This is a genomic window from Oceanobacillus halotolerans (genome assembly GCF_010993955.1).
GTDB classification, from domain to species: domain Bacteria; phylum Bacillota; class Bacilli; order Bacillales; family Amphibacillaceae; genus Oceanibacillus_A; species Oceanibacillus_A halotolerans.
In genome coordinates, this window is sequence record NZ_WIXL01000006.1 from 1 (window position 1) to 57,671 (window position 57,671).

Sequence of the window (57,671 nt, forward strand, 5' to 3'; positions counted from 1 at the left end):
CTTCGAGTGAGTAAGATCCCTCAGAGACGATGAGGTTGATAGGTCCGAGGTGGAAGCGTGGTGACACGTGAAGCTGACGGATACTAATCGATCGAGGACTTAACTATCTATTTAGTTGTTTCGTTGATACAAGACTCTTATTTAGTTTTTAGGGTATAAATTTAAAAAAGCCCTTGCATTTCTATCAAAAAATAAATATAATATATCTTGTCTTTGAAAAAAGTAAAGATGTATAAATGCCTGGTAGCAATGGCGGAGAGGTCACACCTGTTCCCATTCCGAACACAGAAGTTAAGCTCTCAAGCGCCGATGGTAGTTGGGACTTTGTCCCTGCGAGAGTAGGACGCCGCCAGGCAATATTTAATTGAAATATTAACTCTTATCGCGGGATGGAGCAAGCCGTTATCAAAGATGCTACAATCTGAAGGTTTGCGAGGAGTGCAACATCATTGTATAAGCTTACAACACGATGAGCATTGTTTTCGAGCAAAACATCCACCGAGATACATTGAGTTGTGAGGAGTGATACTTCACAGATATACTTGTAACACGATGAACAGTATTTATTGTTACTTGGTGCATGAATATTCTTATATAATTTTTTATATCGCGGGGTGGAGCAGTCTGGTAGCTCGTCGGGCTCATAACCCGAAGGTCGCAAGTTCAAATCTTGCCCCCGCAACCAAAATACTTCAACTAACTACGTCGTGTAAGCATCATAGCTAGTTGAAAATAAGTAGTACTTGAAAGAGTGCAACCAAAATATTTTCATTAAAGACATTACTACACTTTATTATAAATTGAAGTTTAGTAATAAATGAAAGAGTTTGATCAATTTCTCTTCAATAAAAATAATTCAATGGTCCGGTAGTTCAGTTGGTTAGAATGCCTGCCTGTCACGCAGGAGGTCGCGGGTTCGAGTCCCGTCCGGACCGCCACCTTATATAAATAACGATTATATACATAGATGCACATAATTTCATTATATGAAATTATGTGCTTTTTACTTTTTAGTGAGAACTTTAATACTAGAAGATACTTTTTGCATGCTTTGTTGTTTTCTACGACGCATAATTTATATTATACGCAGTAACTTGAGGTGATGGTTGGAGCATTTACCCGCTCCGGAAATACAATTCGCTTTCACCATGGGCATAAGTGCCACATCTGTTCAAACTTTACGTTTTCACAGTGTCTACTTTACCGCGGGTGGCTGTTGATCCTCCTCAACTCGTCACACGTTTCTAGGGGTCTTACCTAGGCCGTTCCTCCCGCAGGAGTCTACGTGTATTTCCTCAACTGATAGGAGCAACACTTCTTATTATATATTATGTTTTTATGATAGTTGATTGGAGCGAAGGACAATCGACTCCTGTAGGAATAGCACGCGTCCGAAGACCCCGCAAGAAGCGCTTTTTGCTTCTGAGGAGGCTGAGGCCGTGCCTACGGAAAGCGGGCTGTCCGTAGCGAAAATCAACAGTACTATTTATTGCGCATCTTACACCTTATATGCATGACGTTTCATATAGAAAGCAACAATCTTTTAGAAAATAGCCTACTAAAATATGAGCATTATATTTAATGTATTGGTACACTTTGTTATTTTAATGATAGAAATAAAAAAATTTTGATATAAATAGCATGGAGACTACTTTCTAAGGCTATCGTACAGAAGTGAGATAGACAAGTTCTTTAAAGTGAGAACGACTTTTTTTCATTTATAAAGGGTATTTGATATGATAAATATAGCTGATTTAAAGGAGCATGTGATATAGTTATGGATGAATTTGAATTTATTGAATCCATTAAACCAAAAACCTATAAACAGTCGTCAGTTATAAAAGGAATTGGGGATGATGCTGCTGTATTTCGACAAACAGCTAAAGATATCGTTACTTCGGTTGATACTTTTGTCGAAAATATACATTTTTCCCCCATAACAATGAATCCATATTATATTGGCTATCGCGCTCTTGCTGCCAACTTAAGTGATTTGGCTGCTATGGGGGCTGAGCCAGCTTTCTACCTAGTATCAATTGTTATTCCAGACAAATGGTCTGATTCATCGATTCAAGAAATCTTTATGGGAATGAAAAGTCTAGCAAATATGTATAAGATGGATCTGATTGGTGGAGATACGGTATCAGGGGAAAAGTTATCAATTTCGATAACAGTAATTGGTTATGTGATGAAAGGGCATGCTAGGTATAGGAGTTTATCTGTAAACGGAGATATTGTTTTTGTTACAGGTACATTAGGTGATGCAAGTGCCGGATTGCATATAATGACACATGAGGGATCATACATTGAAGAAGCCTATTTAAAGAAACGACATCAGATGCCAAGTCCAAGGGTCCCATTTGCATTACAATTGGAGCACATCAATAGGGTAGCATTAAATGATATTAGTGATGGTATTGCAAATGAAGCTTCTGAGCTAGCAAAGGATTCCAATGTTGATATTCATTTAATAGCAGATAATATACCAATTCATGCATCGCTTGAACAATTTACACTTATGGACCAACGAAAATGGAAATTATTTGGTGGAGAGGATTTTGAATTAATTGGAACAGTTTCTTCAAAGGATTGGCCAAACGTAAAAGAAGCGGCCGAAAAATCAGATACGAAGCTAACCAAAGTTGGATATGTGACGGATCCAAAATCAACGGAAGGAAAAGTTTTTTTACATGAAGAAGAAAAAACGTCACTCTTAAAAAAGCATGGTTATACGCATTTAAAGTAGGTGAAAGAATGACAGTACATAAAATAAAAACACATTCCCATGAAGAAACGATTCAATTTGCGGAACGGTTAGCAATATTACTTAGGCCAGGAGATGTGGTAACCTTAGAAGGTGACTTAGGAACTGGAAAAACAACTTTCACAAAAGGAATTGCAAATGGTCTGGGAGTCAAACGCAATGTTAATAGCCCTACCTTTACGATTGTGAAAGAATATGAAGGAGAGTTACCCCTTTACCATATGGATGTCTATCGTTTAGAGGATTCTGATGAGGACATCGGTTTTGATGAGTACTTTTATGGTGATGGTATTTCCATTGTTGAGTGGGCGACATTCATAGAGGATTATTTACCAGCAGAACGTTTAGATATAAAGATATCTTATCTCGATGAACGTAGTAGGTTGTTAGCGTTTTTTCCAATTGGAACCCATTATGAAGAAATGATTAGTGAGTTATTAGGCTAAAGATAGTGAGGAGTTTGTATGAACATACTTGCAATTGATACATCTACCCAAGTATTAGGTGTCGCATTGCTTCACGATGATAAAGTCGTTGGTGAAGTCATGACAAATAGTAAAAAGAACCATTCTATACGACTGATGCCTGCGATTCATCAGTTAATGGAAGAAAGCAACATGAATCCAAACCAATTGGATCGAATTGTTGTAGCAAAAGGTCCTGGATCCTATACGGGAGTTCGTATAGGGTTATCGACAGCAAAAACAATGGCGTGGGCACTGAATATACCTGTTGTTGGGGTGTCTAGCTTAGAAGTTTTAGCTTATCAAGGCAGGTATTTTGACGGTTATATTTGTCCTTATTTTGATGCTCGTCGTAATTTAGTATATACGGGATTATATCAATGGAAAGAAAATAAACTAGATGTTGTCAAAAACGATATTAATATTTTACTGGGTGATTGGCTAGCACCATTGAAAAAAGAAGATAAAAGTATTATGTTTCTTAGTCCTGATCAGCAAATTCACGAGGAACATATTAAAGAAATAATAGGTGAACGAGCAATTATACCTGATCCAACATTTCATATACCTCGTCCAGCTCATTTGGCACTAGCTGGTACATTAAAAAAAGCTGATAACACACATGAATTAGCTCCCAATTATTTACGTCTAGCAGAAGCCGAGGCAAAATGGCTAAAGGCACAAAAGGATCAACAAAATCATGGCTGAGACAATTATTCGGAAAATGGAAATAGCCGATATTGAACAGGTTATGAAGGTGGAAGAGGCATCCTTTGATTCTCCCTGGACAAAGGAAATGTTTTATCAAGAGCTAAGTGAAAATAACCATGCACATTACTTGGTGTTGCAAATGGATAAGGAAGTAATCGGTTATGTTGGATTATGGATTGTGTTAGATGATGCACAAGTGACGAATATTGCCATTATGCCTGACTACCGCGGGAAGGGTTTGGGGAAAATGCTATTTCAATATACGTTACACTATGTCATTAATTTAGGGGTCAAACGCTTGTCGCTAGAGGTTAGGGTGTCAAATATTGTTGCACAGCGAATGTATCGCAGGTTTGGACTCGTACCTGGTGGTATTCGTAAAAACTATTATAAAGATAATCAAGAAGATGCATTAGTGATGTGGGTGAATTTAAATGAATCATGACCAATATATATTAGCAGTAGAGACAAGTTGTGATGAGACGGCTGTTGCTATCGTGAAAAATGGGACAGAAATTATAACCAATATTGTGTCGTCTCAAATTGAAAGTCATAAACGATTTGGCGGAGTAGTACCTGAAATTGCATCACGTCATCATGTAGAACAAATGACAATTGTATTGGAAGAGGCTTTCGAAAAGGCAGCCATCACTTGGGAGGATATCGATGCTATCGCTGTTACAGAAGGGCCAGGTCTAGTTGGAGCACTATTAGTAGGTGTTAATACTGCAAAAGCATTAGCATTTGCCAAGCAAAAGCCACTTATTGGGGTACATCATATTGCAGGGCATATTTACGCAAATCGATTTGAACAAGAGTTTCAATTTCCATTATTAGCTTTAATTGTATCTGGAGGTCATACAGAGCTTGTTATAATGAAAGAACATGGCCAATTTGAGGTGATTGGGGAAACTCGGGATGATGCTGCAGGTGAAGCATATGATAAGGTTGCTCGTATATTAGAGTTGCCATATCCTGGTGGTCCACAAATTGATCGATTAGCGGCTTTAGGCGAAGAATCGATAGCTTTTCCAAGAGCGTGGTTGGAAGAAGATTCATTTGATTTTAGCTTTAGTGGGTTAAAGTCGTCTGTTATTAATACGATCCACAATGCTAAGCAACGAGGTGAAATAATCAGTCCTGAAGATATAGCAGCAAGCTTTCAAGCTAGTGTCGTTGAGGTGTTAACGGAGAAGACATGGAAAGCAGCAAACCAATTTTCTGTTAAACAAGTTATCATTGCTGGAGGGGTTGCAGCAAATAAAGGTTTACGAACAGCCTTACAAGAGAAGTTTGCACAAAGTAACATACCATTAATGATTCCACCACTGTCATTATGTACAGATAATGCGGCGATGATTGGAGCTGCAGGAAGTATGGCATATGAACAGGGTAGACGATCAGGTTGGGACTTAAATGCAAATCCCTCTTTGCCATTACGCTAGATATCCACATATTGTGGGTATCTTTTTTTAATGAAACTTGCTGACTAATTTCCATATGATGCGTCTTAAATGTTTAGCATGCCTTCCTCCCATCCTTTATAAGATGAGTGCTAATCCAACGCTGTGTGAAAGCGGAGTGTTCTGCCGGAACGTATCCAAGTGCTCAACTATCATTGAATGTGAAAAAGCGACCGTCCGAAGCGGAAATCAAGGCTGCTATATTATGACGCATAATACTTCAACTACGTTATACATATGTATAGAACATTTTTGATGAAGGGTAAACATCCACATTGTTGTGGATAAACTTGTTCATAACATACTGAACACTTGGTGGATAGTGTGCATAACTCTACGATCCTTTATAATCACAGCAATAAATCACAATACTAATTGTGGATAAACGGAGGATTTACTCACAGGATTGTTGATAACAAGAATTAAAAAGACCGATCTAGCATGAGATCGGTCTAAAGTGATTAAGATAATTGCTCCTCCTGTAATGTCGCCCATTCTTCCATATACTCATCAATTTCTTGTCTAATCTTATTTGTTTCTTCTGTTAGCTCTAATGATTTTTCGTGGTCCTCATATACCTCAGGTTCCGTCATTTTTTCTTCGGTAGCAGCAAGCTTTTCTTCTAAATCTTCAATAAAACCTTCTAACTCCGCAATGCGACGTTCCTTTTTTCGTTGTTTACTACGTAGTGCCTTTTCCTCTTTAAAGTTTCGTTTTCGTTCATTTTGCTTTGGCTTTTCAACATCTACTTCATTCAAACGTTTAATTTCTGCCTCTTCTTCTTTTTTCTCTAAGTAGTAATCATAATCCCCTAAATACGTAGTTGTGCCGTGCTGTTGCATTTCTATTACTTGGTCGGTAATTCGATTGATAAAATAGCGGTCATGGGAAACAAAAATAATCGTACCTGGAAAATCCATTAGTGCGGCTTCCAAGACCTCTTTGCTATCGATGTCCAAATGGTTTGTTGGCTCATCTAAGATAAGGAGATTCGCTTTTTCCATCATCAATTTTGCTAAGGAAAGTCTCGCTTTTTCTCCTCCACTTAAATCATTTACCTGTTTTAATACATCATCACCCGAAAATAGAAAATTACCTAAAACAGTCCGGATATCCTTTTCATTAATAGTAGGATATTCATCCCATAATTCATTTAATACTGTCTTAGAGGAGGATAATGTAGCTTGTTCTTGATCATAATAGCCGATTTGGACATTTGTACCGATCTGGATCGTTCCAGTTGTTGGATGAAGTTTTCCGATAATCATCTTTAGTAGTGTTGTTTTACCTACCCCGTTTGGACCGACCAGTGCAAGTCGCTCTCCCCGATTAGCATTGAATTGGACATTGGAAAAGATTAATTCGGGACTATCCTCATATTGGAACGATAAATTATTTATTTTTAATACGTCATTTCCACTTTGTCGATTGATTTGGAAGGAAAAGGATGCAGAAGATTCATCGCCTTTTGGCTTTTCCATTTTCTCCATTTTTTCTAATTGTTTACGACGGCTTTGTGCTCGTTTGGTAGTGGAAGCACGTACAATGTTTTTCTGTATAAAATCTTCCATTTTTTTGATTTCGGTTTGCTGCTTTTCATATACTTTTAACTCTTGTTCATAGTCAAGTGATTTTTGCTCCAAATAATTGGTATAGGAACCAAGGTATTTTTTTGTTTTATGTCTGGATACCTCATATACAATGGATACGGTTTTGTCCAAAAAGTAACGGTCATGGGATACGATGCAAACCGCACCAGGGTAATTGATTAAATACCCTTCTAACCATCCTAATGTCTCAATATCTAAGTGGTTTGTCGGTTCATCTAAAATTAATAGATCTGGTTTTGTGAGAAGAAGTTTTCCTAGAGCTAGTCTCGTTTTTTGGCCACCACTTAGTGTACTAATAGAAGTGTCATAGTCTTCCTCGTAAAAGGAAAGCCCAGTTAGGACAGCTTTAATATCTGCTTCATAACGATATCCACCACCAGATTCAAAGGCTTGTTGCTTTTTATCATAATCCATTAATAATTGTTCATAAGTTTCATCTGAAAATGCAGTAGCATCTTCCATTTTCTTTTCTAGATTTCGGAGTTCCTTTTCCTGTATGACTAAATTGTTAAAAACATCTACCATTTCATTCCATATGGTTTGTTCGGATTCTAAGCCTGTATGTTGAGCTAAATAGCCAATCGTTATCCCTTTTGGCTGGATTAATTCGCCTGTATCATAGGTCAGTTCTCCCGCCATGATTTTCAGTAACGTCGACTTCCCAGCGCCATTTCGGCCAACTATTGCAATTCGGTCTTTTTCTTTTATTTCAAGTTTTACATTCGATAAAATTTCTTCTGCCCCAAACGATTTGGAAACGTCGTTTAATTGCATAATAATCATTAGGTTCACCTCATCTACTTCAGTTTACCGTATTCGTATTTCATCAAGCAATACAATTGTGAAATTAATCACGACGTTTATTTTATTTTCTGCTAAAATAAGAATAGCACAATGTAATTGGAGTGGAGCATATGGCTGATTTTACACACTTTAATGAGCAAGGTAGAGCTCATATGGTTGATATTAGTGAAAAAAAGGAAACAGAACGCATAGCAATTGCACGTTCTAGTGTAGAAGTGACAAAAGAAGTATATGAAAACATCACAAATCAGACGATTAAAAAAGGGGATGTTTTTGCTGTAGCACAAGTAGCAGGTATAATGGCGGCAAAAAAGACCTCTGATTGGATACCGATGTGTCATCCATTACAATTAAAAGGAATTGATATTTCCTTTGATTGGAATATAACAGATACGTATGAAATTCAAATAGAAGCTTTTGTCAAAACAAAAGGGTCCACTGGTGTTGAAATGGAAGCATTAACAGCGGCATCTGCAACGGCACTTACGATCTATGATATGTGTAAGGCAATTGATAAAGGAATGGTAATCGGGAAAACATACCTACTAGAGAAAAAGGGTGGAAAGTCTGGCGATTATTATCGGGATGAAATGGGGGAGTAAAAGTGGACCAAAATAAGATACCACAAGCAACAGCAAAACGGTTACCATTATATTATCGCTTTTTAAATAATTTACAGCATCAAGGGAAAACACGTGTATCCTCTAAAGAATTAAGTGAGGCTGTAAAAGTTGATTCAGCAACAATTCGTAGGGACTTTTCCTACTTTGGAGCGCTAGGGAAAAAGGGATACGGCTATAATGTTGAGTATTTACTTGGATTCTTTCGAAAAACGCTTGATCAGGATGAAACAACTGAAGTAGCTTTAATTGGTGTTGGAAACCTCGGTACTGCCTTTTTACATTATAATTTCACGAAAAATAACAATACGAAAATAGTGATGGCATTTGATGCAAACCCACAAAGAATAGGAGACGAAATAGGTGGTGTCCCTATTTATCATATAGATGAATTAGAGGAAAAAATGAACGGGAATGTGCGTGTAGGTATATTAACTGTTCCATCAAAAGAAGCACAAGGGATTACAACAAGACTAGTAGAGCACGGTGTAGAAGGGATTCTTAACTTTACACCAGCAAGGATTACCGTACCAAGTCATATTCGCGTACATCATATTGACCTTGCAGTCGAATTACAAGCACTCGTTTATTTCTTAAAACATTATCCATTATCGAAAAGTGAATAAGGTATCAAGGGGACTATCTAAAAATAAGTAGTTCACTTACCATAGAGGAAACGGTAAATCACATAACGAATAGCATAAGATTTTGCAGTGTATTTGGCACCTATTTTAGTACTTGAATTCACATATAAAAACGCTTGGGTAGGGTACCGACCCCCGAAAGTTAGAGTAATAAATCTAACTTTCGGGGGTGTTTTTTAATATAGGAACCACCTCATAAAATATTAGAAAAGTGGCATTTGCCAACCTTCTATCGGTTGATTCTCTCTCAAAATACGATGGAATCGGCCGTTACAGCCTGTCTATCCAGAAAATAATCCTTTTTTACGTTAGGAAAGTATAAAATTTCAGTTAAGAAGATGACTTGCAAGCTACACTTACTAAAAAATAGACAGACGTTTATCATACAGTTACTAATCATCTTTCTAGTTACTGGCTTTATATCATTTATTATTCATCGTTCGTTAAAAAAACAAGCCTATATTGCTTATCATGATAGTTTAACAAAACTAAAGAATAGAGCACCGTTTGATGAACAATTAGAACAAATGCTTATTTCAGCGTGTCGAAAATCAAATTATAGGACTGTACAGATGTTAAGAAGTGCATAAAAACGACTTCAAATAAGATGTCGTCTCGTAGTTACTTTCTAATAGAATCGTTTATAAAGAGTTCGTCTACTGTGGTGTCCAATAGAGAGGCTATATTAAAAGCTAATTGTAAAGTAGGGTCGTATTTATCGTTTTCAATCACATTTATCGTTTGTCTTGACACATTACAAAGTTTAGCCACTTCTTCCTGAGATAACTTTGCTGTTTTCCTTAATTCCCTAATATGATTCTTCATTTAACCACCATATTTCCTCTTGAAAAATAGTAACGTGATTAAATATACAACTGAAAGCACTATAAGAAAGGTAAATGGATTTACACCCCCATAAGAACCATCTGTCCAAGTAGTTACATAAAAATTTTCGACAATTTCAATTAGCATCCAAAAAATCACAACTGCAAATGAGTATGACTGTGCTTTCATTTTGATGTAATTTTTTCTTTCATCGCCCAATTGGGGTAATGAAACAAGCGTAATTATAATCAAAATAGCACAAATTGCTAAGATACTAAAAAATACGGTTAAAACAATCCAATCCATATATTTATTTCCCCCTCATAAAAAAGTAAAAAGTATTTGACATTTAATATTGTATCATTAGCTCAAAAAATGTTAAATACTTTTTACATTACAAATTATTTCTATGAATTTATAACCAAAAGCAACAATCTTTTAGAAAACAGCCAAAGAAAAAGGCAAGAACCAATTTGCTTGTTACCAAGAAAAAGCTTGGGATAGTGACCATTGGCTATCAGAAAAATAAGCAATAGTTGAAAAATTAGGGATAATACGATAAGCTAAAATTAATTCGTTATACGAAATAAATGAGAATAGGTGGGAACAGCATGAGTAATTTACCGCCGAAATGGCTTGTCGTCGTAGCAGTTTTGTTTGGTACATTCACGGTTATCTTAAATAACAGTATGCTTAATCCAACTATACCAACCTTTATCGAACTGTTTCAGACTGATGCTGTTGCAGTAAGTTGGATCCTAACCATTTTTATGGTAGCAATGGGAATGACAATGCCGTTAACTGGTTATTTAGGAAACCGATTTGGCAAAAAACGCATATATGTTATAGGAATTTCGATTTTTTTAGTCGGGTCCATTACAGGCGCGTTATCGTCCACCTTACCAATGATTATTATTTCTCGTGCTATTCAAGGTGTTGCTGGAGGCTTAATGATGCCTATTGCAATGGCACTTATTTTCAATGCGTTTCCACGGAATGAAAGAGGATTAGCTGTTGGTATTTATGGCATTGCAGCGATGGTGGCACCTGCTATTGGTCCAACGGTTGGTGGGATAGTGGTTGCATTTTTACCATGGCAATTTTTATTTTTATTCAATTTACCATTTGCAATTTTGGGATTATTTTTTTCTGCCAAATATTTGAAGCCTACCGAACAGGATCCAGGTTTACGTTTTGATCTAGTCGGCTTTTTACTTATTACAACTGGTGTAGGTTCCATTTTGTATGCGTTAGGTCGTGGATCAACATTGGAATTAATTCTTTCTCCCTTCAGTATTGGACTTATCGTAGGTGGTCTGATTTTAATTCTAATCTTTGTTTATTATGAAAATAAACAAGATCAGCCATTATTAAATCTAGCTATCTTTAAAATTCCTACATACTCTGTATCCATAGTCGTTACTGCTACGGCATCCATCGGTCTTTTTTCTGGAATCTTTTTATTACCATTATTAATTCAGGAAGTGTACGGTTTAAGTGAAGTTCAAACAGGCTTATTATTTTTGCCAGCTGCTTTATTAACTGGTGTTTTTATGACAGTGGGTGGAAAAATATTAGATATCAAAGGTCCGAAATTTGTTATTCCAATCGGGTTAGTTATTTTAGGTTCCTTTACATTAGCCTTAGGATTTAATACATTATCAACATCATTTTGGACCATTTTAGTATTAAATTGTATAAGAAGTGCAGGATTAGGAATGTGTAATATGCCCGCGACAACAGCTGGGATGAATGCAATACCAGATCCACAAGTAGCACAAGGTTCGGCAATGAATAATGTCATTCGACAAGTATTTTCCTCATTTGGGATTGTTTTCTTTTCCATTTACTATGAAGTACGTCGTGCGCAACTTGTAGCCAGTAATTCAGATATGCAACAAGCAACACTACAATCCTTAAACGAGGCATTTATGATTGCAGGAATATTTATTTTATGTATTGTCCCATTATCGTTTGTTTTAAAAGGCCCCCAAGAAGAGGAAAAATTGGAACGAAAACATGCTTGAGGCGAACAAAAGCTAGAAGCGCCTTGAACACCCCCGATTAGAAAACTTGGCTTGTTGCCAAGTGGCGAAAGCCTTAGTTGCACTTATGCAGTAAGTAGTTTCGTTTTCTGCCAAGCATAAGCCAAGCCTCAACGTGGTGCTTTTTGCGCGTAATGTGGATTGACTTATGACCTCGAGGGGGGTAGGCGCACTGGCCAATGAAAACTCGTGCGTCCTTATGTCTTTCGGCACTAGGACGTTAATCGCTCGAAGCTGGACGTGGCCTTTCTTATAAAAGGCAGTAATGAGGCCAATTTTTTATACTCCCTTTTACAACAAAAAAAGAAGTAGAACAACAAAAAATTGTTCTACTTCTTTTTCTTAAGCCGAAAATGTAGGGACATTAAACGAATCCCTACCCCAAAGTCAAGTGATGCCACAACTGCAAAAACCATTGTTGTAATGTTCCATATCGTATCCTCAACACTTTGAATAGCAATGTACACGAAAAGCACACCCATTAATAAATAGATAATGGACATTGCTTTCGGTGATATTCTCATAACGTATTAGCCTCCAATGAATATTACTGCAGTTTCTAATTCATTTAATATTTGTTCGAGTTCCTCTGGATTAAAGAAATACTGAATCATAACAGATATCGTATTAATGGCGGCATGAACCATAATTGGAACAATAATTCGCTTTGTTTTTACATATAAAAAGGCAAAGACAAATCCCATTGATGAATAAACTAAAAGATGTTCTGGTTCACCGTGAATAATGCCGAATACCCCTGATGAGATTAATGCTGCAAAAAAGAAGTTCATTCGTTTGTATAATGTACTAAAAATAACTTTACGAAAAACTATCTCTTCTAGTATTGGCGCGATGATGGCGGGGATGATCATAAAGATTGGAGACATTCTCGAAATATCCATAATCATTTGCGTGTTTTCCGATTCTGGTTGAATGCCTAGTAGTTCCATTTCAATTGTGGAAGCAATGCCATTAGCGAAGTAGGCCATGAATAGTCCACCAATTGCCCATAGAATAATACTTCTGGCTGGTGCTGCATCCCGTGCAGATCCTTGTTTCATATCTTGCCTTAATAAAACAAGGATAATAATCAATCCTAGAACAAAACTAATAATAGACCAATATATAATGGCCTCCATCTCACTTAAGGGAAAAATAAAATATAGAATCGGTGCAAATAAGATTCCAGAAAATTGCATGATAATATACGTTAAAATGACATACCAATACCGTCTTGTCAAATTGAAACGACTCCTTACTGTTTATATCTATCTATATTGGGCAATATATAGAAAAGATGAAGTTTTTAATTGTACCGCATTATATATAGTTTATCATATTTGCCTAGATCCTAATACTAGTATGATTTACAACTAATATATAAAAAACGGTAATAATGTATACTTCCCACTTGCATTTTTTTTTGGATTTATTTATTATATTAATTGGAATTAGCACTCAACTTAAGTGAGTGCTAATAAACCACTATCACAATAAAATAAGAATTAAGGAGGTTGTCTACATGATTAAACCACTTGGAGATCGAGTAGTAATTGAGCTTGTTGAACAAGAAGAGAAAACTGCAAGCGGTATTGTACTTCCAGAATCCGCAAAGGAAAAACCACAAGAAGGGAAAGTTGTTGCAGTTGGCTCTGGCCGTGTTACCGATAATGGGGAAAGAGTAGCACTAGAAGTTTCTGAAGGAGATCGTATTATCTTCTCTAAATTTGCTGGTACAGAAGTAAAATATGGGGGCACTGAATACTTAATTCTTCGTGAAAACGATATTTTAGCGGTAGTTAATTAAGACATATTCGAACATATACTTAGAACATATTTTTAAGGAGGGCATTTTACATGGCTAAAGATATCAAATTTAGTGAAGACGGACGTCGTGCAATGCTACGCGGTGTAGACACATTAGCAAATGCTGTAAAAGTAACATTAGGGCCAAAGGGTCGTAATGTTGTATTAGATAAAAAATTCGGTTCACCATTAATTACAAATGATGGGGTAACCATTGCAAAAGAAATTGAACTAGAAGATGCATATGAAAATATGGGTGCACAACTTGTATCCGAGGTAGCATCAAAAACAAATGATGTTGCTGGGGACGGTACAACTACTGCGACAGTACTTGCACAATCTATGATTCAAGAGGGCTTGAAAAACGTAGCATCTGGTGCCAATCCAGTTGGTGTACGCCGTGGGATTGAACAAGCAGTAGAAGTTGCTGTAAATGAACTTAAGTCAATTTCTAACCCAATTGAAAGCAAAGAATCAATTGCACAAGTTGCAGCTATTTCTTCTGGTGATGATGAGGTAGGTAACCTAATTGCTGAAGCGATGGAACGTGTTGGCAATGATGGTGTTATTACAATTGAAGAATCTAAAGGGTTCAATACAGAATTAGAAGTAGTAGAAGGTATGCAATTTGACCGTGGATATGCATCTCCATACATGGTAACAGACCAAGATAAAATGGAAGCAGAATTAGAAGATCCATACATTTTAATTACAGATAAGAAAATTGGTAATATCCAAGAAGTATTACCAGTACTAGAACAAGTTGTCCAACAAGGTAAACCAATCTTAATTATTGCTGAAGATGTAGAAGGGGAAGCACTTGCAACATTAGTTGTAAACAAACTTCGCGGTACATTTAATGCAGTAGCTGTAAAAGCTCCAGGATTTGGTGACCGTCGTAAAGCAATGCTTGAAGATATTGCTACACTAACTGGTGCAGAAGTGATTACAGAAGACCTTGGATTAGATCTTAAAAATGCTTCTATTGAACAACTAGGTCGTGCATCTAAAGTTGTTGTGACAAAAGACAATACAACTGTTGTAGAGGGTTCTGGGGATCCAGAAGCTATTTCTGCTCGTGTGGCACAAATCCGTGCACAAGTAGAAGAAACCACATCAGATTTTGATAAAGAAAAATTACAAGAACGTCTAGCAAAATTAGCTGGTGGTGTTGCTGTTATTAAAGTTGGTGCAGCAACGGAAACAGAGCTGAAAGAGCGTAAACTACGTATTGAAGACGCATTGAACTCTACTCGTGCAGCAGTCCAAGAAGGTATTGTATCTGGCGGTGGAACAGCATTAATGAATATCTTCAATAAAGTAAGTGAGCTAAACCTTACTGGTGACGAAGCAACTGGTGTAAATATTGTACGCCGTGCCTTAGAAGAGCCAGTACGTCAAATCGCACATAATTCTGGTTTAGAAGGATCTATCATTGTCGAACGCTTAAAAGGTGAAAAAGTTGGTGTAGGTTTCAATGCTGCAACTGGTGAATGGGTAGACATGATCGACGCTGGTATTGTGGATCCAACAAAAGTTACTCGTTCTGCACTACAAAACGCAGCATCTGTAGCAGCAATGTTCTTAACAACAGAAGCAGTAGTCGCTGAAATCCCTGAAGAAAGTGATGGCGGCGGTGCTGGCATGCCAGACATGGGTGGCATGGGCGGAATGGGCGGCATGATGTAATTCAAAAAAGTGGAGTGGGTCTGCTCAGATGCGACACGCATAAGCAAAGCCTTGCTTGGAGAGGAATTGCTTATGACGCGAGCATCTAGCCCATGCAACTGGATTACATCAAAAAGCGGAAACGACTGGTTAGGTCCGACTGGATAAGCAAGATACCGTAATGTGTTTTGCTCTTTAAACACATGTAGGTAAATTGCCTATCATAGCGAGGACCTAGGAGTTTTAGCTGGATTGTTCAGCCGTTCCATCCCTTGATATATAAGGAGTTGTGAGTGAAATGATAGTGGGATGCTAACATTTTGCTAACATGGAGATTTATTAACGAAGGCTTCTCATAAGTTGAGTAAACTTGTGGGAAGCTTCTTTTTTCACATTAGGAAAGTATAAAGTTTTAGCTAAGAAGTGGATTCGATGTGGCTAAAATTTTAATGTCCCAAGTATAAGAAAAACTAACACATTCGCTAAGGACGAGTGAATGTGAGTTTTTCTAAATCCCATTCTTTTTTAAGAACTAATATTATATATTCGCCTTTTAGCAAAGGGGATGCAGTAAAAGAGATTGCTAACTTCACTAAATATGAAAAGATAGAGTTATGGAAAAAGAGTTATGAGAATAGGGATAGTTCAATCTAAGATCGGAGTAATATCTACAGCCCACTACTAGCTTAGGGAAAATCAAAAAACTTAAAATCCATGATGATTGACAAGTTTAGTAGATTATGATATTTATTAGAAAACCTCGGATTTCCTCTCACTTACCTTTTTATATAATCTGACATATCCAAAATCCCTATAAAATAAAACTGCAAGTATTTGATGCTTCTGTTTTTAAAACAAAACTTCGTAATTCACTTATAGCCTGGCCTTCTTAACATCTTTTCCATACTTTTTCGAAAGCACTTTCCTAGTAAACAAACCGGAAAGGGGTGATATATCTAATATATTTTATTTATGTACTATCGTTGGTTGAGGTATGTTTTGTTTCAGGTATAAAATTTTTAGTTAAAAAGGAGGTGGGTTAATTTTGAGTCATGATATTACAGGACATAATATAAACGGAGAAGAAATTGCTTATGCACGATTCAGTATGGGAAACTATAATGCTGCTATACTGTACAGTTTGCTTGATGCAGATGAATATAATGCAGGAGTCAGCGGGTCAGGCGACACTACTACTTTTTCTGTACAACAAATGGACAAGGCTATGGATTTATATAAAAAATCATGCAATAACGGCGATCCCACCCTGTTAAAAAGTGAATCTTTAAGTTGGGATGAAAAACAAATTCTGAGCTTTCTATTAAACTGTTCAGCAACAGCACGAGAAGAAGGGAAGGTAACAGTGTACTTTGGCTAAAGTTTTGCCCTTTTACAAATTTCCTCAATATATCTTCTATGAAAATACTACAAATTAATACTCCTCAGATTAAACAAAAGAATAGACCACTGCTCTCAAAACGGTGACTGGAAGTAATACATGATATAATAAAATAAAAATAATAAATATTCAATTTTAGTCAGGAAAGTTTTGCCTTTTTTATGAGCTTCTAAAAAAGTAATCACTAATAGGTCGGAGTTGTATATTTATGAAATGGCCTGAAGTTCACCAGCATTTTCCAGATCGATGTGTCTTAGTCGAAGCATTGCAATCAAAAACGGTAGATAATGAAAGAGTTATTCAAGAAATGTCAGTAATTGATGATTTTGAGAATGGAAATGCAGCATGGAAAGTGTATAAAAAATTACATGCTGAAAATCAAAATCGTGAATTATATATCTTTCACACAAATAATGAAGAGATTAAGGTAATTGAGCAACCGTATATAGGAGTGCGAAGGAGAATATGAAATTTGAAATGGATGAATTTTTGCCTCTGGTTTCAATTAAGATTGAATATAACGGAAAGGTAAAGACATTTAGTAATGTCTTGCTTGATACCGGCTGTTCTTCAACGATATTAGACACAGATTTAAGATTTATGTGAGGAAATTGGGCTATTACTAGATTTAGAAAATGCGATCACACGAAAGATGTACGGTATAGGTGGAACTGAAATCTGTATTGAACAAAAAGTGGGTGGCATGGTGATAGACAAATTCTAACTAAATGATTTTACCCTACAACTCGGTGATGTTAGGGAAATGTACGGTTTTGATGGGATTATTGGTAGTGACTTTTTTTCTTCAAATAAATTGATTATTGATTTTAATTCTAGAGGTTAGAAAAGGGGAAAATATAGAATAAAGTAAACAATTGCTTATCACAGCGAGGACCTAGGAGTTGTAGCTGGATTATTCAGCCGTTCCATCCCTACCTATCACATCAATAGTAAGTGAAGCTTTTTGTTACTTACCATACTACTTAATGAAGTTTCTCATGAGTTCTGTAACTTGTGAGAAGCTTCTTTTTTTGATTCTTAGGTAACGTGCAGATATACATCTTTTATAAATTGATCAGAAGAAAGATAAAATCAAGTTACTGACTTAGATCCAAAGCTTTTTTGATTTTGAGAATGAATATTTTACCCATGTAGTTAGAAATCGATGAACCCAATGTGATTATCATTGAAACATTTGCTGTTTTAGAAATCTACAAATTAAACAAGTAGAAACATCAAATCAGATCTTGATAAAAATTTACGCATTATGAGTCCCTGTCAAAATCACTTCATGTTATACTAATCTAAACTTATAGATTTTTTTGAACAGGAGTATGAATAAATGGCACTTTTTAAAATAGATCATGAGATGACAAACAGTGAGTCGCTTCCCTCATTTTCCCTTACCATAGATGATTCGTATTCCACAGCGGTTTACAGTGATACGGACAAACAGGCTGAAATGGTCGAATTCCTTCGAAGCCATATGAGGATTCCGGTTTTTGATCTGCAAGAAGGGCTATACAAACGTCTGACGGTGGAGGCAAACATCGCCTTTTTTCATAAATGGTTTGACTGTCAGATGCCGTTAGCCGAAATACTTGTCTTGTTTGAACTGCACAACTGCGCAAAATCCCCACTGTATAAATGCTCGGGGTCGGTAATCAGACGGGTTTATTTTGCCAAATATTATATGAGTGGTGTCAATCCGATGGTGTTTCGGGAGCCGATTCATGGTGTTGATGCCAGTACCATCAATACTTTCATCAATATGCTTCAGAAGGTCAAGGAGGATGGTACACCTGTGCTTGTATTGGTATCTAATATGGAACACGCACTGCTTCTGGGTGATGTGGTGTACAAACTAAAGGACAACGGCATGCAGTCAATTGAGGTTGATGATGAAGATGAAGATGAAAAAAATTCCAATACTGAGCACTCTGTTGCACCAGTGACTACCAAATTATTTAAAATCCCGGCTAAAGTGGATGATAAAATGATTTTATTTGACCCGACTGAGATCGACTACATCGAAAGCCAAGATGGGAAAGCTAAGATCATTATCAATGATGAGTCTTATGCCATGGATTCCACATTGGCGGAAATTGAACAAAAATTGGAGATTTATGGATTTTATCGGTGTCACCGTTCCTACATCGTAAACTTGCAAAAAGTGCGCGAGATTATTACATGGTCGAAAAACACTTATTCTCTCAGAATTGACAATAAAATACAGTCAACCATCCCGCTTTCACGAACTAAAGTTCAGGATATTCAGGAAAAATTCAGCTTGAAATAGGAACAGTTCGTCATGAAAAGTGATAACTGGCGATTTCTCCAAGGCAGATAAGAAATATAAAATTTCCCTATCTGCATAAGGCAACTAAGGCATCCGCCAAAAAGGCTTGGCGAATGCCAAGTTTTCTAAAAAGATAAGAAAGTATAAAAAGTTGGACTCATTACTGCCTTTTATAGGAAAGGCCACGTCCAGCTCCAGCGCCTACCCCCTCGAGGTCATAAGTCAATCCACATTACGCGCAAAAAGCACCACGACGAGGCTTGGCTTATGCTTGGCAGATAGCGAAACTTCTTACTGCATAAGTGCAACTAAGGCTTTCGCCACTTGGCAACAAGCCAAGTTTTCTAATCGGGGGTAATCAAGGCGCTTGCGCTTTTGTTCTGATTTTTTACTATCTATTCGGTACATTTCACCATTCTGACGGTACATTCCATTTGAATTTGACTGTGCACTCCTGTATTTTGCGCTATGATTGAAGCAGTTGATCAAAGGAGGTTTCCAGTTGGAAAATACAATCGAAGTCAATGGATTGCGAAAGGTCTTTGGCCAAAATGAGGCCATTAAGCAAGTCAGTTTTAATGTGGAAAAGGGAGAGATCTTCGGTTTACTTGGACCAAGTGGATCAGGCAAGACAACAACCATTAAAATTTTAACCGGTGAACTCGGTCAAACCACAGGTGATGTAACCGTGCTTGGAATGGATTCGAAACAATTCGGAACGTCTGGTTTCAAATCCAAAATTGGTATTTTATCGGATAACAGTTCACTTTATGAGCGGTTGACTGTTTATGATAACCTGAAATTATTTTGTAAATTATACAATGCACCGCTCACAGAAATTGATGTGATATTAAAGGAAGTCAATTTGGAAGAAGAGCGAACAAAAACGGTCTCAAAGCTGTCTAAAGGAATGAAGCAGCGCGTTTTGCTCGCAAAAGCACTTATTCATAAACCGGAATTAGTTTTTCTTGATGAGCCAACGTCTGCTTTGGATCCAGCTAATATGGCACAAATTCACCGCGGGTTGCAGCGGTTAAATGAAGCTGGGACAACGATTTTCTTAACAACCCATAATATGGAAGAAGCGACAGTATTATGTGATCGTGTGGCCTTTTTGCACAATGGGGAAATACAGGAAATGGACAGTCCAGATACACTCCGTTATAAATACTCAACACATGCTTTTCATGTGGAAACATTTGATGGTGATAAACTGGTTATAGAAAATAACCGTGATAATGCCGATCAAATCAGGGATCTTATCGCAAATGGATCGGTGAAAGCAATAAATACAGACAATCCAACACTTGGTCAAATCTTTCTAAAAATAACCGGGAAGGAGCTGGTATAATGAACGCTAAACGTATAATAGCCATTTTCGAAAAAGATATGAAAGACTTCTTGAAAAATATGATGCTTTTGACGATGCCGCTTCTCCCGGTTGTGCTTGCGTTAATTTACGAGCGTATGGGTAATGAACTTCCGATTTCTCTGATCTATTTAATCGTCGGCGTAACCTTTTCGGCTGTGACATCAAGCGTTATGATGACGATGATGGCTGAGGAAAATGAAAAGAAAACATTACGCGGATTGATTCTGTCCCCTGCTTCTTTTCTTGACATTATAATTGGAAAAAGTTTGGTAACTGGATTAATAACTTTTATTTCACTTATCGTGTCTTTAATGATCGTTGGTATTGGACCATTTCTTGATTTTCGGGTTATCATTGGATTGATCCTGTTATTTCTGTTTTTTCTGTTACTTGGTATCGGAATCGGCCTGTTTTCTAAGTCGATTGCTGCCACCTCAGCCTATCTGATGCCGCTTATGTTTTTATTCGGATTTACACCGATGATTTACTCACTCGGTCTTAGCGAAGATAGTATGGCCATTGCAATTGCCGATACATTCCCGCTCATGCAGGCAATTGAGGCACATGAAACTAGCTCTTGGTCTCCCACTGGCATTGTAGCACTTTGGGTCATGGGTGCCGCTATATTCATGTATATCTGTTTTAAAAAGACGACTACGGATGATTAAAATTTTCTTCCGATCAGCAGCATTGGAAAGTATGGTTGTCTTTTGAACAATAGCATGGTCTGATAGTCTTATAAACTGTATAAGTACAATGAAGCGTACGCTAAGAAGCAGTATCAGGAAAAAATATTAGTCTATAAATTTAAGAAGTTGTTCAAAAAGCCCGGTAAAAATGACGATATTCGTAAAAGAATCAAAGTCCTTTCAAAAGGCTATTTTAAGTTTATCGGCCGTCTCTTTATCCACACTACGATGGGTTGAACATGAGGTTAAATAATATTTGAATTAGCAAAAGAAATCACAATATAATTAGCACACAAAAAAGGTTGGGTAAATTTAAAGAAAACCCAACTTTTTTATATTGGCTGTTTTCTAAAAGATTGTTGCTTTTTAGTATAAAGTGAAACTTCAATCAGTGGGTGTTTCCTTTCCTCTCCCACTGATTGTTAGTTGAACGAATCGGACATTTACGGGCAGTTTGATCCCCCACTTATCTTTCTTGGACCTCCTGGAAATCTTGAAGTGGGGGTCTTACTGCCCGTTACATGCGGGATAAAACGTCATGACACATAAGATCTATGATGCGCAATAAATAATATAGCTGTTAATAACCGCTACGGAAAAACACTTCGCTTTCCGCGGGTAAGCCGTAAGCCTCCTCAACTCGTACACACGTTTCTAGGGGTCTCACTTTGCTTACTCTTCCCGCAGGAGTCTTCGTGTTTTTCCTTCGCTAGTTCGTGCTACTATTTCTTATTATTATTGTTGCTAATGCGATAATTGATTGGAGCGCAAGATAGACTTATTCGTTTTATATTGTCAGTATCTTCTTATTTGAGCAGAAAGTTATTCTAAGCTGCGGGAAAATGCGAGACTCCTATGGGAAAAGGAACAGTCTGAAGACCCCGCAGCGAGCGCTTTTTGCTCGTGAGGTCTAGCTGCAGCGCCTACCCCCTCGAGGTCTTAAGTCAATCCTCTTTGTGGCAAAAAGCGCCACGCCGAGGCTCGACCTAAGCTTGGCAGATAAGAAACTACTTACTGCATAAGTGCAACTAAGGCTTTCGCCAATTGGCGAAAAGCCAAGTTTTCTAATCGGGGGTGACCAAGGCGCTTCCGCTTTCCTTTGGAGGCTGAAGCGTTCCCCATGGAAAGCGAGTGTTTTCCCGCAGCGCAGGATTAGCACATACATAATAAAGGAAGTCATGAAATCCAATAAAGTTACTGCGTATAATATAGAAAATGCGATGTAAGAAAGAAACAAAATATGCGAAAAGCGCCTTAAAATAAGATTTGCCAGCCTCCCCAAAAACTCTCCTATAAACCTGCCATCCTTACCCATGATCGAAATAAGTGGTATTCTGAATGTTGAATCGATGATGAATTAATAGATGAAAAGGTAATTCACTATTGATCTACTGATGAAACATGATATGGTATGTAGTGTTATGTTTAATGAGGAAACCAAGAAAAAGACGGTGTGTATATCTACATACTAGCATCTATTTTTTATTCCATAATCATCCGAAACAATGGAAAGATTAATTTTATCCTAAGCACTCTAAAGAAATTGGTTCCATCCAAAATCCTAAAATGCATATCGATTACGTGATAGCTGTTAGTGGGAGCTTGTGGAGGGAGTATGTTGAGGGAGGGTCAGAATATGACTTCGGCAAATTTATCACCTTTACATAGACGTTTAATTGTTGCAACTACATTGTCTGCATCTTTTTTATCTGTTCTTACGCAGTTTCTACTCATCACGGCTTTTCCAAAAATCATGATTGAATTTGATATTAACTCAAGTGACGTTCAGTGGCTGACGACCAGCTTTATGTTAACAGTAGCCATTCTTATCCCGATAACGGCTTATTTAATTGATAGATTTAAAACAAGGACATTAATGATGAGCGCGATGATCTTGTTTTTTACAGGTACATTGCTTGGCTTCGTTGCGCCTTCCTTTTCCATCTTAATTGTGGGACGCGTCATTCAAGGAATTGGCTCTGGGATCATGATACCATTAATGCAAACAATAATGTTTCTTATTTACCCAAAAGAAAAAAGAGGGCTTGCAATGGGATTTGCTGGGCTCGTGATTAATGTTGCTCCTGCGGTTGGCCCTCCGATATCTGGTCTTTTAATTCAATATTTCGAATGGCGTGCCTTGTTTCTCTTAACACTTCCGGTTGCAGCATGTATTATGCTTTTGGTCTTCTTGTTTATGCGTAACATTACAGAGCAACGAAAAACAGAAATTGACATTTTATCTATTTTTTTATCAATAATTGGTTTTGGTGGGATGCTTTATGGATTCAACAAGATAGAGGAAGCAGGAATAACGGATGCAGTCACGCTTGCCAGTCTGATTGCGGGCGCTTTAGCATTGGGGTTATTTGTATTTCGGCAGTTGCGGTTGCAGATGCCTATTTTGGAACTTCGTGTGCTTAAAGTACCTGTTTTTGCACTTGTCGCGTTTGTTTCAATCCTTTCTTTCAGTTTATTGATTTCCATTGAGACGATTTTGCCGATGCATGTGCAGAACACGCAGCAGTTTTCAGCTTATTATGGAGGCTTGATTGTTATGCCTGGTGCCTTAACACTCGCTGTCATGTCTCTTTTCGCAGGCAGATTGTTCGATAAATACGGTGATAAAACCATTGCGATTATTGGCTTTGTTTTACTCTGTCTAAGCACACTTGGTTTTTATTTTATGCTCGACCTAGATACGCCTTTCGTTATTACAATGGTCTTATTTATGGTTTCTATGGCTGGTGTCGCATTGATTAATATGCCAATCATGACCGCTGGTATCAATGCTTTGCCTGATGCTTTAATTCCTCATGGGACTGCGGTTATCAATACTGCCCGCCAATTTGGGGGATCGTTGGGATTAACATTTATTATCTCCTTTATCAGCAGGACTGCTGCAGAATCTGAAATACCAGATCCGCTTGATTACCTGGCCGGAGTGAAAAAAGCCTTTTTCGTCGCGTTTTTATTTGCCATTACTGGATTGATTCTCTCATTCTTTTTAAAAAAGAGTAACTCACTGGAATAGCTACTAAAAATACAAGAAATCCTACTTTGGAAGTAAAATAATAATTTAACGTCTTTTTTCATTTCTTGCATTAGGTGAAACACATCTCTTATGAATAATTTTACGTCGTGATTTTCTTGTTTTTTGGAGTGCTGGCATTTTAGCACAACAATCTTATTTGGAAGTCATACTAGATAGAGTGTGACTGTAATTTTTTTCTATAATTACCAAAAATCTTTACACGGATTTTTTAAATTGATATAATAATTTCGTAATATAAAAAGCACTAGGGGAGCCGTGGATGGCTGAGAATAACTATTGTGGTTTAAACCCTTTGCACCCGATATAGGTAATACTAGCGTGGGTAAGTGTGGTCTATTCGATACATATGTTATATTTTATGGATATACGAAATGGACTGCATTCAATTTTTTGGGGTGCAGTTTTTTATACTATCAAAATTTTATTGAATCGGTTGATACAAAGAATTTCGCCATAAGGACTTGGCGAAAATCAAGTTTTTCAATGCAGGAACAAGTTAATGAGGAGATGATTTGTTGCAGGAACAATGGTATTTTTTAGATAGTGGGCACCATGATGCAGCAATAAATATGGCACTAGATGAATCACTATTAAATTGGCAAAGTGAAGGTAAGATTCCCCCGACTTTACATTTTTATGGATGGTCCCGACCGACACTTTCTGTTGGTCAATTTCAAAAAGTACATAAATCGATTAATTTTGATGCCATTGAGGACTATAATTGTCAATTTGTTCGTCGCCTAACTGGTGGTAGTGCAGTGTTACATGATAATGAACTGACATACAGTATTGTGATTTCAGAAGAACACCCAGCTATCCCAGCTTCAATTCAGGAAGCTTACTACATTTTATCAAAAGGGTTGGCAAAAGGATTTAAAAACCTCGGAATTGAGGTAGATTATGCGGTTCCAGATAAACGGAGTTCTAAAGAAAGATCAGCCGTATGCTTCGAAAAAGCTGCGTTTTACGAAATGATTGTAAATGGCAAAAAATTATCAGGAAATGCGCAAACGAGGAAAAAAGGTGTCTTGCTTCAACATGGTTCCATCCCAATGAGTTTAGATACCAACATGCTTTACGACTTGTTCCAATTCCCTTCTGAAAAAATAAAACAAAAGAAACGGAACGCATTTCAAGATAAAGCGGTTACCATTAATCAGGTTACAAATAAAACACATACCTTTGAGATGTTGAAAGAAGCATTCACGGATGGATTTAAAACGGGCTTAAACATTTCATTGAAACCGTTTAAACTGACAGAAGAACAGTGGGATGAAGTACATCATTTAGCGAAGACGAAATATAGTTCGGCAGAATGGAATTATAATCGATTACTAAAGGAGTCTATAACAAATGTCTAAACAAGAAACCTATGTTCGGAAACCAGAATGGCTAAAAACGAAGATTAATACCAATAAATCGTATAAAGGTTTAAAAAAGTTAATGCGGGAAAACCGTTTGAATACGGTTTGTGAAGAGGCTAGATGTCCTAATATTCATGAGTGCTGGAGTGAACGGCAAACAGCCACATTTATGATTTTAGGTGACACATGCACAAGAGGATGCCGATTCTGTGCGGTTAAAACAGGACTTCCAAATGAACTTGACTGGGGAGAACCAAAACGAGTAGCAGACTCTGTGAAAGTAATGGGGTTAAAACATGTTGTTGTAACTGCTGTTGCCCGTGATGATTTGAAAGATGGGGGTGCAGCTGTTTTTGCGGAAACAGTTCGTGCAATCAGGAAAGAGAACCCTGGCTGCAGTATTGAAATATTACCGTCCGATATGAAAGGGGATTACGAAAGCCTCCATACATTAATGGATAGTAAACCAGATATTTTCAACCATAATATTGAAACAGTTAGACGGTTAACAAAGAAAGTACGTGCTATTGCTCGATATGAGCGTTCATTGGAATTATTAAAGCGTGTCAAAGAAATAGCACCAACTACACCAACAAAGTCCAGTATTATGGTTGGACTTGGGGAAACAAAGGAAGAAATTATCGAAGCGATGGATGATTTATTAGCTCATAATGTAGACATTATAACAATTGGCCAGTATTTGCAGCCAACTAAAAAACATTTGAATGTAGAGCGCTACTATCATCCAGATGAATTTGAAGAATTAAAAGAAATTGCTTTACAGAAAGGCTTTAAGCATTGTGAATCTGGTCCATTAGTGAGATCTTCTTATCATGCAGATGAACAGGTGAGTGCGGCTTCCAAACAAAATAGAATTAAATATATGCAAGGTGTGGAACAACAGGAAGGGAAACAGGTGTTTTAACATTTTGTACCAAGAGAAACATGTCAATGAGTGAATGACATGTTTCTCTTTTTTGGTAAAAGTCATCATAAATTTAACGTTTATCTTTTACTTGAGGATCTTGTTCAATTGAAGCGGATGCCCCCGTATGGCCTCTTTTATAGCCCTTATCCAGCTGGCCAGCATTCTCTATATCACCAGACATTTGGTAACCTCCAATTTCCCGGTTACCAGTTGCCCCATAAAGCCCCATTTCGGTTAATTCTATATTTACATTTTCTTGTTTTTTATTATTCTTATCAGCCATAAATAAACACCCCCTACATTAATATCCTAACCAAAGAGGTGTCCGTTATCCTAAGTATCGTACTGCCAAATTTTCGTTAGTGAAGGCTGCTTTTAGCTATATTTTTTCAATAATATTCGTCGTAAGATAAATCCTATAACTAAGCCGATTGGCAAACAAAATATCGGTAACCACATTGGCCCAATCAGAAATCCGAAAATGGAAAACGATGGAGAAAAAATCAGGCCTAATGTAACAAAATAGGCACCGAAAACAAAAGGGAGGAATATAAAAGGTTCATGATCATCACTTGCATCCCGATAGGCATCCCACATCGTAAAGAAGTACAAACACGGATAAAACATAAGCCATTGGTAATTTGTTTGTTCAATTGCTCCTTGAATATTCCCGTGATAACTTAAAATAATAATTTTATTGAAATTCCCCATTACATTAACAATGATTTCTAACCCAACAAACAACAAACCTTTAATATACTTCTCATTTAGTAACTGTGCAAATCCAGGTAGGGCAATACTCCATAGCAGCGCTTCTAGTTTTTTATTTTTTTTATCGATTAACTGTTCCATGGTTGTACCTATATTGTAATGATTTCTGTGTTCGCTGCTATTAATGGGACATGTAACCCAACAGAGTGTACGTAAATGTTCGCCCTATAATCGTTTTTTCTGGATCTGGATGTCTGTTTAGTTGTTGTTTTTCGTAATGAATACCGCATTTTTAGGAGTACGCGAAAGGCTTTCGATATTGGTGTTACAGCATTAAACGATTCACTGATTAATACCCAGCCACCATGAAAAGGATTAGAATGTAAGAGCGTTTTTTTTATTTGGGGTAGGATGTATGCTTGGTCTTTCATTCACCTTTACTCCTCTCGGGTATTGTTTTTTACTAGTTCATCACGATCAACCATTCGAGGCGGTTCCTCGACCCAACCATTATCAATCATGATGTTTGAACCATCTTCGGAATATAATGCGATTTCACCACTAAGACGCGTATAATGTGTCGCTAAATCTCTTCTAACATTTGTGGTTATACCCATACTATAGAAACTAATCCCCAGCGTGATCATTTCTGTAACATGATACATCATTAATTTATCGGAAAAAGGCGCGATAGTAGCAGAATCGGTTACCATTGCATCTGAACCTGATGGTGTAGGGACATCATGGTCTTTTAGAATAGAGCTAAACACGTTTACATGCTTTTTTGCTATTTCGATTCCACGGATAATAAAGTCTTTTACTTCTTTTGACTTCACTACTTGACTAAAGCCTGTCAATGTAGCAATCCCTAAACTATTACGTTGAATATTGTCATGAAGGTTGGCAATTTCTATCGCGGTTAGTGGTCTACGCTCGCCAAACCATCCAGTTAAGAATCCTTGTTTTTTTACAAAATCCACTTTATTAGGTGTAGGAATAACGGGGGGTCTCGTGTAAACCCCTTTCGACAATGCAACAGTCATTGCTTTTTGATGGATCTCGTTATATTCCCGAAGCCCCTCTGAAAAAAAGGAATAGACATCTTCTCGAGTAGACATGGTTACCGATCCCGAGAAAGAAAATAAGCCTAGTTTCCCCATTTGAAGAACATATTGCAAAAAGTAATTGTCACTGTAAAGTCGTGGAGCATCAAAATTTACATCATCATCTGTAAAACCAAAAGGAATAGGCTTATTTTCCTTTTTGAATATCGTAGTAAGTTTTTCCATTTGTGATAGTGACAGCGACTGGGCATCCTGTAGAACGGGTTTGATGTCTTCGTCTTCCACTTTTTCAAGAAAATACGCAAGAACAGTGGATGTTACACTAGCATTCATATAGGCTCCCCATATTTGGGATAACTCTGATGCTGTTAAATTTACTTGTTTATCCTTTTCCATATAACAAATTCCTCCTAAGACGATAAGATCATTTTGGTATAGTTTCTCGAATCGAGATGGGAAATATACAAAATGGTTGTTGAAAAAGAAATAGGAAAAATGCGTTTAATAAGGCCTTTGTTCCACGTTAGGAAAGTATAAAATTTTAGCTAAGATGTGGACTCGACGTAGCTAAAATTTTTACGTCCCAAGTATAAGAAAAACTATCACCTTCGCTAAAAGACGAGCGAATGCGAGTTTTTCTAAGAATATTTTTACCGTCTTATGGGAAAGAAATAATAAGTATCTCCAATGGATGGAGGGAATATGATGGTGTTGGATTCATTTTTTAGACGACGAAAGAAAAAGATAAAGGATAACGAAGAAAACTTTTCACTCACGATCTTGAAGAGTCTAGATGAAAATATAGCCAATTTAAAAAGAATGTTAGAAGACCCGAATGACTTAGTAATCCGTGAGTTTACAATAGGGGACAGTGAGCATACATGTGCGATTGCTTATATTGATGGATTAGTAGATAAACAACTTATTCATGACAATATTATTAAAAATTTACAGCTAAGAATCCAACAAAAAGAATTGCCAAACAATGCGGAACAACTATTAGATGTCATCTATCAAGAAATCATATCTGTAACTGGATTAAAAGAGGAGACATCATTTGACAAGTTATCCAATGCATTGCTATCTGGTAGTACGATTCTTTATCTAGAGGGAATCGATAAGGTTTTAGTACTGGAAACGATGGGGTGGGAAACTCGATCTATTGAAGAACCTGTTTCTGAAACATTAATCCGTGGGTCAAGGGAAGGGTTTGTAGAGAATTTACGAACGAATATGGTCTTAATTCGCCGCTATATTCGGGATCCAAATTTGCGCTTTAAGACACATCAAGTAGGACGTCGTTCCAAGAAAAAGCTTGTTGTAAGCTATATAGATGGTGTTATTCATCCAGATATTTTAAAAGAGGTTAATCGTAGACTCGAAACGATAGATATGGATGATGCACCAGAATCAGGGTTTATCGAACAATGGACTGAAGATAGCTTTTTGTCACCATTTCCGCAGATGGATAATACGGAAAGACCAGATAAAGTTGCTACATCCCTTTTGCAAGGAAAGGTTGCCATTCTATTAGATGGAACACCTTTCGTTTTGATTACGCCTGTAACATTGGGAAATACGTTACAATCTCCTGAAGATTACTATGAACGATGGTTGATCGGTTCACTTTTACGCGCGTTGCGATATCTCGCTTCTTTCATTGCCATGTTTGCACCTTCCTTATATATTGCGTTAGTGTCGTTTCATCAGGGGATGATTCCGTCTGACCTTGCTTTTTCTATTGCTGCGACTAGACAAGGTGTCCCGTTTCCTGCTTTTGTTGAAGCCATCTTTATGGGAATAACGATGGAACTGTTACGAGAAGCAGGGGCACGACTACCAAAGGCAATTGGACAAACAATTGGGATTGTAGGTGGTTTAGTAATTGGTGAAGCAGCTGTTCAAGCAGGGATTGTTAGTCCGATTATGGTTATTATTGTTGCATTAACAGCTGTTGCTTCCTTTACCATTCCATCTTACAGTGTTGCAATTTCCTTTCGAATACTACGGTTTGCTTTAATGATAGCAGCTGCAGTTTTAGGACTATATGGGATCATTCTCGTGTACATTATGATCAATATACATATTGTAAACTTAAAAAGTATTGGTGTTCCATATTCTAGTCCATTTGCTCCAAATTTCTTAGGGGATTGGACTGATCTCGTTTTACGTGCTCCTGTTCCAATGCTAACAAAACGGCCAAAATATATGCAAACCAATGATAAAGAGGCTGCTGACAAAGGAGAGCACTAATCATGAAACAGTTTGAATATGCTGATGAGAAAATAAGTGATAAAGAAATTATGATTGCTATACCCTCGATGATTGTAGCAGTTGGAATCTTAACACTTCCTAGGGATTTAGCCGAAAATAGTTTAAGTGCAGATGGGTGGATAGCTATACTTATAAGTGGTATCCTCTTTTGCTTTTTAACATGGATGGTAGCTAAATTGGCAGTTCAATTTCCAAATGAAACTTTCTTTACGTATGCATCAAGGCTAGTTCCAAAACCTGTGGCAATCGTATTTACTTTGTTGTATGTTGTCTTAGGGATTATGTTTGCAGCCTATGAAGTACGAGAACTCTCTGACTTGGCGGGTAATTATTTATTTGATCAGACCCCAGTTGAAGTAATAGCACTCGCCTTTTTACTTGTTGTGGTATATGGGGCATCAGGTTCTCGAGCAGGAATCTTTCGTTTAAATATGATGTTTTTTCCCATTATTGGCTTTATTGGCGTTTCAATAGTATTCTTTTCACTTGGCTGGTTTAAAGTTGAAAATTTACTACCTATGTTTGAAACGAGTCTCACCGATCATGTTGAGACCCTTAAGGTAAGTACATTATCGTATAGTGGATTTAGTATTTTACTATTTTATATCGCCTTAGTTCGCCAACCAAAGAAGGTACCAAAAATGGTGGTCGCAGGTGTGTCAATTGCTGTGTTATTGTATTTGATTTTATTTATCACAAGTGTTGGTGTATTTGGTATCGCAACAGCACACTTAATTTATCCAATCGTTGAACTAGGGAAAGTTATTGAAGTACCAGGTGGATTTTTTGAACGATTTGAATCCATCTTTTTCGTGGTATGGATTATGGCTATCTTTAATACAACGCTTATGGCCTTGGATATTGCTGTATATGGATTACAATCTATCTTTACAAGGATAAAGAAGGTAAAACTGTTACTGTTTTTAACTCCCCTTATTTTTGTCATTAGTATGTTTCCACAAAACTATATGGAAATTGCTCTATTAGGTCGATTTATTAGCTACTATGAATTGATATTGACAGGATTTGTTACGACCTTATTGTTAATCATCGCTAGTAGAAAAGGGGGAAAAACTGGTGGCTAAAATATGTATATCTATTTATTGTGCACTTTGTATCCTATTAGTTGGATGTTGGGATCGGATTGAGATTGAGGAACGTGGTTTTATTATTGGTGCATCCGTTGATTTAGCGGAAAACCACCAAAATAACAATCAAGAATTAATGCTGACAAGTCAGTTTGTCGTACCTTCTGGGCTTGGAGCACCAACTGATGGAGGAAATAGTAGTGGAGCATTTATGAATCTTTCTGTTACAGGGAATAGTTTATTTGATATGAACCGAGATATGGCCAAATTAACGAGCTTAACACCATTTTATGAACATTTAAAAGTAATTATTATATCCGAAGAAGTTGTACGTGAGCCACATGTATTTGGGAATGTGATGGACATTTTCATTCGTGATCATGAAATGCGTAGAGGTGTAAAGGTCGTAATTTCAGAGGGACAAGCACAACAAACTTTCGATATGAAACCGAAAAATGAGGATTTGCCAGCAATCTTTATTGAATCTGTGATGGAAAATAGTACAGCTAATGCTAATGTATTAGAGCCGATCCATCTAGGAGAAGTACATGAATATTTGTTAGGGAATCGTAGTTTTGTATTACCCCGTATTTTCCCATTAGGAAATAGTGTTGAATATGAAGGAGCAGCAGTATTTCAGGGGGATACAAACAAGATGGTCGGAATATTGGAGGGAGATGAGGCAAAAGGATTGGGCTATGTAACAAAAGAAAATAAAGGAGGTGTCGTAAAAACAACGATAGATGACCAAATAGTAACATTGGAAATTGAACGTTCTAAAAGTGATATTACCCTTAAAAATAAAAAAAGGGGAAATCTAAAAATTGATATTAAAATTGATATGGAGGTTGGAATTGCAGAAACATTTGGCTCTCGAAGAATCACCAGCCCGAAATTTATTGAAAAGGCCGAGAAAGCAGGAAGTAATCAAATAAAAGAAATAGTGAATCAAACAATTAAAAAAGTACAAGAACAATACGAGGCAGATGTGCTAGGAATTGATAATGTCCTCCAGAATGAACATTATGATTTATGGAAAGAAATAAGAGAAGACTGGGACAAAGGAGAAAATTACTTTGTGCAAAGTACGATCAACGTAAAAGCAGATGTGAAGGTTATTGAGAGTGGTGTATCAGATAAGATTACTAATAAAAATAGGCGTGATTACTAATGTTGGAGGAACTTGCAGATCGAATTCTAAATAGGATAACAATTGCATGCACCGTACTGTCCTTTTTCATTCCATATATTATCTATAAAATAAACAAGAGCCTCCACAAATATGGAGACCCACCATGGAAAAAGACAAACAATTGATTGCCTTGAAGCTTAACGTTCTTTACTTTTTGGATCAAAGGCATCACGAAGACCATCCCCAATAAAGTTTATGGACAAAACTGTTATGAATATGGCTAACCCTGGAGGAACCCATGCTTCTGGATGTTCCCTTAGAATACGTACATTCATTGCCTCTGAAATCATGTTCCCCCATGATGGCGTTGGCTGCGGTATGCCAAAGCCAATAAAACTTAGTCCAGCTTCAATAATAATATAGGTAGCCATCATTAATGTTGCGTTAACGATAATTGGTCCAATTGCATTTGGGATAAAGTGTCTAAATATAATGCGAATATCACTTGCCCCAATGGCACGTGCACCTAGAACAAACTCTTGTTCACGCAGCGACAAATATGTTCCCCGAATTATACGCGTTAAATTCGGCCATGATGTTAATGCTATAATAGTGATAAACAAAGGGATGGTCAGTTCTTCTATGATAGCTATAATCGTTAAGGCAAGCACAAGAAATGGTAACATAAGCATAATATCTGCTGCTCGCATAATGACACCATCAATTTTCCCACCGTAGTAACCAGAAATTGATCCTAAAATAACTCCGATGGCAAGTGTGAAAAACATGGCACTAAAGCCGACAATTAGCGAAATACGGCCACCATATAACAACCTTGCAAAGTTATCTTGACCTTGGCCATTTGTTCCTAAAATATGTTCATCACTTGGTCCTTGCTCAATTAACAAAAGATTTGTTCTTTCTGGATCTAAATCTGTAAATAAAGGAGCGAGAGCGCAGGTGGTCGTAATCGTTAATAACACAAATACACTAATTACGGCTAATTTATTTTTCATGAATCGACGTAATGCTAATTGAAATGGGCTTTTACTTTTCTTTTGTTCTTCTCTAGGTTCCATTTCCGGATGTGTCGATAATGTTTCTTGTGAATTTGATTGCATATCATCTCACCTCAATCGTATCGGATTCGTGGGTCCACAATACTGTAAAAAATATCGGCCAGTAAATTACCTATTAGGATAAGTACTCCAAGTATTAAGGCAATAGCCATCACAACAGGGAAATCACGGTTTGTAACAGAGCTTATAAACAACGTTCCTAGACCAGGGTATTGAAAGACCTGCTCGGTAATCACCGCACCACTTAATAGAACGCCAATTTCAAATCCCATTAAGGTGATAATCGGAATAAGCGCATTGCGAAGTGTGTGTTTGTAGAGAACACTATTTTCAGTCATCCCTTTTGCTCTTGCAGTACGAATATAGTCACTACCTAGAACATCGAGAACTTCCGAACGCATGTAGCGCATATAGGTTGCTGTTCCGGCCAAACCAAGTGTTATTCCAGGCAATACCATGTGATGCAGACGGTCGAGAAAACTTCCGAAGCCAGCAGCACCTGGAGAAGAAAGTGTTCCTTGTGCTGGGAACCACCCTAACTGAATCGATAAAAAGTAAATTGCAATCAATCCAAAAAAGAAGTTTGGAATTGCCAGCCCTAAAAAGCCAAATCCTGTTGCACCATAATCAAGTAGTGAATAGGGACGTCTCGCCGAATATATACCAATAGGAATACTTACAATTATCGTAATAAACAACGAAAAAAGCCCTAAATAAAGTGTGTTTGCAAACCGCGCTTCAATTAAATCCATTACGGTACGGCCGTTAAAAACTAACGAGTCTCCAAAATCTCCTTGTGCAGCAGAGCTTACCCAATGCCAATATTGTACAGGTAGCGGATCATTTAATCCTAGTGCTTCTCGTTGTTGCTCGTATACTTCTGGATCAACATTCGGATCAGCTAAGGACTGTCCTGTTAAAGCATCCCCTGGTGCTAGTTGAGCTAGCGTAAATACAATAACGGTAAGAGCGAAAAGCATTGGAATGAAAACGAGTATACGACGTATTATATATTTGTACATAAATTAACCCCCGATCTAAACAAGATTTTTCATACGACTAGGAATAATTTAAAACATCGTGAAAGGCTAATCTTTCCCTATGTATTTTTTAAAAGAAAGAGCATGCGGCGATATCCGCACGCTCTTCTTCTGATAAATGGTTATTACTCAGATACCCACCATAGGTGAGGATCGTTGTTGAACGAATATGGCATCGGATCTACACCATTAAGACGTTCATTGAATCCGTAAATTTTATTTTGTGCATATAAGAGAAGAGCAGGTAAGTCTTCAGAGAAAACACCTTGCCATTCACTGTATTTCTCTGCACGGTACTCTTGTTCAAATGCTTCTGGAGCTTGCATTGCTTCTTGCAATAACTGATCAGATTCTGGATTATTCCAGCGTCCATAGTTATATGCTGCATCAGATTTCCATAAACCAGATGGGTCTGGGTCACCACTTCCTAAGCTCCAACCGAGTAAATAAAGATCCCAATCACTATTATCATTTGTTAAATCTTCAACATATGCAGTCATTTCCTTCGGTTGACGTACATCCATTTGAATACCTACATCTTCTAGGAATTGTCCTAGAATTGGTGCAGAATCTTCACGAAGTTGGTTTCCAGTTGGATAGTTCAGATTAACAACCCATTCTTCGCCATCAGGTGTTTCTCTAAATCCATCATCATTTGTATCAACATAACCAGCTTCATCAAGTAATGCTTTTGCTTGTTCTGGGTCATATTCATATGCTGTAGTAGCGGACTCATCATATGCCCAGAATTGTTGTGCAATTGGTGCGTTAATAACAGATCCGTGTCCATGTAGCAAATTGTCAACAATTGCCTGCCGGTCAATCGCATAAGCCATTGCTTGACGTACTAGTTGTTCACTCATATCCTCATTCGGTACCCAGTTATCTGGTTCAATCGTACCACTTTCGACATCAGCATCTGTTCGGTGGTTTATTTTGAAGCCCATCAGCTGATATCCAAAATCGGTTTGTTCGATAATCTCAACATGATCAAAACCTTCTACCGTTTCAAAGTCAGCTGCTGGAACACCATTAGGTTCAGCGATAAAGTCAATTTCACCATTCTCTAATAGCCCAAGCATTACTGATTGCTCAACAACACGCCAGACAATTCGATCTAGGTATGGTTCACTTTGCCAGTAATCAGGATTCTTTTCGAGGACATATTGTTCACGGTCAAGCATTTCTGTGAATTGAAATGGCCCAGTTCCTATTACTTCTCCAGCATTGAGTGATGCTGGGTGTTCAGGTATTTCATCAATTGGAACGTCTCCAAAGATGTGTTCTGGAATAATTGGGAAGGACGCATCTTTTAAAGCAGTTACGTTCGGCTCAGCAAATTTAAAGGTAACAGTATGGTCATCCTCAGCTACAACACCTTCAAATTCTTCCGTTTCTCCACTGTTAAATTCCTCATAGCCCAATAGTCTAATAACATATTCAGTACGAACTCCTCCAGCTTCTATATATCCTGGGCTCGAAATAGCTTTGTAAGTGTAGACGACATCATCAGCTGTAAACGGTTCACCGTCATGCCATGTAACACCTTCTTCAAGTGTAAACGTCACTTCGGTTTGATCATCGCTCATTTCCCAATCGCTAGCAAGGCCTGGTTCAAATTCAAGATTTTGATTTTGACTAAGTAGAGCTTCATGAGTAAAATCTAAAATATTAGTTTCATATGCTTCTTCATAAAAGATTGGGTTAAACATCCCCGCAGGAGCTGTGTCCATTGCTCCTGTAATCGTTCCACCCATTTGTGGCTCATCTGAGGCAGCCTCTTCTTCCTCCTCGGCAGGTTCCTCCTGATCGGTTTCTGTTTCTTCAGGATCCTCTTCTGGTTCATCCCCTGATGAGTCACTGCTACAAGCAGCTAGAAACAATCCAAGCATCAATACAAACAGCAGTATCCAGTTTTTCTTTAACTTCAAAAATACTCACCCCTTTGATTTTTTATCCGCCACTTAAGCGACTCTTGCTATTTTTGTAGATGTAACCACCCCCCACTATGTAGTAAAACCCGCCTATTATGTTTTAAGTGTCTGTATTATCGTATAAATGACAAGCTACATAATGGCCATCCCCCATATTAGTTAGTTCTGGACGTTCAACAGAACAACGATCATGTGCGCGTGGGCATCGCGTTCGGAAGACACATCCTGATGGTGGATTAGCAGGGCTTGGCAAATCTCCAGACAACTTGATTTTTTCACGGCGATTTTTCACATCTGTTGATGGAACAGATGAAAGCAATGCTTGTGTATATGGGTGTAGCGGGTTATCATATAGTGATTTCTTTGGTGCAATCTCGGCAATACGGCCAAGATACATAACTGCAACACGGTCGCTAATGTGTTTAACAACACTTAAATCGTGCGCTATAAAAAGGTAGGTTAGATCAAATTCATCTTGCAAATCAGCCATTAGATTAAGCACCTGTGCTTGAATCGAGACATCAAGTGCTGATACTGGCTCATCACAAATAATAAATTTCGGATTTAGTGCTAAAGCACGTGCGATACTAATTCGTTGGCGCTGACCGCCAGAAAACTCATGCGGATATTTCGTACGGTCACTCGCACGTAAACCTACTTTTTCGATCAGGTCAACAGCTTTCTCTTTTCGTTCAGATTTGCTCATTGATGTATTAACGAGCAATGGTTCCTCCACTAATTCGCCGACACTCATTTTTGAATTCAGTGAAGCATATGGGTCTTGAAAGACAATCTGCATATTTTTTCGGTAATCTCGGAGTTTACGGTTACCTAAATGAGATATGTCATTATCCTCAAAAAGGATCTTACCTTCTGTTGGTTCTAATAGGCGCAAGATAACACGACCTAGAGTTGACTTTCCTGATCCAGATTCTCCGACAACTCCTAGTGTTTCACCTTTGTGGATTGTGAGAGAAACATCATCAACCGCTTTAACGTGTCCAACCGTTCGTTTTAAAATACCACCCTTAATTGGGAAGTATTTTTTCATATGATCTACTTGAACGAGAACATTATTATCTGTTTCTTCCCTATTTTCAGTTATCTGTTTATATACTTGTTGCTGTGACATATGTTAGTCCCCCTTAATTATAAAGATAGCAACGAACTTTATGATTTGATTCAACTTCATTTAGATCTGGATTAGATTCTAAACACCGTTCCATTACATGTGGACAACGGCTTGAAAAACGACAACCTTTTGGGAAGCTATGTGCTGGTGGGACAGTACCTTTTATTGCGCCGAGTCTTTTCATATCTTTCTCAAGACTAGGTAAACTGTCGAGTAATCCTGTAGTATATGGATGTTTTGTATTTTCAAATATTTGTTCAACAGCTGTTTCTTCAACGATCTGGCCGCCGTACATCACTAACACTCGGTCCGCATACTCGGCAACAACGCCTAAATCATGTGTAATAAGAAGTATTGCCATATCCAGTCTTTCTTTCATTTCTGCCAACAAATCCAGAATCTGTGCTTGAATGGTAACGTCCAGTGCAGTTGATGGTTCGTCGGCGATCAGTAATTTCGGTTCACACGATATCGCCATCGCAATCATCGCTCGTTGTCTCATTCCCCCTGACAATTGGTGTGGGTATTCATTAATGATTTCTTCTGCTCTAGGAAACCCGACAACACGTAAAAGTTCAATTGCTCTTTCCTGTGCTTCTTTTTTTGATACATTTTTATGTTTACGTATAGTTTCCATAATTTGATTGCCAATTGTATATACTGGATTTAATGCCGTCATTGGTTCTTGGAAAATCATCGCAATATCATTACCTCGAATTTTTGACATTTGTTTTCCAGTCTTTTTGAGCAAGTTCTCTTCTTCTAATGTAATGGTGCCGTCAATGATCTTTCCTGGTTTATTAATTAACTGCATAATGGATAGGGAGGTAATGCTTTTCCCACTGCCCGATTCCCCGACTATTGCCAGTGTTTCACCTGGGTTTATGTAAAAGTCCACACCATCAACCGCTTTTGCTACTTGGTTATCTTCCAAGTAAAAATATGTCTTTAATCCTTCTACATCTAATAATGGATTTTGCGTCATTTGGTTTCACCTCGATTGAATTATAAAGTACCATCCTTTTATTATCGAAATTATATCACAATTTTAAATTTTATTTCAATAATTTTTTTGAATTTTATAAAATGTATTAGCAAGAGTTTGTATGAGTTAATTGACGAACATACTGATATAAGTACTAATTGTGATTCCAATGGACGGAATGGTAAACTTGTTCTACCACATATTACAAGGGGTGAGTTGATGGATTTACATAATTATTTAGAATTGGATGCAACAGAGATGGCTACACTTGTACAAGCTAGGGAAATAAAACCACAGGAACTTTTAGAGGTTAGCTTTCAACAGCTAGAAAAGGTGAATCCGACATTAAATGCAGTGATACAAAGCCGAAAAGAAAAAGCAATGATGGAAGCAGAACAACTACAACTTAATGGGAGTCCATTCATTGGAGTTCCTTTGTTACTAAAAAATATATCGCAATCGCTAAAAGGAGAACCATTAACGTCAGGTTCTAAATTACTAAAAAAGTCAATTGCCAATCAGAATTCTAATCTGGTTGAGAAACTCCATCAAGCGGGTTTCACCTTTATGGGTCATACGAATACACCTGAATTTGGATTGAAAAATATAACAGAGCCTACTGAATATGGTCCTACACGAAATCCGTGGAATCCACAACATTCCCCAGGTGGATCAAGTGGAGGTTCAGCTGCTGCGATTGCCGCTGGTATTGTCCCTTTAGCAGGAGCAAGTGATGGTGGAGGATCCATTCGTATTCCTGCTTCTTTTACAGGTTTAGTAGGATTGAAGCCTACGAGAGGCCGAACTCCAGTAGGTCCAGGTGTTGGAAGACAATGGCAAGGTGCATCCATTGATTTTGCCTTGACTCGTACAGTGCGAGATAGTGCAGCATTGTTAGATGTATTACAAGTTATTCAACCAGAGGCAGCCTTTCAAACTCCATTATTTCCAGGTTCGTACAAAAAGGAGATGGAACGTGTTTTTCAGAAGCCATTAACCATTGCCTACACGGTGAACTCACCAGTAGGGACTCCAGTTTCAAAGGATGCCAAATTAGCTGTTGAAAAGATCGTGAAATGGCTTGAAAAAGAAGGACACCATGTTGTTGAACAGGAAAATGATGTGGATGGAGTTCAATTGATGAAAGACTATTATGTGATGAATAGTGGTGAAATCTCTTCTGTTGTTAAAAACTTAGAGCAAGCTTTTGGACGGGAACTGACAACTGATGATTTAGAAATGGAATCTTGGCTATTAAATGAGGCAGGGAAAAATGTTTCTGCTGCTGAATATGCTGGTAGTATAGCCTCTTGGGATAAAGCTAGTGCACAAATGGCTGCATTTCATAAGGATTACGATTTGTATATTACACCTGCAAGTGCATACCCTGCACCAAGAGTTGGGGAGTTAACGTATGATCTAGAGGAACAAGAAATATTAAGGCAAAAGATGAAAGAAACAGGTGATAAAGAAAAACAACAAGCGATTATTTATGACATGTTTTTACCAAGTTTAACGTATACACCATTTACCCAATTGGCAAATTTAACAGGACAACCAGCTATTTCGTTACCACTATATGTAACGGAAGATGGATTGCCATTAGGTGTTCAAATTATGGCTGGTAAAGGACAAGAAAATCGTTTATTACAGGTAGCATATCAACTAGAACAGAGCGACCTTTGGATTGGTATGCAAGGAAATCCGTATTTTGAGCATGCTAATACTATGTCCCACATTGTACGTGTTCAAAAAGGTGGATAAAAAGGACCGAGTCGGCTAAGGTCTCAGGAGTCCTGTTGCAACGCCTCACGCTAACGTCCTGTTGAATCTCACTGGTAAAACCGTCACGTCAATCGTAACGCCAGTACTAGCACGTCCTGTCGAGTCGAAAGTTCGAGCGGCGATGCTCCCACAGCGGAGCGTATGCAATTAATACGTGACCACAAGGAATGCTCCCTAGAATCTACATCGTAAGAAGGTAAAGTGTAGTTCTTTTCCAAGGAGCTAAAAAAATAAGCCAACGAAGAAATTAGATGTGTCATTTTACTGGACTTTTTGAACATCCTCATATAAAAAAATAATAAAAAATTAATGTTGGGTTTTCTACCAGGATTCTGTATAAAAGTTGATTTTAGGTCCTAAAATAAAGAAGGGTAGAAATATGTGAATATCATTATGAAGAAGCCGTTTGTCGAAGGGTAAACCTTAGGAAAAGTTCCACTATTTTTACTTGTTCTATAGCTATTTTCAAGCAAACCCATCCACTATATAATGAAGTCCGTGAAAGATAACCTGCACTTTTTTCAGAATATTACCGATCATTCGACAGGTGACAGGCACCACCCGAAATTTGTCGAAATTTATACATCAAGAAAGGGGTATCCTATATGGACAAAGAAAGGAAGGGTTTATTTCAGCGATTTTTAGATGGCGTTGAAGTATTAGGGAATAAACTACCACATCCCGTTACATTATTTGCACTCTTAGCGTTACTCGTTATACTTCTGTCTGCAGTTCTATCTCCACTTGGTATAAGTGTAGAACACCCAGGTGAAGAGGGTGAAATGGTAGAGATTACAAACTTATTGAGTGCTGAAGGTATTCAATATATTTTTACAAGTATGACGGATAACTTCATTGGTTTCGCACCACTTGGTGTTGTACTTGTAACAATGCTTGGTATTGGGGTAGCTGAGCGAACTGGACTAATTAGTGCACTCTTACGTGGTTTTGTTTTATCCGTACCAAAACAATTAATCACAGCAGGCTTGGTATTTGCAGGGGTTATGTCAAGTGTTGCTTCAGATGCAGGTTATGTTGTTTTACCTCCATTAGGTGCTGTTATATTTGCTGCAATAGGACGGCATCCATTAGCAGGTTTAGCAGCTGCGTTTGCTGGGGTTTCTGCGGGATTTAGTGCTAACTTATTCTTATCGGCAACAGATGCGATGCTAGGTGAATTAACCATTGCAGCAGCATCTATTATTGACCCAGCATATGCTGAGACAATGAATATTGCAATGAACTACTACTTCATTATTGTTTCTGTATTTGTCCTTACATTTATTGGTGCATGGGTAACCGAGCGTGTCGTTGAACCACGTTTAGGGGAATACAAAGGTGAGTATCGTGAAAAATTAGAAGGTTTACAAGCGAAAGAGAAAAAAGGACTTATATGGGCTGGTGTAGGATTTGCAATTGCAGCAGCATTGATTGCATTACTAATTGTTCCAGAAAATGCACCAATGCGTGGAGAAGATGGAGCAATTATTCAATCACCATTTATGAGCTCGTTAGTTCCAGTAATCGCGCTTTTATTCTTTGTGCCAGGTCTTATTTACGGAAAAGTGACTAAAAACATTCGTGATGATAAAGATGTTGCAAACCAAATGTCCGATACAATGGCATCTATGGGAATGTTCATTGTTCTTGCATTTACAGCAGGTCAATTCGTTGCGTATTTCAATGAAACAAATATGGGATTGGTATTAGGTGTGTATGGTGCCGAATTCTTGCAAAGCATTAACCTTTCGGGAATCCCTTTAATCCTCTTGTTTATTTTAATTGCAGGGTTCATTAATTTGTTTATTGGAAGTGCATCTGCTAAATGGGCTATGATGGCTCCAGTATTTGTCCCAATCATGATGCAATTAGGCTATTCACCAGAGCTAACTCAAATGGCTTATCGTGTAGCTGATTCTTCAACTAATATTATAACGCCGTTAATGACATATTTTGCGATTATTATCGCGTTTGCGCAGAAGTATGATAAGAAGATGGGGATTGGGACATTAATTTCTGTTATGTTCCCATATTCCATTTATTTCCTCGTTGGGTGGACGCTTGTATTAGTTGTCTGGATGTTATTTGGAATAGATCTTGGTCCAGGATCACCAATCCTTTACAATAACTAATAAACAAACAAAACTGTTCCATTAGAATTAATATACCTAATGGAACAGTTTTTCTTAAAAGGTAAGAAAGTATAAAAAGTTGGCCTCATTACTGTCTTATATAGGAAAGGCCACGTCCAGCTTCGAGCGATTGACGTCCTAGTGCCGATAGACATAAGGACGCACGAGTTTTCATCGGCCAGCGCCTACCCCCTCGAGGTCATAAGCCAATCCACATTACGCGCAAAAAACGCCACGTCGAGGCTTGGCTTATGCTTGGCAGATAAGAAAACCTTCTTACTGCATAAGTGCAACTAAGACTTTCGCCACTTGGCGACAAGCCAAGTTTTCTAATCGGGGGTGATCAAGGCGCTTCTAGCTTTTGTTCTTGGTTTTAACTTTTTTCGCATACTTTGTTGTCTTTTCTTAACATCGGAGTTGATACGACTTAAAATACCACTCCGGAAATAAACTCAGTTTTCACCAGGGGCATAAGTGCGACATCTGTTCAAACTATTCGTTTTCACAATGTCTGATTTACCGCGGACTCCCCACGAGCCTCCTCACTCGTGTCCTCGTTGCGGGGTCTCTTAGGCTCGTTATTCCGCAGGAGTCTTCGTTTATTTCCTTCGCTAGTGTTGCTATCCAAAACCTTCATTATGCTATAACTTTTTTTTAAAGTGATTGAAGTGGAGGACTGTCGCCTTTCTCATTCATAAAGGGTTAAAGCACTCAACTATCATTGAATGTGAAAAAACAACTGCCTGAGCGAGAAATCAAAGCCGCTAAGTTACGTCGCATTATCTATCTACTATTCATTAAGATTCATACTGGAAAAGCAACAATCTTTTAGAAAACAGCTTCTCATTAAATCCATAACATTCACAACATAACTAAGGCATTCACACACCCAAAATTCTTTTTTACTTCATTCCGTAATTTTAGTATAGTTATAGTAGATACGTAAATAAAACTTGCGGTATCAGGAAGGGGACCATTTTAATGCAAGATACGCTAGTTTATAATAAAAATGTTGAAAAAGTGTTAGAAAATATAAATAAAGTAATGATTGGCAAGGAAGATGTCGCGACATTAAGTTTAGTTGCCTTGCTTGCACAAGGTCACGTTTTATTAGAGGATGTTCCAGGTGTCGGAAAAACAATGCTTGTACGAACATTAGCAAAATCATTGGATTGTGATTTTACAAGAATTCAATTCACACCAGATTTATTACCCTCCGATGTGACAGGTGTTTCGATATACAACCCAAAAGAGTTAGAATTTGAGTTTCGTGGGGGACCAATACTTGGTAATATTGTATTAGCAGATGAAATAAACCGAACTTCTCCTAAGACACAGTCCTCTCTTTTGGAAGGAATGGAAGAAAAAAGTGTTACTGTTGACGGAAAGACCATTCCACTTAAAAAGCCTTTCTTTGTAATGGCAACACAAAACCCGATTGAATATGAAGGAACATATCCACTGCCTGAAGCTCAGCTCGATCGTTTTATATTAAAATTAAAAATGGGATATCCTTCTCTAGAAGATGAATTAGAAATGCTTGAACGTACTTCTCGTAATCACCCAATTGAACAAGTGGAATCCGTTATGACAAAAGAAGATTTGCTAAAAATTCAAGAAGAAGTTAACCAAGTTTATATGGATAAAAATGTTCAACGTTATATTATTAATCTAGTAACGGCTACTAGAAACCATGCTACAATCTATCTTGGGGTTAGTCCAAGGGGATCTATTGCATTAATGAAAGCAGCAAAAGCATATGCATACATTTGTGCTCGTGACTATGTACTCCCAGATGATGTGAAATATTTAGCTCCATATGTTCTATCACATCGATTAATCTTAACATCGGAAGCAAAATATGAAGGGGTGTCACAGGAGCAAGTAATAGCAAATGTGATTGGAAATACATCTATTCCAATTCGAAAGGAATTTCATTAATGAATGGGACAATACAATTTGTGAGCAAACTTAGCTTTATTGTTTGTTTATTTGTTATTCTATTTTCCTATGCGATGTTTCAAGGTGGATTTGTAAGTTGGTTTTTATTCTTTAGTTTTCTACCAATCTTTCTTTATCATATCGCATTGTTATTTTATCCAATAGGAAAATGGGAAGTGAACCGTCAGCTTTCTGGGCATGTTGTGAAAGCAGGGGATCGTGTTTCTGTAACCATAAGAATTATAAGACGCATGCCTTTTCCCCTTTATTATTGTATTTGTGAAGAAGTATTTCCAGATTCATTAAATAAAATAGATAGCTATAAAGAGAAATACCATTACTTTGATCAGCCAGAGAAATTAAATGTACAACGAAAAATAAAAAAAATCGTTTTTCCATGGTTCAGACGAACAATTGAGTTCCCCTATGTGATCGAACAAATCCCTCGTGGAGAACATCAATTACAAGCGGTTCGCATCAAAACTGGCGATGTATTTGGCATGGTTAAAAAAGAACATATTTTTCAGGTGTCAGATGAATTAATCGTTTACCCAAATGAACGACCGATTCGTTTGCTAGAACAGGTGAGCAGCTATGAACAAGGCTCAACTCCTACCTATTCTGTGAACACGAATAACACCAATATGGTAACAGGTATTCGCGAATATATACCAGGTGATAAATTCACATGGATTGATTGGAAACAAACAGCGAAGAAAAATACTATGATGACCAAGGAATTTGAACAAGAGAAGAGTACGGATACACTAATTGTATTGGATAATTGTCAGGAAGGAAGTACTAACATCATTGCATATGAAGCTGCGATCGAAGTGGCTTTCTCCCTAATCAATACGATGCAGCAACAAGCATCACAAGTTGGTTTTTTAATAGTAGGGGAAAAAATGCCCTTTTTTGCAGTACATCAAGATCCAGCTCAAAAAGACTTGGTGCGTAAACAATTAACGCGTATTCAACCATCTCTAAATACCCAGTTCGCTGTTAAATTGCGTGAAGTGTCCATGACGGTTGCAAGAGATAATGTGGTTATGATCATTACGACAAATTTAAATGAGGCGTTTGTGCAATCCTTAAGGCGAATGATGCAACGTGCTAAAAGAGTAATCGTTTTATTCATCCAATCCGCATCTAAAGTAACGAAGCAGGAACATGCTATTATACAACAACTTAAAATAGAGGGTGTAGTAATTACCAACCTCTCAGAAGAGCAATTAACACAAAATACAATTGAGGTGAGTATTACATGAAATCAATAAAGCAGAACCAAACTCCAATACTCTACACCTCTATTGTATATATTTGTGGTTTTTTCTTATTTTTAGAATGGCTGTATCCGATTGAAGAAGTAACCAATACAAGTGATGTAAACGTGTTTCTTATTTATACACTTTTTTGTTTCTTTATATCCTTATTAAAGTTGAATTGGATCTTATCCTGTTTCCTAAAAGGGTTTGGAATGTTATTTATTCTAAACAGCTTATATTTTACGGAAGCATTTCTAAGCAAATGGTGGTTTGAACAGTTATTTGCTGAATTATCCATGAATATAGGTTCCCTTTTTTCCCAGCAACTATATAATTTGACGCCATTATTTCGTAGCTTTTTATTTTTATTACTAATATGGTTAATGAGCTATTTGTTATATTACTGGTTTGTTGTGATGAAGCGAATTTTCCTATTTGTCATTCTCACCTTTATTTATATAACAGTTCTAGATACCTTTACAACCTATGATGCTAGTATGGCTATTGTGCGGACATTTATTATTTCATTTATTGTGTTAGGATTAACAAACTTCATTAAAAATATCAATTTAGAAGAAATTCGGTTCCCGTGGGCTAAACGAAGAGCAATATGGGTGATGCCACTAATTTCTATCGTCTTGTTAGCTTCCTTTATTGGGTACGTGGCACCAAAATTCGATCCACAATGGCCAGATCCAGTTCCATTTCTAAAAAGTGCTGCAGAAAATGCTGGTGGTTCTGGGTCTGGGTCAACAATTCGTAAGGTAGGTTATGGTGAAGACGACTCCCAATTAGGTGGTTCATTTGTCCAAGATGATACACCTGTATTTCAAGCTGCCGTAGAGGAAGAACATTATTGGCGAATTGAAACAAAGGATGTTTATACAGGGAAAGGTTGGGAAAACGCGAATCCATCCGATTATCAGTTACGTCAGAAAGAGGAACTTGAGGTTGTAACATTTGCAGAAGGTGTAGAAACTGAGGAATTGGAAGCAATTATTGGATTTGATGGAAGTGCGGACCTTCAAAAATTAATCTACCCTTATGGTATGACAAAAGTAGAAACTAGTGAGACAGGTCAATTTTTGTTTGATCCATATTCTGAAGCAGTACAGACACAAAAAAATGGCGAAAAAGCTAGCCTTACAAATTATTCGATTACGTATCAGCATCCTTCGTTTGCCATTGACGAATTGCGGGAAAGTGGTGAAGAAGATAACCTAGATTTTAAAGAACATTACACTCAATTGCCAGAAGCGTTACCAGATCGAATTGGTGAATTGGCAGCAGAAGTAACCGAATCAGAAGACAATCGATATGATAAGGCAAAAGCCATTGAACAGTATTTTGGCCGAAATGGATTTACGTATCAAATCAGTGATGTACCTGTCCCAGAAGAGGAGCAGGATTATGTTGACCAATTTTTATTTGATAGTCAAGTGGGTTATTGTGATAATTTCTCAACTTCTATGGTTGTGATGCTTCGTTCGTTAGATATACCTGCTAGATGGGTAAAAGGATTTACAAGTGGAGAAAAAATATCGGAAACGAACGTTGGCCTAGATGTCTATAAAGTAACAAATAACAATGCTCATTCATGGGTAGAAGTACATTTTCCTGGTATCGGTTGGGTACCTTTTGAACCAACACAAGGATTTTCAAACCTAACAGATTTTCATATGAATATTGATCCTGAGGATATCGGGAGTGAGGATTCAACAGAAACTGATACAGAATCAGCTTATGAAACACCAGAATTAGAAGAAAATCCTAACCTTCAAGAAGGGGAAGCTGTATCCGCTGATGCAACATCAGAAACGAATGAAGGCTCTATCAATTGGTGGCTTATTATCGGAATTATCGCTTTTGTTCTAGGTCTTGGGTATGTTGTCTATAAAATTTGGTATCGTATCACGTCTTATTTTGTTTTGGTGAAACTAATGCGGAAAAAGGACGCGGAAACATTCCAACTGGCATACCACCACATGCTTAAAGTCTTAAAACACACTGGACTAGGTAAAGAAGAAGATCAGACATTAAGAGAATATGCCGAACGTATTGATCGGCGTTACGAAACAACAGCAATGAACCAGTTAACCAATTATTATGAACAAATACTTTATAGGAATGAAATAGATGATTCGAAAATAGAAGAATTGACACAAATATGGAAAGATTTAATTAAAAAGATATTGTCTTGACCATACACTAATAGGTTAGTAGAATATAAAGATATTAATTAAATAACGATCAAGTCGCCCTTCGTATATCCTCGATAATATGGTTCGAAAGTTTCTACCAGAGTACCGTAAATGCTCTGACTATGAAGGCGGAAGTTCTATGTGTGTATGATAAAACCTAGATTTCTGCCTTTTTACAGGAGAAGTCTAGGTTTTTCTATCGTCCTAGAAAAAATTGTGCGACAAACTGTATGATTCGCGCGACATTAAGTTAAACTCGTGCGACAACAGGTCTATCTCGTGCAACCAAGCACCAAACTCGTGCAACAATATGCAGAATTCAGGCAACCCTAAGTAAAACGTTTTAACAACGGATCCGAAAAAGCCAATTAATTTTAAAGGAGCATCGATATGAATAATAACGAAATGATTCTTGTCCTCGATTTTGGTAGTCAATACAATCAATTAATCACCAGACGGATTCGGGAATTTGGTGTCTATAGTGAATTGCATTCGCATAAGCTAACAGCAGAAGAAATTAAAGCGATGAATCCAAAAGGAATTATTTTATCAGGTGGCCCACATAGTGTTTATGATCAAAATAGTTTCCGTCCAGATATGGATATATTTGAACTAAATATTCCTATCCTAGGAATTTGCTATGGGATGCAAGTTATGGCGGATCATTATGGTGGAACAGTAGAGAAAGCAAAAAATCGAGAATATGGAAAAGCGGTCATTGATATACAAAATGAACCAGTTTTATTTAATAATTCTCCAAGTAAACAAACTGTATGGATGAGCCATGGAGACAAGGTAATTCAAGAACCAGCTTCATTTCAAGTAGATGCGACAAGTGCTTCCACACCAATTGCAGCGATGAGCAATCCAGAGAAACAACTCTATGGTGTGCAATTTCATCCAGAAGTCCGTCATACAGAATATGGGAATGATTTATTGAAGCAATTTGTCTTTGAGGTGTGTGGTAGTGAAGGTAACTGGACAATTGAAAATTTTATTGAAATGGAAGTCGAAAAAATTCAAGCTAAAGTTGGCGATCGTAAAGTATTATGTGCCTTAAGTGGAGGGGTAGACTCTTCCGTTGTAGCAGCACTTATCCATAAAGCAATAGGCAATCAGTTAACGTGTATTTTTGTCGATCATGGGTTATTGCGCAAAAATGAAGCAGACGATGTCATGAACGTATTTGCGGACGACTTTAACATGAACATCATCAAAGTAGATGCACAGGAACGGTTCTTATCAAAACTTAGAGGTGTAGATGATCCAGAAAAGAAACGGAAAATCATCGGAAATGAGTTCATTTATGTATTTGACGATGAAGCAGCTAAATTAAAAGAAATTGATTTTCTAGCACAAGGTACCTTATATACGGACATTATTGAAAGTGGAACAGAGACAGCACAAACGATTAAATCCCATCATAATGTTGGAGGACTTCCTGAAAATATGCAATTTGAATTAATTGAACCATTAAATACACTCTTTAAAGATGAAGTACGTGAACTTGGAACACAACTTGGAATACCAGACTATATTGTGTGGCGCCAGCCTTTTCCTGGACCAGGTTTAGCAATACGTATTTTAGGAGAAGTAACAGAAGAAAAGTTAAAGATTGTACGTGAATCAGATGCGATCTTGCGAGAAGAAATTGCGAAAGCAGGACTTGATCGTGATATTTGGCAATATTTCACGGTACTTCCAAATATCCAAAGTGTTGGCGTTATGGGTGATGCAAGGACATATGATTATACGATTGGAATACGTGCGGTTACATCAATCGATGGAATGACTTCAGACTGGGCGCGAATTCCGTGGGATGTGTTAGAGAAGATCTCTACAAGAATCGTGAATGATGTCGAGCATATCAATCGTGTAGTATATGATATTACAAGTAAGCCACCTGCAACCATTGAATGGGAATAATATACGAACGATATTATAATTTATATGTTTAATGTTCGTTTTTTGTCTTGACCTGTTAGGGAAATAGTAGTAAGATAAGGATAGAAATTAGTTAAAAATGAATATACACTGCGTATAATTTAGGGGATATGGCCCAAGAGTTTCTACCGGACTACCGTAAATAGTCTGACTACGCAGATTGAGTAATGAAGAAAAAGATACGTCACCATTCATTTGTGTGGTGCAGGCTTCTTCTTTCCTCATTGCTTTTTCTGGGTATGTATAGACACTCTTGGTTCACACCAAGAGTGTCTTTTTATTTTTACGTTTTGCTGTTTTCTAAAGTCTGTTGCTTTTAGGATGAATTTTAATTAATAGTTGATGTAAATTGCGACGTAACTTACCGTTCCGGCAGAATACTTCGCTTTCACCAGGGGCATAAGTGCGACATCTGTTTAAACTATTCGTTTTCACAGTGTCTTCTTTACCATGGACACGGCCTCAGCCTCCCGTGACGCACAGAACTTCTTTTAGGGGTCTTCGGACACGTGCTGTTCCCATAGGAGTCTCCGTATTCTGCCTTCACTGTAGAGATTTTCTAATCAAAATGTCATTTATAAGTTACGGAAATAGCAAAATCCCAGAATAGGAGTTGGCTCCCTTCCGCTCTAATCACTAATAATAAGGCCTATATATTGCAATAGTTGATTTCTAGCGGAGGAAAAACATGGAGACTCCTGCGTCGTCGGCTAACACCGGTCACGTCCTGTGACTAACGCCGACACTAGAACGTCCTGTTCGTCGAAACGAGCCTAAGAGACCCCGCAGTGTGGGTTTTCACGAGGAGGCTCGTGGGGAGTCCGCGGAAAGCGAAATGTTTTTCTGTAGCGGTAATTTTAGCTTAATGTTATTGCGCATTATATAGAAACTACGATTTAAGAAAACACCAAAGAGTACGAAAAGAGCCAAATTTAATAAAACCTAGAGGAGGAGAAGCCATGAAGAAGTATTTTCAATTCGAAGAGCTTGGCACAAACTACAAAACAGAATTTACAGCAGGATTAACAACGTTTCTTGCAATGGCTTATATTTTATTCGTTAATCCATCGTTGTTAAGTGAGACAGGAATGGATGAGGGAGCAGTATTTGCTGCTACTGCAATTGCTGCTGCAGTAGGTTCTCTATTTATGGGGATTATTGCAAGGTACCCGATTGTCCTTGCACCAGGTATGGGGTTAAATGCATTCTTTGCTTTTACGGTTGTTATTGGTGGAGGAATACCATGGGAAACAGCCTTAGCTGGTGTTTTGGCATCGGGTCTCATTTTTGTTGTATTAACGTTAACCGGCATTCGTGAAAAAGTAATTAATGCGATTCCAGCAAACTTAAAATTGGCAGTAGGTGCTGGTATTGGTTTATTTATTGCTTTTATTGGACTACAAAGTGCAGGAATTGTGGTAGGGGATCCAGATACATTGCTAGCACTTGGAGATATTACATCTCCATCTGTATTATTAGCTATATTTGGACTTGTCGTTTCGGTTATTTTAATAACCATTGGGATTCGAGCCGGTATTTTTTATGGGATGATCATTACAGTAATAGCCGGTATTTTATTTGGATTAATTAGTGCACCAACTGGAATTAGCGGGATTGTAAGTGGTGTTCCAAGTGTTGCTCCAACATTTGGTCAGGCATTTCTTCATTTTGGAGATATCTTCACATTAGAAATGCTTGTCGTTATCCTAACCTTCTTGTTTGTTGATTTCTTTGATACAGCTGGAACATTAGTTGCTGTAGCGTCGCAAGCTGGGTTAGTCAAAAATAATAAGTTGCCACGAGCTGGTCGTGCATTATTTGCTGATTCTGCTGCGACTGTGGTCGGTGCAACAGTTGGTACATCCACAACAACATCATATGTAGAATCCACTGCAGGTGTAGGTGTAGGAGGAAGAACTGGTTTTACCGCAGTTGTTTCTGCTGGGTTTTTCTTATTAGCTTTATTCTTCTCTCCGTTATTGAGTGTTGTCACATCAGAAGTTACAGCACCAGCATTAATTATCGTTGGTGTCATGATGTCAACCGCACTAAAAAATATCGAATGGGATCAATTTGAGATTGCAGTACCAGCATTTTTAACAATAGCTACAATGCCATTAACCTATAGTATTGCAACTGGTATTGCAATTGGGTTTATTTTCTATCCAATTACGATGTTGTTAAAAGGTCGTGCAAAAGAAATACATCCAATCATGTATGCATTGTTTATCATCTTTGTATTGTATTTTATGTTCTTGAGTTAATAGATAAAAGGAATAAGAAAAAGTCTGATAGCATCGATCATGTTGTATCAGCCTTTTTCTTTTGCCAGTTTTTTACGATTTTTTACACCAGGTGGCTGTTCAAGCCATTTGTGCTTGATCATCAAATCGGCACCACTTTTGGCAAGCTTAGCTACTTCAAGTGACAGTCTTTCATAATTAACTGCCAAATCACTCCGTTGACTAGCAGCGGCTGCAGTAGCATAGTTACCGATTCCTGCAGTAATAATTAATGACATATGAAACATCATTATTTTATCCGAAAAAGTTTTGGTGGTTGAATCACTTATACTGACATCAGGGACCTGTGGTGCTTCAATATCTTCTTTCAGTAGGGTATCTATAAATAATTTAATATGTTTTTGCGAGATATCTTTTGCTCTGAGCATATAATCTTGTACCTCTTTCGATGGTGAGGTTTGAGCAAAGCCTAGACACAATTTCATCCCAATGGTGTTTGTCATGGTATTTAAATACAGATGGGAAATTTCGACAGAATTCAATGGCCGATTATCGCTAAAGGGATTTAAGCCACTAAAATATTTTTTACTGTCTACATAATCTGTTTCCTTTGGTACTTCTATATAAGGATGTCTGGCACTTACTCCTTTTGATAGTGCGATTTCTATTGATTGATTGTAAAGCCCAGTTGTTTCTGTTAAACATTGTGTAAAATAGTTTCGTATATCTTCCCTAGCACTCATACTAACAAATCCACTATATGATAGCATCCCTACTTTTGCCATATGATTAACATAGGATAAACAAAACGTATCTGTGAATAACCACGGAGCGTTCATATTAACATCTTCTTCTGTGAATCCATTTGGAACGGCATATTGCTCTTTTTCAAAAAGGTCATGTAACTGTTCTAAATGCTTGGATGAAATAGTATGTGCTTTTTGGACAGTTGGTTTTATGTCGGGATCTTGAATATCTTTTAACATAAAACCTGTAATACATTTAGACATACTATCATTCATATATGCCGTCCAAAGAGAACCAATTTCAGCAGATGTTAGATGAACTTTTTTTGTATTCATCATGAGCCTCCTAATAACATAAAGGATATAGATAGTTTTTACAAAAAATCATATTTTATGTGTGGTTTTTATACTTGTCATGTCAATAAAAATAGCATCCAATCTACTAATTGGATGCTATTTCGCTCGTTATTATTCAGATTTTCTCCTCCAAAAAGAGGATTACTTAGTCCTGGTGTTAGAAGTTCTTTCTCTAGCTTAGTTATTACCCGTCTTTTTTCGATAGGGGACCACATGGTAAATCGTTAAACAAATTGTCCCAGCTAATGTAATGCCACCTAATATGGTATATAGGGTATTTCCTCCTAATGAATCAATGATGGCACCACCCATTAACGAACCAATGATTCCGGATAATCCAAAAAAGATGGAATAAAAAACAAGATGTCCGGTAGACTGTAATAATCTTGGAACTAGACGTGTAATATACTCAAAAGCTGCTAAATAAAATACACCAAAGGTCAACCCGTGTAACACTTGAAGTGGAATGATGTAGGTTGGATTTTCAAGTAAGGCGTAAATAAACCACCGAATGGTGTATAAAGCTCCTGCAATAATAACAAACACAAGTGGATGAAATTTTTGAAACCACCGATGTGCAAAAGCAAATACAAGTGCTTCACTTGCAACACCAACAAACCATGCCAATCCAATTAACCCCTCCGTCCCACCTAGCTGTTCAATATATAAGCCAATAAAACTATCATTGGTACGATGGGAAATAGTTAAGAACATCATAAAAAGTAAAAACAAGAGAAAGGGTTTATTGCTCAATAATTCTTTTACATCCTTTATTTGAATGGGATCAGGATCAACTGTTACATCAGTTAAGCGAAATACAACGAAAAGAGCCATGAACCCGAAAAATAAATAAGGCCATAGGATATATTCGATTCCGACGATATCAAGCAGTGCTCCAACTATTAGGGAAGAGGTTGCAAACCCGATAGAACCCCACGTCCGGATGGAGCCAAATGAAACCCCTAATTCATCTGCGCGTCGTTGTGCCAAACTATCCCCAAGTCCCCCAATAGGAGATGTGAAAAAGTAAAAGACGGCAGCCATGACTAAGATAGCAATCAAGGTGTTCATTTGGAAAAAGAAAACACTACCAATGATTAACCCAATAATACAAATTAATAGCATTCGCTTAACAGATTTAAATTTATCGCTCATATATCCCCAAAAAGGTTCAGCAAATAGAGCAGCAAATGGCCCGATCGCGAGAACCCAGCCAATTTCGGTTCCACTTAATCCTTTGTCCCTTAAATACAAAGGCAAAAAGCTAATAATTATCGTATTTGCTGCATGGAAACTAAATAACAGCATTCGTAATGGAATTAATGATTCGTGTTTAGCCAAACTATTTCGCTCCTACTCCTTTGGGTGATGGTTATACTTTTATGATAAAATGCATCGGAAAAGTAGTCTCAATGCCGAAATACACTTCAACAAGCATAAACTGATAACAGAGAAGCGGTATCAGTGCCGAAACATGCTTCAACAAGCCTAAAAAAGTAACAGAGAAGCAGTCTCAATGCCGAAACCCACTTCAACAAGTATAAAAAAGTAACAGAGAAGTGGTCTCAAGCAAAAATCACTCAAATATCTCAAGCAAGTAACTTAAAAAATCCTATCAATTCAGAGATATCCTTCAAATTTAATCTTGTGACAAGACAACCCTTGAATAGTGATCCAAAATCACTCCTTTACTAGAGGCAAGGACTATTTAATTGTTTCCCCACACTTTTTCTATAAATTCATCTCTGCCTGATTTTGCTCGATCTTCTTTGTATTCCTGTTCATTTTTTTTATAAAAATCCTGATGATAGTCTTCTGCAGGATAAAATGTAGATGCAGGCAGAATTTTAGTAACAATGGGTTTATTAAACTTACCGCTATTCGCTAATTCTTCTTTTGATACTTCTGCTGCTTCTTTCTGTTGATCATCATGATAGAAAATAGCGGTACGATAAGAATCGCCACGATCTTGGAATTGTCCACCATCATCAGTTGGATCTATTTGTTGCCAATAGACTTTTAGGATCTCTTCGTATGGCATAATAGTAGGGTCATAGGTGATCTCAACTGCTTCATAATGACCAGTTGTACCAGATTTGACATCTTCGTAAGTAGGGTTCTCTAAATGTCCTCCAGTATAACCTGAAACTACACTTTTGACACCATCCCACTGATCAAATGGCTTGACCATACACCAAAAACAGCCACCTGCAAATGTTGCTTTCTTTAAATGATTTGTCATCTATTTTCCCTCCAATATGGAAAGTCTTTTTAGTTTTATCGTGTTCTTTACAATAAAGGAAGCTACCTTAAAAATATATTTTTCAAATCGTGCAAAAAATGATTTTTTCAAGTAAAATGACTATAACATATTTTGGGGGAAGGTGACACGATGAATGAACCACATGTCCATAAAATTTTAACCGGAAACGTTAAACAAGTAGGGGATGCTAATGCAACTGATCGGATGGAAAAGCCATGGGAATCGGCAATTTTTAAACAGAAAACAGATGATTTTATCTGGTTGAAAAAAACGGGTCTTGCTGGTGATGATGTGGCAGATAAAAAGAATCATGGTGGTCCAGAGAAGGCGGTCTTTACCTATCCCATTAAACATTATACATACTGGAAAAAGGACTTAAATATAGACATTGGAATAGGTGCAATGGGAGAAAACTTAGCAGTCTTGGAAATGGATGAGTTTTCTGTATGTATTGGGGATACGTATAAATTTGGCGATGCTGTGATTCAAGTATCCCAACCACGGAGACCATGCTGGAAACCCGCACGCCGTTTTCGTGTGATGGACTTTGCGTTACGGATTCAAAATAGTGGCCGAACAGGATGGTATTTTCGGGTATTACAAGAAGGGGAAGTTTTATCTGGCATTGATTTGGAATTGATAGACCGCACTTACCCACAGTGGACAATTGCTGCCTGCAATGAAGTGATGTATGTGGATACAGATAATCTCCGCTTAGCCGATGATCTAGCATCTTGTCCATTGTTAGCTGATAAATGGAAGCAAACATTACACAAAAGGCTAAAAGGCCAAAAAGACTCCGTTACAAAAAGAGTGTTTGGTCCGAATAAAGCTTAAATTTCCTCTTAAATAGTTCTTTATTCATGTGAATAAATGGGAATGATAGAGAGTATACTTTTTCATTAATGTAAAAAATGCGTTATTCTAGGTACAAGAAATTGGAGGGATTTACTTGTTAAGCAATGCATATGTGATGGTCGCTATCATTCTAGTGATAAATATTGTGTATGTATCATTCTCAACGATTCGCATGATATTAACCTTGAAAGGTCGCCGATATATTGCAGCAGTAGTAAGTATGTTTGAAATTGTTATTTATGTAGTTGGACTTGGCTTGGTTCTAGATAATTTAGATCAAATACAAAATTTGATTGCATATGCAGTTGGGTTTGGAATTGGTGTAGTGGTCGGTTCGAAAATTGAAGAAAAACTTGCACTAGGCTACATAACGGTAAATGTTATTTCCTCCGATCCGAATATTGAATTTACCCGTAAGCTTCGGGATAAAGGCTATGGTGTGACGAGTTGGTTTGCCTATGGGATGGATGGGGACCGTTTAGCGATGCAAATTTTAACACCTCGAAAATACGAATTAAAGTTATACGAAACGATTAAAACAATTGATCCAAAAGCATTCATAATTTCATACGAACCGAAGCAAATTCATGGCGGTTTCTGGGTGAAACAAGTTCGGAGAGGCCGATTATTTAATCCGAAAAAAGATAATACAGCAGGAATACATCCACAGAGTGATCAGCCAGGCTCAAAAATAGAACGATAACATACATTTAATTATATAGTGGAAGGATAGGTTCACAGCAACCTGTCCTTTTTTCATTATAAAATATGTTTTACAAGAGGAGGAGTAGTATGGGACATGGAAATAACCAACACCAACAATCATTTCCACCACAGCACCAAGGGCAACAGCCAGGTATTGAATCAATGATGGAGCCACGACCAATTATAGAAGATGTAAACTATGTGGGTTCAAATAAACTAGCAAATAAAGTTGCAATTATTACGGGTGGCGATAGTGGAATTG

General features: G+C 37.5%; 48 protein-coding genes, 2 tRNA genes, 2 rRNA genes and 3 riboswitches (1 of these 55 running past the window's edge). Of the genes, 35 read left to right on the plus strand and 17 right to left on the minus strand.

What is annotated here, in order from left to right:
* The 9 genes from GHC26_RS08745 to tsaD all read left to right on the plus strand — a co-directional run.
* A 23S ribosomal RNA gene (locus GHC26_RS08745) occupies positions 1-107 on the plus strand; the annotation flags it as partial.
* Between the two features lie 132 nt (positions 108-239).
* Positions 240-355, plus strand: a 5S ribosomal RNA gene (gene rrf / locus GHC26_RS08750).
* A gap of 253 nt (positions 356-608) precedes the next feature.
* A tRNA-Met gene (locus GHC26_RS08755) sits at positions 609-685 on the plus strand.
* 176 nt (positions 686-861) lie between these two features.
* A tRNA-Asp gene (locus tag GHC26_RS08760) sits at positions 862-938 on the plus strand.
* An 839-nt stretch (positions 939-1,777) separates the two neighbouring features.
* Positions 1,778-2,746, plus strand: a complete 969-nt coding sequence (thiL, locus tag GHC26_RS08765) for a thiamine-phosphate kinase (RefSeq protein WP_163970895.1) — start codon at positions 1,778-1,780, stop codon at positions 2,744-2,746.
* 8 nt (positions 2,747-2,754) lie between these two features.
* On the plus strand, positions 2,755-3,210 hold the full coding sequence (tsaE, locus tag GHC26_RS08770) for a tRNA (adenosine(37)-N6)-threonylcarbamoyltransferase complex ATPase subunit type 1 TsaE (protein ID WP_163970896.1): 456 nt from the start codon (positions 2,755-2,757) through the stop codon (positions 3,208-3,210).
* Between the two features lie 18 nt (positions 3,211-3,228).
* Positions 3,229-3,936 carry a tRNA (adenosine(37)-N6)-threonylcarbamoyltransferase complex dimerization subunit type 1 TsaB gene (tsaB, locus tag GHC26_RS08775; protein WP_163970897.1) on the plus strand — a complete coding sequence of 236 codons (708 nt, stop codon included), beginning with the start codon at positions 3,229-3,231 and terminating at the stop codon, positions 3,934-3,936.
* Positions 3,926-4,384 (plus strand): ribosomal protein S18-alanine N-acetyltransferase, encoded by a 459-nt coding sequence (rimI, locus tag GHC26_RS08780; RefSeq protein ID WP_404821776.1) that lies wholly within the window; start codon positions 3,926-3,928, stop codon positions 4,382-4,384. The genes tsaB and rimI overlap by 11 nt, the downstream gene beginning before the upstream one ends.
* The gene (gene tsaD / locus GHC26_RS08785; protein WP_163970899.1) at positions 4,374-5,384 is read left to right on the plus strand and encodes a tRNA (adenosine(37)-N6)-threonylcarbamoyltransferase complex transferase subunit TsaD; all 1,011 of its coding nucleotides are present in this window, start codon (positions 4,374-4,376) and stop codon (positions 5,382-5,384) included. The genes rimI and tsaD overlap by 11 nt, the downstream gene beginning before the upstream one ends.
* Positions 5,385-5,863: 479 nt before the next feature.
* Here tsaD and GHC26_RS08790 read toward each other — a convergent pair whose 3' ends face one another.
* Entirely contained in the window at positions 5,864-7,795 is a 1,932-nt protein-coding gene (locus GHC26_RS08790; protein ID WP_163970900.1) for an ABC-F family ATP-binding cassette domain-containing protein, read from the minus strand.
* Between the two features lie 131 nt (positions 7,796-7,926).
* Here GHC26_RS08790 and moaC point away from each other — a divergent pair, with 131 nt between their 5' ends.
* Both moaC and GHC26_RS08800 read left to right on the plus strand, forming a co-directional pair.
* Positions 7,927-8,418 carry a cyclic pyranopterin monophosphate synthase MoaC gene (gene moaC / locus GHC26_RS08795; RefSeq protein ID WP_163970901.1) on the plus strand — a complete coding sequence of 164 codons (492 nt, stop codon included), beginning with the start codon at positions 7,927-7,929 and terminating at the stop codon, positions 8,416-8,418.
* Between the two features lie 2 nt (positions 8,419-8,420).
* A complete protein-coding gene (locus GHC26_RS08800; protein ID WP_163970902.1) occupies positions 8,421-9,062 on the plus strand; it encodes a redox-sensing transcriptional repressor Rex in 642 nt (213 codons plus the stop codon).
* Positions 9,063-9,701: 639 nt separating this feature from the next.
* Here GHC26_RS08800 and GHC26_RS08810 read toward each other — a convergent pair.
* Both GHC26_RS08810 and GHC26_RS08815 read right to left on the minus strand, forming a co-directional pair.
* Positions 9,702-9,905 (minus strand): helix-turn-helix transcriptional regulator, encoded by a 204-nt coding sequence (locus GHC26_RS08810; protein WP_163970903.1) that lies wholly within the window; start codon positions 9,903-9,905, stop codon positions 9,702-9,704.
* The gene (locus GHC26_RS08815; RefSeq protein WP_163970904.1) at positions 9,906-10,211 is read right to left on the minus strand and encodes a hypothetical protein; all 306 of its coding nucleotides are present in this window, start codon (positions 10,209-10,211) and stop codon (positions 9,906-9,908) included. It lies immediately after the preceding gene.
* Between the two features lie 305 nt (positions 10,212-10,516).
* Between GHC26_RS08815 and GHC26_RS08820 the strand changes: the two genes are divergently transcribed.
* Positions 10,517-11,932, plus strand: coding sequence for an MDR family MFS transporter (locus tag GHC26_RS08820; protein ID WP_163970905.1), 1,416 nt, complete (start codon positions 10,517-10,519; stop codon positions 11,930-11,932).
* Between the two features lie 347 nt (positions 11,933-12,279).
* Here the strand turns inward: GHC26_RS08820 and GHC26_RS08825 are convergent, their stop codons facing one another.
* Complete coding sequence (locus GHC26_RS08825; RefSeq protein WP_163970906.1) at positions 12,280-12,474, minus strand: YdiK family protein; 195 nt, start codon at positions 12,472-12,474, stop codon at positions 12,280-12,282.
* Between the two features lie 6 nt (positions 12,475-12,480).
* Positions 12,481-13,191, minus strand: coding sequence for a CPBP family intramembrane glutamic endopeptidase (locus GHC26_RS08830; RefSeq protein ID WP_163970907.1), 711 nt, complete (start codon positions 13,189-13,191; stop codon positions 12,481-12,483).
* 281 nt (positions 13,192-13,472) lie between these two features.
* Between GHC26_RS08830 and groES the strand changes: the two genes are divergently transcribed.
* From groES to lipA, 10 genes are all read left to right on the plus strand, one after another.
* Positions 13,473-13,757 (plus strand): co-chaperone GroES, encoded by a 285-nt coding sequence (gene groES / locus GHC26_RS08835; RefSeq protein ID WP_163970908.1) that lies wholly within the window; start codon positions 13,473-13,475, stop codon positions 13,755-13,757.
* A 50-nt stretch (positions 13,758-13,807) separates the two neighbouring features.
* On the plus strand, positions 13,808-15,445 hold the full coding sequence (gene groL, locus GHC26_RS08840) for a chaperonin GroEL (RefSeq protein ID WP_163970909.1): 1,638 nt from the start codon (positions 13,808-13,810) through the stop codon (positions 15,443-15,445).
* Between the two features lie 1,024 nt (positions 15,446-16,469).
* Positions 16,470-16,802, plus strand: coding sequence for a hypothetical protein (locus GHC26_RS08845; RefSeq protein WP_163970910.1), 333 nt, complete (start codon positions 16,470-16,472; stop codon positions 16,800-16,802).
* Between the two features lie 229 nt (positions 16,803-17,031).
* Positions 17,032-17,292 carry a hypothetical protein gene (locus GHC26_RS08850; RefSeq protein ID WP_163970911.1) on the plus strand — a complete coding sequence of 87 codons (261 nt, stop codon included), beginning with the start codon at positions 17,032-17,034 and terminating at the stop codon, positions 17,290-17,292.
* An 873-nt stretch (positions 17,293-18,165) separates the two neighbouring features.
* Entirely contained in the window at positions 18,166-19,122 is a 957-nt protein-coding gene (locus tag GHC26_RS08855; RefSeq protein WP_163970912.1) for a response regulator transcription factor, read from the plus strand.
* Between the two features lie 502 nt (positions 19,123-19,624).
* Positions 19,625-20,473, plus strand: coding sequence for an ABC transporter ATP-binding protein (locus GHC26_RS08860; RefSeq protein ID WP_163970913.1), 849 nt, complete (start codon positions 19,625-19,627; stop codon positions 20,471-20,473).
* On the plus strand, positions 20,473-21,162 hold the full coding sequence (locus tag GHC26_RS08865; RefSeq protein WP_163970914.1) for an ABC transporter permease: 690 nt from the start codon (positions 20,473-20,475) through the stop codon (positions 21,160-21,162). The genes GHC26_RS08860 and GHC26_RS08865 overlap by 1 nt, the downstream gene beginning before the upstream one ends.
* Positions 21,163-22,819: 1,657 nt before the next feature.
* Complete coding sequence (locus GHC26_RS08870; RefSeq protein WP_163970915.1) at positions 22,820-24,217, plus strand: DHA2 family efflux MFS transporter permease subunit; 1,398 nt, start codon at positions 22,820-22,822, stop codon at positions 24,215-24,217.
* Positions 24,218-24,474: 257 nt separating this feature from the next.
* A riboswitch (TPP riboswitch) is annotated at positions 24,475-24,580 on the plus strand.
* Positions 24,581-24,750: 170 nt separating this feature from the next.
* The gene (locus GHC26_RS08875; protein WP_163970916.1) at positions 24,751-25,599 is read left to right on the plus strand and encodes a lipoate--protein ligase family protein; all 849 of its coding nucleotides are present in this window, start codon (positions 24,751-24,753) and stop codon (positions 25,597-25,599) included.
* A complete protein-coding gene (gene lipA / locus GHC26_RS08880; RefSeq protein ID WP_163970917.1) occupies positions 25,592-26,527 on the plus strand; it encodes a lipoyl synthase in 936 nt (311 codons plus the stop codon). Before GHC26_RS08875 ends, lipA begins: the two co-directional genes overlap by 8 nt.
* Positions 26,528-26,600: 73 nt before the next feature.
* Here lipA and GHC26_RS08885 read toward each other — a convergent pair whose 3' ends face one another.
* The 4 genes from GHC26_RS08885 to GHC26_RS08900 form a co-directional block, all read right to left on the minus strand.
* A complete protein-coding gene (locus tag GHC26_RS08885; RefSeq protein ID WP_163970918.1) occupies positions 26,601-26,813 on the minus strand; it encodes a hypothetical protein in 213 nt (70 codons plus the stop codon).
* A gap of 92 nt (positions 26,814-26,905) precedes the next feature.
* Entirely contained in the window at positions 26,906-27,382 is a 477-nt protein-coding gene (locus GHC26_RS08890) for a hypothetical protein (RefSeq protein ID WP_163970919.1), read from the minus strand.
* Positions 27,383-27,390: 8 nt separating this feature from the next.
* Positions 27,391-27,672 (minus strand): hypothetical protein, encoded by a 282-nt coding sequence (locus GHC26_RS08895; protein WP_163970920.1) that lies wholly within the window; start codon positions 27,670-27,672, stop codon positions 27,391-27,393.
* A gap of 6 nt (positions 27,673-27,678) precedes the next feature.
* Positions 27,679-28,701 (minus strand): DUF3231 family protein, encoded by a 1,023-nt coding sequence (locus GHC26_RS08900; RefSeq protein WP_163970921.1) that lies wholly within the window; start codon positions 28,699-28,701, stop codon positions 27,679-27,681.
* Between the two features lie 309 nt (positions 28,702-29,010).
* Between GHC26_RS08900 and GHC26_RS08905 the strand changes: the two genes are divergently transcribed.
* From GHC26_RS08905 to GHC26_RS08915, 3 genes are read left to right on the plus strand one after another with little or no spacing between them, the layout of a single operon-like run.
* Positions 29,011-30,558 (plus strand): spore germination protein, encoded by a 1,548-nt coding sequence (locus GHC26_RS08905; protein WP_163970922.1) that lies wholly within the window; start codon positions 29,011-29,013, stop codon positions 30,556-30,558.
* Between the two features lie 2 nt (positions 30,559-30,560).
* The gene (locus GHC26_RS08910; RefSeq protein ID WP_163970923.1) at positions 30,561-31,664 is read left to right on the plus strand and encodes a GerAB/ArcD/ProY family transporter; all 1,104 of its coding nucleotides are present in this window, start codon (positions 30,561-30,563) and stop codon (positions 31,662-31,664) included.
* Positions 31,657-32,838: a Ger(x)C family spore germination protein gene (locus GHC26_RS08915; protein WP_163970924.1), complete on the plus strand. Its 1,182-nt coding sequence runs from the start codon at positions 31,657-31,659 to the stop codon at positions 32,836-32,838. The genes GHC26_RS08910 and GHC26_RS08915 overlap by 8 nt, the downstream gene beginning before the upstream one ends.
* 158 nt (positions 32,839-32,996) lie before the next feature.
* Here GHC26_RS08915 and opp4C read toward each other — a convergent pair whose 3' ends face one another.
* From opp4C to GHC26_RS08940, 5 genes are all read right to left on the minus strand, one after another.
* Positions 32,997-33,920 (minus strand): oligopeptide ABC transporter permease, encoded by a 924-nt coding sequence (gene opp4C, locus GHC26_RS08920; protein WP_163970925.1) that lies wholly within the window; start codon positions 33,918-33,920, stop codon positions 32,997-32,999.
* Between the two features lie 11 nt (positions 33,921-33,931).
* Positions 33,932-34,900: an ABC transporter permease gene (locus GHC26_RS08925; RefSeq protein WP_163970926.1), complete on the minus strand. Its 969-nt coding sequence runs from the start codon at positions 34,898-34,900 to the stop codon at positions 33,932-33,934.
* Positions 34,901-35,043: 143 nt separating this feature from the next.
* On the minus strand, positions 35,044-36,810 hold the full coding sequence (locus tag GHC26_RS08930) for a peptide-binding protein (protein WP_163971044.1): 1,767 nt from the start codon (positions 36,808-36,810) through the stop codon (positions 35,044-35,046).
* 142 nt (positions 36,811-36,952) lie between these two features.
* Positions 36,953-37,984, minus strand: a complete 1,032-nt coding sequence (locus GHC26_RS08935) for an ABC transporter ATP-binding protein (protein WP_163970927.1) — start codon at positions 37,982-37,984, stop codon at positions 36,953-36,955.
* Between the two features lie 13 nt (positions 37,985-37,997).
* Positions 37,998-38,969: an ABC transporter ATP-binding protein gene (locus GHC26_RS08940; protein WP_163970928.1), complete on the minus strand. Its 972-nt coding sequence runs from the start codon at positions 38,967-38,969 to the stop codon at positions 37,998-38,000.
* A gap of 219 nt (positions 38,970-39,188) precedes the next feature.
* Here GHC26_RS08940 and GHC26_RS08945 point away from each other — a divergent pair, with 219 nt between their 5' ends.
* From GHC26_RS08945 to GHC26_RS08975, 7 genes are all read left to right on the plus strand, one after another.
* On the plus strand, positions 39,189-40,733 hold the full coding sequence (locus tag GHC26_RS08945; protein WP_163970929.1) for an amidase: 1,545 nt from the start codon (positions 39,189-39,191) through the stop codon (positions 40,731-40,733).
* 626 nt (positions 40,734-41,359) lie between these two features.
* Complete coding sequence (locus GHC26_RS08950) at positions 41,360-42,886, plus strand: AbgT family transporter (RefSeq protein ID WP_163970930.1); 1,527 nt, start codon at positions 41,360-41,362, stop codon at positions 42,884-42,886.
* A 981-nt stretch (positions 42,887-43,867) separates the two neighbouring features.
* On the plus strand, positions 43,868-44,827 hold the full coding sequence (locus GHC26_RS08955) for an AAA family ATPase (RefSeq protein WP_163970931.1): 960 nt from the start codon (positions 43,868-43,870) through the stop codon (positions 44,825-44,827).
* Positions 44,827-46,095 carry a DUF58 domain-containing protein gene (locus GHC26_RS08960; protein ID WP_163970932.1) on the plus strand — a complete coding sequence of 423 codons (1,269 nt, stop codon included), beginning with the start codon at positions 44,827-44,829 and terminating at the stop codon, positions 46,093-46,095. Before GHC26_RS08955 ends, GHC26_RS08960 begins: the two co-directional genes overlap by 1 nt.
* Positions 46,092-48,293, plus strand: coding sequence for a transglutaminase TgpA family protein (locus tag GHC26_RS08965; RefSeq protein WP_163970933.1), 2,202 nt, complete (start codon positions 46,092-46,094; stop codon positions 48,291-48,293). The genes GHC26_RS08960 and GHC26_RS08965 overlap by 4 nt, the downstream gene beginning before the upstream one ends.
* 41 nt (positions 48,294-48,334) lie before the next feature.
* A riboswitch (purine riboswitch) is annotated at positions 48,335-48,436 on the plus strand.
* A 247-nt stretch (positions 48,437-48,683) separates the two neighbouring features.
* Complete coding sequence (gene guaA / locus GHC26_RS08970; RefSeq protein WP_163970934.1) at positions 48,684-50,219, plus strand: glutamine-hydrolyzing GMP synthase; 1,536 nt, start codon at positions 48,684-48,686, stop codon at positions 50,217-50,219.
* 90 nt (positions 50,220-50,309) lie between these two features.
* Positions 50,310-50,411: riboswitch (purine riboswitch) on the plus strand.
* Positions 50,412-51,196: 785 nt separating this feature from the next.
* Entirely contained in the window at positions 51,197-52,501 is a 1,305-nt protein-coding gene (locus GHC26_RS08975; RefSeq protein ID WP_163970935.1) for an NCS2 family permease, read from the plus strand.
* Positions 52,502-52,548: 47 nt separating this feature from the next.
* Here the strand turns inward: GHC26_RS08975 and GHC26_RS08980 are convergent, their stop codons facing one another.
* The 3 genes from GHC26_RS08980 to msrA all read right to left on the minus strand — a co-directional run bounded on the left by GHC26_RS08980 (position 52,549) and on the right by msrA (position 55,825).
* Positions 52,549-53,562, minus strand: a complete 1,014-nt coding sequence (locus tag GHC26_RS08980; RefSeq protein WP_163970936.1) for a DUF3231 family protein — start codon at positions 53,560-53,562, stop codon at positions 52,549-52,551.
* Between the two features lie 198 nt (positions 53,563-53,760).
* Positions 53,761-54,924 (minus strand): MFS transporter, encoded by a 1,164-nt coding sequence (locus GHC26_RS08985; protein ID WP_163970937.1) that lies wholly within the window; start codon positions 54,922-54,924, stop codon positions 53,761-53,763.
* A 367-nt stretch (positions 54,925-55,291) separates the two neighbouring features.
* A complete protein-coding gene (gene msrA, locus GHC26_RS08990; RefSeq protein ID WP_163970938.1) occupies positions 55,292-55,825 on the minus strand; it encodes a peptide-methionine (S)-S-oxide reductase MsrA in 534 nt (177 codons plus the stop codon).
* Positions 55,826-55,975: 150 nt separating this feature from the next.
* Between msrA and GHC26_RS08995 the strand changes: the two genes are divergently transcribed.
* From GHC26_RS08995 to GHC26_RS09005, 3 genes are all read left to right on the plus strand, one after another.
* Positions 55,976-56,683 (plus strand): MOSC domain-containing protein, encoded by a 708-nt coding sequence (locus GHC26_RS08995; RefSeq protein WP_163970939.1) that lies wholly within the window; start codon positions 55,976-55,978, stop codon positions 56,681-56,683.
* A 115-nt stretch (positions 56,684-56,798) separates the two neighbouring features.
* Positions 56,799-57,407, plus strand: coding sequence for a DUF2179 domain-containing protein (locus GHC26_RS09000; RefSeq protein WP_163970940.1), 609 nt, complete (start codon positions 56,799-56,801; stop codon positions 57,405-57,407).
* 65 nt (positions 57,408-57,472) lie between these two features.
* Positions 57,473-57,671 carry the 5' portion of an SDR family oxidoreductase gene (locus GHC26_RS09005; protein WP_163970941.1) on the plus strand. The gene runs 704 nt beyond the window's last position, so 199 of the gene's 903 nt are visible here — the first part of the coding sequence; it begins with the start codon at positions 57,473-57,475; the stop codon falls past the right edge of the window.

Excerpts from the sequence above, each read along its gene's own strand:
- thiL (WP_163970895.1), top strand. The coding sequence starts at position 1,778 with ATGGATGAATTTGAATTTATTGAATCCATTAAACCAAAAACCTATAAA.
- tsaE (WP_163970896.1), top strand. The coding sequence starts at position 2,755 with ATGACAGTACATAAAATAAAAACACATTCCCATGAAGAAACGATTCAA.
- tsaB (WP_163970897.1), top strand. The coding sequence starts at position 3,229 with ATGAACATACTTGCAATTGATACATCTACCCAAGTATTAGGTGTCGCA.
- tsaD (WP_163970899.1), top strand. The coding sequence starts at position 4,374 with ATGAATCATGACCAATATATATTAGCAGTAGAGACAAGTTGTGATGAG.
- GHC26_RS08790 (WP_163970900.1), bottom strand. The coding sequence starts at position 7,795 with ATGATTATTATGCAATTAAACGACGTTTCCAAATCGTTTGGGGCAGAA.
- moaC (WP_163970901.1), top strand. The coding sequence starts at position 7,927 with ATGGCTGATTTTACACACTTTAATGAGCAAGGTAGAGCTCATATGGTT.
- GHC26_RS08810 (WP_163970903.1), bottom strand. The coding sequence starts at position 9,905 with ATGAAGAATCATATTAGGGAATTAAGGAAAACAGCAAAGTTATCTCAG.
- GHC26_RS08815 (WP_163970904.1), bottom strand. The coding sequence starts at position 10,211 with ATGGATTGGATTGTTTTAACCGTATTTTTTAGTATCTTAGCAATTTGT.
- GHC26_RS08820 (WP_163970905.1), top strand. The coding sequence starts at position 10,517 with ATGAGTAATTTACCGCCGAAATGGCTTGTCGTCGTAGCAGTTTTGTTT.
- GHC26_RS08825 (WP_163970906.1), bottom strand. The coding sequence starts at position 12,474 with ATGAGAATATCACCGAAAGCAATGTCCATTATCTATTTATTAATGGGT.
- groES (WP_163970908.1), top strand. The coding sequence starts at position 13,473 with ATGATTAAACCACTTGGAGATCGAGTAGTAATTGAGCTTGTTGAACAA.
- groL (WP_163970909.1), top strand. The coding sequence starts at position 13,808 with ATGGCTAAAGATATCAAATTTAGTGAAGACGGACGTCGTGCAATGCTA.
- GHC26_RS08850 (WP_163970911.1), top strand. The coding sequence starts at position 17,032 with ATGAAATGGCCTGAAGTTCACCAGCATTTTCCAGATCGATGTGTCTTA.
- GHC26_RS08855 (WP_163970912.1), top strand. The coding sequence starts at position 18,166 with ATGGCACTTTTTAAAATAGATCATGAGATGACAAACAGTGAGTCGCTT.
- GHC26_RS08865 (WP_163970914.1), top strand. The coding sequence starts at position 20,473 with ATGAACGCTAAACGTATAATAGCCATTTTCGAAAAAGATATGAAAGAC.
- GHC26_RS08870 (WP_163970915.1), top strand. The coding sequence starts at position 22,820 with ATGACTTCGGCAAATTTATCACCTTTACATAGACGTTTAATTGTTGCA.
- lipA (WP_163970917.1), top strand. The coding sequence starts at position 25,592 with ATGTCTAAACAAGAAACCTATGTTCGGAAACCAGAATGGCTAAAAACG.
- GHC26_RS08885 (WP_163970918.1), bottom strand. The coding sequence starts at position 26,813 with ATGGCTGATAAGAATAATAAAAAACAAGAAAATGTAAATATAGAATTA.
- GHC26_RS08890 (WP_163970919.1), bottom strand. The coding sequence starts at position 27,382 with ATGGAACAGTTAATCGATAAAAAAAATAAAAAACTAGAAGCGCTGCTA.
- GHC26_RS08895 (WP_163970920.1), bottom strand. The coding sequence starts at position 27,672 with ATGAAAGACCAAGCATACATCCTACCCCAAATAAAAAAAACGCTCTTA.
- GHC26_RS08900 (WP_163970921.1), bottom strand. The coding sequence starts at position 28,701 with ATGGAAAAGGATAAACAAGTAAATTTAACAGCATCAGAGTTATCCCAA.
- GHC26_RS08905 (WP_163970922.1), top strand. The coding sequence starts at position 29,011 with ATGGTGTTGGATTCATTTTTTAGACGACGAAAGAAAAAGATAAAGGAT.
- GHC26_RS08910 (WP_163970923.1), top strand. The coding sequence starts at position 30,561 with ATGAAACAGTTTGAATATGCTGATGAGAAAATAAGTGATAAAGAAATT.
- opp4C (WP_163970925.1), bottom strand. The coding sequence starts at position 33,920 with ATGCAATCAAATTCACAAGAAACATTATCGACACATCCGGAAATGGAA.
- GHC26_RS08925 (WP_163970926.1), bottom strand. The coding sequence starts at position 34,900 with ATGTACAAATATATAATACGTCGTATACTCGTTTTCATTCCAATGCTT.
- GHC26_RS08930 (WP_163971044.1), bottom strand. The coding sequence starts at position 36,810 with ATGCTTGGATTGTTTCTAGCTGCTTGTAGCAGTGACTCATCAGGGGAT.
- GHC26_RS08935 (WP_163970927.1), bottom strand. The coding sequence starts at position 37,984 with ATGTCACAGCAACAAGTATATAAACAGATAACTGAAAATAGGGAAGAA.
- GHC26_RS08940 (WP_163970928.1), bottom strand. The coding sequence starts at position 38,969 with ATGACGCAAAATCCATTATTAGATGTAGAAGGATTAAAGACATATTTT.
- GHC26_RS08945 (WP_163970929.1), top strand. The coding sequence starts at position 39,189 with ATGGATTTACATAATTATTTAGAATTGGATGCAACAGAGATGGCTACA.
- GHC26_RS08950 (WP_163970930.1), top strand. The coding sequence starts at position 41,360 with ATGGACAAAGAAAGGAAGGGTTTATTTCAGCGATTTTTAGATGGCGTT.
- GHC26_RS08955 (WP_163970931.1), top strand. The coding sequence starts at position 43,868 with ATGCAAGATACGCTAGTTTATAATAAAAATGTTGAAAAAGTGTTAGAA.
- GHC26_RS08960 (WP_163970932.1), top strand. The coding sequence starts at position 44,827 with ATGAATGGGACAATACAATTTGTGAGCAAACTTAGCTTTATTGTTTGT.
- GHC26_RS08965 (WP_163970933.1), top strand. The coding sequence starts at position 46,092 with ATGAAATCAATAAAGCAGAACCAAACTCCAATACTCTACACCTCTATT.
- guaA (WP_163970934.1), top strand. The coding sequence starts at position 48,684 with ATGAATAATAACGAAATGATTCTTGTCCTCGATTTTGGTAGTCAATAC.
- GHC26_RS08975 (WP_163970935.1), top strand. The coding sequence starts at position 51,197 with ATGAAGAAGTATTTTCAATTCGAAGAGCTTGGCACAAACTACAAAACA.
- GHC26_RS08980 (WP_163970936.1), bottom strand. The coding sequence starts at position 53,562 with ATGAATACAAAAAAAGTTCATCTAACATCTGCTGAAATTGGTTCTCTT.
- msrA (WP_163970938.1), bottom strand. The coding sequence starts at position 55,825 with ATGACAAATCATTTAAAGAAAGCAACATTTGCAGGTGGCTGTTTTTGG.
- GHC26_RS08995 (WP_163970939.1), top strand. The coding sequence starts at position 55,976 with ATGAATGAACCACATGTCCATAAAATTTTAACCGGAAACGTTAAACAA.